Origin of the sequence: Robertkochia marina (genome assembly GCF_004799345.1) — a bacterium.
Lineage (GTDB): Bacteria > Bacteroidota > Bacteroidia > Flavobacteriales > Flavobacteriaceae > Robertkochia > Robertkochia marina.
Genome location: NZ_SSMC01000001.1, coordinates 519,042 through 576,712, shown reverse-complemented (window position 1 = coordinate 576,712; position 57,671 = coordinate 519,042). Strand labels below are relative to the sequence as shown.

Annotated in this window: 46 protein-coding genes (2 of these 46 cut by a window edge); 19 read left to right on the top strand and 27 right to left on the bottom strand. The window is 44.6% G+C overall.

Going from position 1 to position 57,671, the window contains the following annotated elements; genetic code table 11:
* From E7Z59_RS02380 to E7Z59_RS02370, 3 genes are all read right to left on the bottom strand, one after another.
* Positions 1-593 carry the 5' portion of a hypothetical protein gene (locus E7Z59_RS02380; protein WP_136334688.1) on the bottom strand. The gene continues 748 nt to the left of window position 1, outside the view, so 593 of the gene's 1,341 nt are visible here — the first part of the coding sequence; it begins with the start codon at positions 591-593; its stop codon lies beyond the left edge, outside the window.
* Positions 594-639: 46 nt separating this feature from the next.
* Positions 640-1,224, bottom strand: coding sequence for a YceI family protein (locus E7Z59_RS02375; RefSeq protein WP_136334687.1), 585 nt, complete (start codon positions 1,222-1,224; stop codon positions 640-642).
* A gap of 471 nt (positions 1,225-1,695) precedes the next feature.
* Positions 1,696-2,382 carry a Crp/Fnr family transcriptional regulator gene (locus tag E7Z59_RS02370; protein ID WP_136334686.1) on the bottom strand — a complete coding sequence of 229 codons (687 nt, stop codon included), beginning with the start codon at positions 2,380-2,382 and terminating at the stop codon, positions 1,696-1,698.
* Positions 2,383-2,488: 106 nt separating this feature from the next.
* Here E7Z59_RS02370 and E7Z59_RS02365 point away from each other — a divergent pair, with 106 nt between their 5' ends.
* The 9 genes from E7Z59_RS02365 (at position 2,489) to E7Z59_RS02325 (ending at position 12,372) form a co-directional block, all read left to right on the top strand.
* Positions 2,489-4,858 (top strand): heavy metal translocating P-type ATPase, encoded by a 2,370-nt coding sequence (locus tag E7Z59_RS02365; protein WP_136334685.1) that lies wholly within the window; start codon positions 2,489-2,491, stop codon positions 4,856-4,858.
* 71 nt (positions 4,859-4,929) lie between these two features.
* Entirely contained in the window at positions 4,930-5,118 is a 189-nt protein-coding gene (gene ccoS / locus E7Z59_RS02360) for a cbb3-type cytochrome oxidase assembly protein CcoS (RefSeq protein WP_136334684.1), read from the top strand.
* 12 nt (positions 5,119-5,130) lie between these two features.
* Positions 5,131-7,338: a cytochrome-c oxidase, cbb3-type subunit I gene (gene ccoN / locus E7Z59_RS02355; RefSeq protein ID WP_136334683.1), complete on the top strand. Its 2,208-nt coding sequence runs from the start codon at positions 5,131-5,133 to the stop codon at positions 7,336-7,338.
* Between the two features lie 2 nt (positions 7,339-7,340).
* Positions 7,341-7,520 (top strand): CcoQ/FixQ family Cbb3-type cytochrome c oxidase assembly chaperone, encoded by a 180-nt coding sequence (locus E7Z59_RS02350; protein WP_136334682.1) that lies wholly within the window; start codon positions 7,341-7,343, stop codon positions 7,518-7,520.
* A 3-nt stretch (positions 7,521-7,523) separates the two neighbouring features.
* Complete coding sequence (locus E7Z59_RS02345; protein WP_136334681.1) at positions 7,524-8,495, top strand: cbb3-type cytochrome c oxidase N-terminal domain-containing protein; 972 nt, start codon at positions 7,524-7,526, stop codon at positions 8,493-8,495.
* A gap of 24 nt (positions 8,496-8,519) precedes the next feature.
* Entirely contained in the window at positions 8,520-9,941 is a 1,422-nt protein-coding gene (gene ccoG / locus E7Z59_RS02340; protein WP_136334680.1) for a cytochrome c oxidase accessory protein CcoG, read from the top strand.
* 182 nt (positions 9,942-10,123) lie between these two features.
* Positions 10,124-10,570 (top strand): FixH family protein, encoded by a 447-nt coding sequence (locus tag E7Z59_RS02335; RefSeq protein ID WP_136334679.1) that lies wholly within the window; start codon positions 10,124-10,126, stop codon positions 10,568-10,570.
* Positions 10,570-11,280: a sulfite exporter TauE/SafE family protein gene (locus E7Z59_RS02330; protein WP_136334678.1), complete on the top strand. Its 711-nt coding sequence runs from the start codon at positions 10,570-10,572 to the stop codon at positions 11,278-11,280. Before E7Z59_RS02335 ends, E7Z59_RS02330 begins: the two co-directional genes overlap by 1 nt.
* Positions 11,281-11,730: 450 nt before the next feature.
* Complete coding sequence (locus E7Z59_RS02325; RefSeq protein WP_136334677.1) at positions 11,731-12,372, top strand: class I SAM-dependent methyltransferase; 642 nt, start codon at positions 11,731-11,733, stop codon at positions 12,370-12,372.
* On the opposite strand, the gene hemN is transcribed toward E7Z59_RS02325, so the two are convergent.
* The 3 genes from hemN to E7Z59_RS02315 form a co-directional block, all read right to left on the bottom strand.
* Entirely contained in the window at positions 12,359-13,726 is a 1,368-nt protein-coding gene (gene hemN / locus E7Z59_RS02320; protein ID WP_136334676.1) for an oxygen-independent coproporphyrinogen III oxidase, read from the bottom strand. The genes E7Z59_RS02325 and hemN overlap by 14 nt on opposite strands.
* A gap of 295 nt (positions 13,727-14,021) precedes the next feature.
* Positions 14,022-14,156 carry a hypothetical protein gene (locus tag E7Z59_RS15470; RefSeq protein WP_262708814.1) on the bottom strand — a complete coding sequence of 45 codons (135 nt, stop codon included), beginning with the start codon at positions 14,154-14,156 and terminating at the stop codon, positions 14,022-14,024.
* A gap of 21 nt (positions 14,157-14,177) precedes the next feature.
* Positions 14,178-14,339 carry a DUF1328 domain-containing protein gene (locus E7Z59_RS02315; protein ID WP_136334675.1) on the bottom strand — a complete coding sequence of 54 codons (162 nt, stop codon included), beginning with the start codon at positions 14,337-14,339 and terminating at the stop codon, positions 14,178-14,180.
* 704 nt (positions 14,340-15,043) lie between these two features.
* Between E7Z59_RS02315 and E7Z59_RS02310 the strand changes: the two genes are divergently transcribed.
* Together E7Z59_RS02310 and E7Z59_RS02305 are read left to right on the top strand one after the other, a co-directional pair.
* A complete protein-coding gene (locus tag E7Z59_RS02310; protein WP_136334674.1) occupies positions 15,044-15,928 on the top strand; it encodes a hypothetical protein in 885 nt (294 codons plus the stop codon).
* A 129-nt stretch (positions 15,929-16,057) separates the two neighbouring features.
* Positions 16,058-17,860 (top strand): pyruvate kinase, encoded by a 1,803-nt coding sequence (locus E7Z59_RS02305; RefSeq protein ID WP_136334673.1) that lies wholly within the window; start codon positions 16,058-16,060, stop codon positions 17,858-17,860.
* Positions 17,861-18,094: 234 nt separating this feature from the next.
* Here E7Z59_RS02305 and E7Z59_RS02300 read toward each other — a convergent pair whose 3' ends face one another.
* The 8 genes from E7Z59_RS02300 to E7Z59_RS02265 all read right to left on the bottom strand — a co-directional run bounded on the left by E7Z59_RS02300 (position 18,095) and on the right by E7Z59_RS02265 (position 23,275).
* Positions 18,095-18,604, bottom strand: a complete 510-nt coding sequence (locus tag E7Z59_RS02300; RefSeq protein WP_136334672.1) for an outer membrane beta-barrel protein — start codon at positions 18,602-18,604, stop codon at positions 18,095-18,097.
* A 335-nt stretch (positions 18,605-18,939) separates the two neighbouring features.
* Complete coding sequence (locus E7Z59_RS02295) at positions 18,940-19,158, bottom strand: hypothetical protein (RefSeq protein ID WP_136334671.1); 219 nt, start codon at positions 19,156-19,158, stop codon at positions 18,940-18,942.
* Positions 19,159-19,361: 203 nt separating this feature from the next.
* The gene (locus tag E7Z59_RS02290) at positions 19,362-20,138 is read right to left on the bottom strand and encodes a hypothetical protein (protein ID WP_136334670.1); all 777 of its coding nucleotides are present in this window, start codon (positions 20,136-20,138) and stop codon (positions 19,362-19,364) included.
* An 82-nt stretch (positions 20,139-20,220) separates the two neighbouring features.
* Complete coding sequence (locus E7Z59_RS02285; RefSeq protein ID WP_136334669.1) at positions 20,221-20,622, bottom strand: group III truncated hemoglobin; 402 nt, start codon at positions 20,620-20,622, stop codon at positions 20,221-20,223.
* Between the two features lie 34 nt (positions 20,623-20,656).
* A complete protein-coding gene (locus E7Z59_RS02280) occupies positions 20,657-21,154 on the bottom strand; it encodes a lipocalin-like domain-containing protein (RefSeq protein WP_242015591.1) in 498 nt (165 codons plus the stop codon).
* A 58-nt stretch (positions 21,155-21,212) separates the two neighbouring features.
* Positions 21,213-22,499 (bottom strand): acetyl-CoA hydrolase/transferase family protein, encoded by a 1,287-nt coding sequence (locus tag E7Z59_RS02275; protein WP_136334668.1) that lies wholly within the window; start codon positions 22,497-22,499, stop codon positions 21,213-21,215.
* Between the two features lie 162 nt (positions 22,500-22,661).
* Positions 22,662-22,865: a helix-turn-helix transcriptional regulator gene (locus E7Z59_RS02270; RefSeq protein WP_136334667.1), complete on the bottom strand. Its 204-nt coding sequence runs from the start codon at positions 22,863-22,865 to the stop codon at positions 22,662-22,664.
* Complete coding sequence (locus E7Z59_RS02265) at positions 22,862-23,275, bottom strand: hypothetical protein (RefSeq protein WP_136334666.1); 414 nt, start codon at positions 23,273-23,275, stop codon at positions 22,862-22,864. The genes E7Z59_RS02270 and E7Z59_RS02265 overlap by 4 nt, the downstream gene beginning before the upstream one ends.
* Before the next feature lie 400 nt (positions 23,276-23,675).
* Here E7Z59_RS02265 and E7Z59_RS02260 point away from each other — a divergent pair, with 400 nt between their 5' ends.
* A complete protein-coding gene (locus tag E7Z59_RS02260) occupies positions 23,676-24,944 on the top strand; it encodes a serine hydrolase domain-containing protein (RefSeq protein WP_136334665.1) in 1,269 nt (422 codons plus the stop codon).
* A 309-nt stretch (positions 24,945-25,253) separates the two neighbouring features.
* Here E7Z59_RS02260 and E7Z59_RS02255 read toward each other — a convergent pair whose 3' ends face one another.
* Positions 25,254-28,373, bottom strand: coding sequence for a WD40/YVTN/BNR-like repeat-containing protein (locus E7Z59_RS02255; RefSeq protein ID WP_136334664.1), 3,120 nt, complete (start codon positions 28,371-28,373; stop codon positions 25,254-25,256).
* 60 nt (positions 28,374-28,433) lie between these two features.
* Complete coding sequence (locus E7Z59_RS02250; protein ID WP_168731221.1) at positions 28,434-29,216, bottom strand: carboxypeptidase-like regulatory domain-containing protein; 783 nt, start codon at positions 29,214-29,216, stop codon at positions 28,434-28,436.
* A 207-nt stretch (positions 29,217-29,423) separates the two neighbouring features.
* On the opposite strand from E7Z59_RS02250, the gene E7Z59_RS02245 reads away from it, so the two are divergent.
* The 4 genes from E7Z59_RS02245 to katG all read left to right on the top strand — a co-directional run bounded on the left by E7Z59_RS02245 (position 29,424) and on the right by katG (position 36,795).
* Positions 29,424-30,158 carry an MIP/aquaporin family protein gene (locus E7Z59_RS02245; RefSeq protein ID WP_136334662.1) on the top strand — a complete coding sequence of 245 codons (735 nt, stop codon included), beginning with the start codon at positions 29,424-29,426 and terminating at the stop codon, positions 30,156-30,158.
* 108 nt (positions 30,159-30,266) lie between these two features.
* Positions 30,267-30,806 carry a hypothetical protein gene (locus E7Z59_RS02240; RefSeq protein ID WP_136334661.1) on the top strand — a complete coding sequence of 180 codons (540 nt, stop codon included), beginning with the start codon at positions 30,267-30,269 and terminating at the stop codon, positions 30,804-30,806.
* 312 nt (positions 30,807-31,118) lie between these two features.
* The gene (locus E7Z59_RS02235; RefSeq protein WP_136334660.1) at positions 31,119-34,106 is read left to right on the top strand and encodes an AsmA family protein; all 2,988 of its coding nucleotides are present in this window, start codon (positions 31,119-31,121) and stop codon (positions 34,104-34,106) included.
* Positions 34,107-34,545: 439 nt separating this feature from the next.
* Complete coding sequence (gene katG, locus E7Z59_RS02230) at positions 34,546-36,795, top strand: catalase/peroxidase HPI (protein ID WP_136334659.1); 2,250 nt, start codon at positions 34,546-34,548, stop codon at positions 36,793-36,795.
* Between the two features lie 59 nt (positions 36,796-36,854).
* Here katG and E7Z59_RS02225 read toward each other — a convergent pair whose 3' ends face one another.
* From E7Z59_RS02225 to E7Z59_RS02180, 10 genes are all read right to left on the bottom strand, one after another.
* Positions 36,855-37,610 (bottom strand): phosphodiester glycosidase family protein, encoded by a 756-nt coding sequence (locus E7Z59_RS02225; RefSeq protein ID WP_168731220.1) that lies wholly within the window; start codon positions 37,608-37,610, stop codon positions 36,855-36,857.
* A 124-nt stretch (positions 37,611-37,734) separates the two neighbouring features.
* On the bottom strand, positions 37,735-38,022 hold the full coding sequence (locus tag E7Z59_RS02220) for a hypothetical protein (RefSeq protein ID WP_136334657.1): 288 nt from the start codon (positions 38,020-38,022) through the stop codon (positions 37,735-37,737).
* A 63-nt stretch (positions 38,023-38,085) separates the two neighbouring features.
* The gene (locus E7Z59_RS02215; protein WP_136334656.1) at positions 38,086-38,448 is read right to left on the bottom strand and encodes a YegP family protein; all 363 of its coding nucleotides are present in this window, start codon (positions 38,446-38,448) and stop codon (positions 38,086-38,088) included.
* A 239-nt stretch (positions 38,449-38,687) separates the two neighbouring features.
* Entirely contained in the window at positions 38,688-41,063 is a 2,376-nt protein-coding gene (locus E7Z59_RS02210) for a DUF2309 domain-containing protein (protein ID WP_136334655.1), read from the bottom strand.
* Between the two features lie 2 nt (positions 41,064-41,065).
* Positions 41,066-42,538 (bottom strand): proton-conducting transporter transmembrane domain-containing protein, encoded by a 1,473-nt coding sequence (locus E7Z59_RS02205; protein WP_143969381.1) that lies wholly within the window; start codon positions 42,536-42,538, stop codon positions 41,066-41,068.
* 80 nt (positions 42,539-42,618) lie between these two features.
* Positions 42,619-42,933: a hypothetical protein gene (locus E7Z59_RS02200; protein ID WP_136334654.1), complete on the bottom strand. Its 315-nt coding sequence runs from the start codon at positions 42,931-42,933 to the stop codon at positions 42,619-42,621.
* A 140-nt stretch (positions 42,934-43,073) separates the two neighbouring features.
* On the bottom strand, positions 43,074-44,189 hold the full coding sequence (locus tag E7Z59_RS02195) for a DUF2914 domain-containing protein (protein WP_136334653.1): 1,116 nt from the start codon (positions 44,187-44,189) through the stop codon (positions 43,074-43,076).
* Between the two features lie 162 nt (positions 44,190-44,351).
* On the bottom strand, positions 44,352-47,606 hold the full coding sequence (locus tag E7Z59_RS02190; RefSeq protein WP_136334652.1) for a WD40/YVTN/BNR-like repeat-containing protein: 3,255 nt from the start codon (positions 47,604-47,606) through the stop codon (positions 44,352-44,354).
* 205 nt (positions 47,607-47,811) lie between these two features.
* Positions 47,812-48,162 carry a hypothetical protein gene (locus E7Z59_RS02185; protein WP_136334651.1) on the bottom strand — a complete coding sequence of 117 codons (351 nt, stop codon included), beginning with the start codon at positions 48,160-48,162 and terminating at the stop codon, positions 47,812-47,814.
* The gene (locus E7Z59_RS02180; RefSeq protein WP_136334650.1) at positions 48,162-50,576 is read right to left on the bottom strand and encodes a penicillin acylase family protein; all 2,415 of its coding nucleotides are present in this window, start codon (positions 50,574-50,576) and stop codon (positions 48,162-48,164) included. Before E7Z59_RS02180 ends, E7Z59_RS02185 begins: the two co-directional genes overlap by 1 nt.
* Before the next feature lie 279 nt (positions 50,577-50,855).
* Here E7Z59_RS02180 and E7Z59_RS02175 point away from each other — a divergent pair, with 279 nt between their 5' ends.
* Positions 50,856-52,565 carry a mechanosensitive ion channel family protein gene (locus tag E7Z59_RS02175; RefSeq protein ID WP_136334649.1) on the top strand — a complete coding sequence of 570 codons (1,710 nt, stop codon included), beginning with the start codon at positions 50,856-50,858 and terminating at the stop codon, positions 52,563-52,565.
* Positions 52,566-52,602: 37 nt separating this feature from the next.
* Here E7Z59_RS02175 and E7Z59_RS02170 read toward each other — a convergent pair whose 3' ends face one another.
* The gene (locus E7Z59_RS02170) at positions 52,603-53,538 is read right to left on the bottom strand and encodes a glycosyltransferase family 2 protein (protein ID WP_136334648.1); all 936 of its coding nucleotides are present in this window, start codon (positions 53,536-53,538) and stop codon (positions 52,603-52,605) included.
* Positions 53,539-54,047: 509 nt separating this feature from the next.
* On the opposite strand from E7Z59_RS02170, the gene E7Z59_RS02165 reads away from it, so the two are divergent.
* Together E7Z59_RS02165 and E7Z59_RS02160 are read left to right on the top strand one after the other, a co-directional pair.
* A complete protein-coding gene (locus tag E7Z59_RS02165; RefSeq protein WP_199287166.1) occupies positions 54,048-57,497 on the top strand; it encodes a hypothetical protein in 3,450 nt (1,149 codons plus the stop codon).
* Positions 57,497-57,671 carry the 5' end (the start) of a glycosyl hydrolase family 17 protein gene (locus E7Z59_RS02160; protein WP_394346644.1) on the top strand. The gene runs 1,121 nt beyond the window's last position, so 175 of the gene's 1,296 nt are visible here — the first part of the coding sequence; it begins with the start codon at positions 57,497-57,499; its stop codon lies beyond the right edge, outside the window. Before E7Z59_RS02165 ends, E7Z59_RS02160 begins: the two co-directional genes overlap by 1 nt.

The following is a 57,671-nucleotide window of genomic DNA, read 5'->3' as shown; positions in this document are numbered from 1 at the left end:
ATGATCAGGTTCCCAACAAATGGATTGTAAAGAGCCATAGAGTTATCAGATCTTCTGAAGTGGGCATCCCCGTAGTTGTTCTCCATGTGACCAACTTTTACGGTTACATACTTCATGAAGTTTTCCATAAACCCTTCGCTGATAAAGCTTAGGTCGTCGATCAGGAAGTAACCACCTTTTACATAAGGCTCGGGGTGGTGTCTTGAAGACAGGTAAGTTCTTAAGTGCATTCTTACCCCCTTGGCCAACTGTACATCCAGGTCGAGGTTAGCAGTAGCCAGGTTAAAGTTGCTTTCGATCCCGATCAATTGTAATTGATCAAGGGCATCCTGATCAGGAATTCCAACATCTCCTACAGCAGCATTGTCATAAGCATTTTCATGACTTAATCCTTGGAACTGAAGGGTAGAAGATCCACCTACACGAACCTTGATACCGTCAAATAATTGTACGGAATCTTTAGGAGCTTCGAACATATGGAGTCCTCGTTGGTCCGGTGGTCTGAAATTAGAAAGGTCACGTTTTTGGGCATATATGCTCATTCCGGCGAAGAGCATCGCCACTACCAGAATTTTTGATAAAAGTGTTCTCATGGTTGTAGTATTAATAAAAAGGATTGTTAATTATTGTTTAGAATTGTTATTGTAAGGTGGTGTTGAATTTTAGAGTTACCTCCTTACCGGTTTTTATGGTACCCATCAAAGCTGATGGCGGTTCAATGTCAAATGTGGTCATATCAAGTGTTTTTTCTCCGGATAATATTACCCCTGAAGCAGTCTTTTTAAGGGTGAAAACAAGGTCGGTGGCCTTGGTAACCCCTGAGATGGTCAGGTTTCCTGTGGCCTTTACTTTGTAGATTCCACTTCCGGCCTCGCTCAAAGTTGCAGGCGAGGTAAGTGTAAAGGTCACCTCTGCGTAATCGTCAGCATTCATGGCTTTATAAGTGTTTTTGTCCATCCCTGACTTTCCGCTTTTCAGGCCCTTTACCGGGATGCTAATTTTCATCGCCGTTAACGTGACAGGACTATTCTGTTTCAGGGTGAGACTTCCCTTTTGCTCTTCTACCACGATCTCCCAATCGTGAATATTAGAAGTACCAAAAATGGTAACCTCCGAATTGCTGTTATCTAAGGTATAGGTCTGAGCCGTCATAGAAAGAAATCCCAAAAAGAAAAGAGATATCGTGGCGGCTAAGGCTTTACTATTTATGATTAGAATTCTCATTATTGATTGGATTTATAATTAATTCTATCACAAAGATGTGGATTATCTCCTATGGAAAACATGACTTTTGTCATGCGGTTTTTACCGTAAAATGGGGCCCGGAGGCTAATGCACCATGAATCAGCGTGATGAATGAAGATTAAAATGAAGAAAAATTTTTTTCTTCATTAAACAGTAATGATTTGCTAACGGGGGAGGGGTATGATGTTATACGGTTATGCGGTTCTGCCTGCGGTTAGGTAGGTACGTGGTTATGAATGAATACCGCAATATTGTTATGACTTATGGCGCATAGTTATCCCGCTTTAGAGTGTAGAAAAATGATTTTCCCGAACTGCGCGAAATATTACTTCTTACGGAGGTAATTGTAGAATTTATATATGGAGTAAATAACAATAGGAAAAAGGAGGATGCTGCAATGATATCATGAGATCCATCACTGCCAACAGTAAACTCTAAACCATTTACTGATTAGAATCCTTCTGCCATTCGTTCCATTTGAACGGTATCTTTAATCTTGATCCGTTTCCCTTTGGTTTCGATGAGTCCTTTTTTGTTGAACTCAGACAACATTCTGATCAGTGATTCGGTTGCCGTGCCTACCATACCTGCAATTTCTTCTCTGGATAACTGAACAGAAAGGTATCCTTCCTGGTCTAATCCGAAGTCATCATGAAAATGCATCAGGTAATAAGCCAGACGTTCTTTAACAGGCTTCTGGGCCATGTTTACTATAGAATTGTCCGCATCTTTCAGATCGTTACAGAGTACATTGATCACCTCTCCCGAAAAACGAGGGTTTTCCTGGAAAGCCTGATTAATCTCTCTTTTAGGGATAAAGCAGACTTCCATGTCCTGCACCGCTATGGCCGACAGGTTTACCGTATCGTTTGAAATCACGGTGCGTTGGCCCAGGAGGTCTCCGCTTTTTACGAATTTAATGATCTGTTGTCGCCCGTTGTCACTAAGTTTAGTGAGCTTACAGATACCAGAACGTACACAGTAAACGCCATCAAGGTGCTGACCCTCTTCAAAGATGGTCTCACCCCTTTTGATAACAATAGATTCCTTGCAGTCCGAGATCCGTATTAGTTCTGTTTTGTTTAGGGCCTTGAGCGAGCTGAACTGACGAACAATACATTGTTCACATTTACTCATAATAATGCTTAGGTTGCTATTTCGTATTCTAAAATACAAATATCATGACAAAAATCATATAAATTGCTATTGGAGATCAGGATTTTTGTCCTGAAAATGAGCAAATATGGGTCAATCCTGTTACCATTGTGGTTTAGACTGCGATGCAGATCGTATTGTTTTTCAAGAAAAGGTATTTTGCTGTGCAGGGTGCAAAACCGTTTATGAGATCCTGTCAGGAAATGGGCTGGAGGGGTATTACAAATTAGAAAAGACGCCCGGGATCAGTCCTGAGCAAAAAGCCGGGAAATACGACTTTCTTGACAATGCCGATTTGCAGCAACGATTATTGGAGTTTGACGATGGCGAATGGGCTGTTGTCAATCTTTATATTCCGCAAATGCATTGCAGCTCCTGTATCTGGGTCTTAGAAAACCTGCATAAACTGGATGATCGTGTACGAAGCTCCCAGGTAAATTTTCCCAGGAAAACCGCCCGTATTACATTTCGTTCGGCACTGGGGTTAAAAGCTCTCGTGCTTCTTATGGCGACCATAGGGTATGCCCCGCATATCAGTCTAGAGGATTACGACAAAAAAGAAGGTGCAGTAAATCGCAGCCTGATCTATAAACTCGGGGTAGCCGGTTTTGCCTTTGGCAATGTCATGTTACTTTCATTTCCCGAATATTTCGAAATGGACGAATACTGGCTCAATCAGTACAAACCCTTCTTTCGCCTTATCATGTTCGTCATGTCATTGCCGGTGGTTTTCTATGCGGCATCCGATTATTTTCGGTCGGCCTGGAAGGGCCTTCGGGCGGGCATACTCAATATTGATGTGCCTATTGCCCTGGGTATCGCAGTTCTGTTTTTAAGAAGTACCTGGGAGATCATGACGGATACCGGGCAGGGTTTTTTTGACAGCCTGACCGGGTTGTTGTTCTTCCTGTTGCTGGGGAGGTATTTTCAACAGCGCACCTACGACTTTCTCTCTTTTGAAAGAGATTATAAGAGCTATTTCCCCATAGGGATTACCCGCATTAATACATCGGGTAAAGAAGAACCGGTTGATATTTACAAGATCAAAGAGGGTGATCGCCTGTTGATAAGAAACGAAGAGATCATTCCGGCAGATGCGATACTGCTTCGTGGCAAGGCCAGAATAGATTACAGTTTTGTTACCGGAGAATCGGATCCGGTGACCAAGATCTCAGGAGACTCCTTGTTTGCAGGAGGGAAACAGCTCGGGGAGGCCATAGAAGTGCAAGCGGTGAAAAATGTTTCCCAGAGTTATCTGACCCAACTTTGGAGCAATGAGGTGTTTCAAAACGATAAGTCTACCAGGTTTCGCGACCTGACCAATTCCGTCAGCAAGTATTTTACCATCATCATTTTATTGATCGCACTGATCTCGGGTGTTGTGTGGTTTATGCTCGATGCCTCAAAAGCCATCCCGGTTATCACTGCCATTTTGATCGTAGCCTGTCCTTGTGCATTGGCACTATCGGCGCCTTTTACCCTGGGTAATATGCTCAGAATATTCGGGCGTAATAAGTTTTACCTGAAAGATGCCCAGGTTATTGAGAGAATGGCCGGACTTAACACGGTGGTATTTGATAAAACAGGAACGATCACCTCAGGGCTGGGCAATGAGATCACCTACTCCGGAGAGGATCTGGGCGAGGAAGAAGGGGGGCTTTTGCGATCAGCACTCCGTAATTCCAATCATCCGCTGAGCCGCCAGCTCTATGAATTGTTGGATGCTTATGACATTAAGCCACTTGAAAGCTTTAAAGAGTATGCCGGGAAAGGAGTGGAGGCACAATCAGACGGAGCATTGGTCAGAGCAGGGTCGTCTTCCTTTGTGGGGGTAGAACAAGACGCACTTTCATTAAAGACTGTGGTACACGTCGGGGTGAACAATACCTATAAGGGTGCGTATACATTTTATAATAAATACCGCAAGGGAATTGCTTCCCTGTTCAAGCGTTTGAAAAGAAACTACGAGCTCGTGATCCTTTCTGGCGACAATGACAGCGAAAAGGGTAACCTGGAAAAATTACTACCGGCAGGTACAGGAATGTTCTTTAATCAAAAGCCTGATGATAAGCTGGAATATGTGCGTTTTCACCAGCAGGAAGGCGCCGGGGTTATGATGGTGGGCGATGGTCTGAATGATGCCGGAGCCCTTCAGCAAAGTGATGTTGGGGTTGCTATCGCAGAGAATGTCAATGTATTCTCTCCGGCCTGTGATGCTATTCTTGACGCCTCTAAAATACAGGAACTCGATCGTTATTTATGGGCTTCACTTAAGGCAGTAACCATTATCAAATACAGCTTTATCCTGTCTTTCCTTTACAATATAATTGGTTTATTCTTTGCGGTTACGGGCCAATTATCTCCCGTGGTGGCAGCTATTCTGATGCCCATTAGCTCATTAACTGTGGTAGGATTCACCACCCTGGCAACAGGATGGGTAGGAAAGCGATTAAAATAAGACCTACATGACAATTGTCATGTTTTTCTTTTCGGTAGAAAAATACTTTTGTTAAAGCATTCTTAATAGGTATGAGTGTAATCTATATTCTGATCACGGTAAGTTTGGTCGTGGCGGTGGTATTCTTTATTGCCTTCGTTACAGCCGTAAAGAGCGGGCAGTTTGACGACAGCTACACGCCCAGCGTGCGTATGCTTTTTGAAGATGAACTTGTAGAAAAGGATGCTTCTGAAAATGAAAAATCTGAACCAAGCAAATAATTAGAAATTACTATGGAAGTACAGCAATTTTATTACGATAACAAGATCGTTAAAAAGTTTCTCTATGCAACCATGCTCTGGGGGGCAGTGGGGATGCTGGTGGGCCTTTTACTGGCCTTTATGTTCGTTTTCCCTAATATGACCGATGGGATCTCCTGGTTGAGTTTCGGGCGCTTGCGTCCGCTGCACACCAACGCAGTGATCTTCGCCTTTGTGGGGAATGCCCTTTATGCCGGAGTTTACTATTCGCTGCAACGACTGCTTAAGGCGCGGATGTATAGTGATTTTCTGTCGAATTTTAACTTCTGGGGCTGGCAGTTAATTATTGTCGCTGCCGCAATTTCACTCCCGCTGGGGTTCACCACCTCTAAGGAGTACGCAGAACTGGAGTGGCCAATTGATATAGCGATTGCTTTGGTTTGGGTGGCTTTTGGGGTTAATATGATAGGGACCATTATGAAGCGAAGACAACGCCACCTTTATGTGGCGGTGTGGTTTTACCTCGCTACCTTCGTTACTGTTGCGGTACTTCACATCTTCAATTCACTGGAACTTCCGGTATCTGCCCTGAAAAGTTATTCGGTATATGCAGGGGTACAGGATGCCCTGGTTCAATGGTGGTACGGTCACAACGCGGTGGCCTTCTTTTTGACCACTCCCTTCCTGGGGCTTATGTACTATTTCGTGCCTAAGGCCGCCAACAGACCGGTGTATTCTTACCGTCTTTCTATTGTTCACTTCTGGTCACTGATCTTTATTTATATCTGGGCCGGTCCGCACCACCTGTTGTATTCAGCCCTGCCGGACTGGGCGCAAAATCTTGGGGTGGTATTCTCTATCATGCTCATCGCTCCGTCATGGGGGGGTATGATCAATGGATTGCTGACGCTGAGAGGAGCATGGGATAAGGTACGTACCGATCCTGTTCTTAAATTCATGGTGGTTGCTATTACCGGTTACGGTATGGCTACTTTTGAAGGCCCCATGTTGTCACTGAAAACCTTCAATGCCATGGCCCACTTTACCGACTGGGTTATTGCTCACGTACACGTTGGGGCCCTGGCCTGGAACGGATTCCTGACCTTCGGTATGATGTACTATCTGGTACCCAGAATGTTCAAAACAAAACTACATTCTGTAGGACTTGCTAATTTCCATTTCTGGATCGGCACCCTTGGTATTATTATCTATGCCTTACCCATGTATGTAGCCGGATTTACCCAGGCTTCTATGTGGAAACAATTTAATCCTGACGGCACCCTGGTATACGGTAACTTTTTGGAAACCGTTACCCAGATCATTCCGATGTATTGGATGCGTGCCATTGGAGGTTCACTTTACCTGATAGGGGTTCTGGTTGGTATTTACAATGCTGTCATGACCATCCGTCGAGGCGCCCAGGTAGAGGATGAGTTGGCAGAAGCGCCTGCCCTTACCAAGGTAAGAAAAGGTCGTGTTGCGGGAGAAGCCTTCCACACCTGGCTGGAAAGACGCCCTGTGCAACTGACTGTATTGGCTACCATCGCAATTCTTATCGGAGGTATTATTCAGATCGTACCAACCCTTTTGGTAAAATCGAATATCCCGACCATCACCAGCGTAAAACCCTACACACCTTTGGAGCTGGAAGGGCGAGATATATACATTCGTGAAGGTTGTGTGAGCTGTCACTCCCAACTGGTTCGTCCGTTCAGAAGTGAGACCGAACGCTATAATGGCGAATACTCCAAAGCCGGAGAATATGTATACGATCATCCTTTCTTGTGGGGAAGTAAACGTACCGGACCGGACCTGATGAGGGTAGGTGGAAAGTACTCTGATAACTGGCACCTGAACCATATGTACGATCCGCAAACAACTTCAGCAGGAAGTATCATGCCGGCCTATAAATGGTTGTTCCGCGCCGAGCTTGACCGTTCGCAAACGGAGGATAAAATGGAAGCCATGGTGACCCTTGGGGTACCTTATACCGATGAAGATATTGCCAATGCCCAGAAACATATGGATGCACAGGCAGCTCAAATAGAACAAAACCTGTATGCCGATCCGGAGTTCAAGGAGAACTATGAGCAGGATAAACGGGATGCGGCAGCCAGGGGGGAAGATTTTATTGAGATGAAAGACCGCGAGATCACCGCTCTTATTGCCTACCTGCAGCGATTGGGTACGGATATTAAGGTGAAAGATCCTAACGACGAATTAACCGCTAAAAACGAATAGGTATGTTTAAGTTTGTAAAAGGCCATATGTCTTCTATAGAGGGTGTTGAGATATACCCGATCATTTCCTTGAGCATCTTCTTTGTGTTCTTTGTATTGCTATTCTGGTGGGTGTTAACCGCTAAGAAAGACTATATCAAAAAGGTGAGCCATTTTCCATTAGACAACCAAGAAAACGAATAGACCATGAAAGACTTTGCATCATATTTAAGAGTAATCGTCATTGTAACCCTGGTGTTTTTGGGGGCCGAATGGATGATCGATTCTGATAAACCCGCTTTTATAGAATACCCGGAAGTCTCTCTCTTTTTGGTGTTGTTTACCATCACTCTGGTAGGGATCGAGGTTATGCTGGCTGCCATGAATAATATTTCAGAGGCCATGATGACCGAAGAGCAAAAGGCTGCTGCCGAAACCGCAAGGATAGAAGCAGAGAAGAATGCCTGGTACCGGAAACTGTATAAGAACCTGACTAAGACAAAACCCATTGAGGAAGAGGGTGAGATCATTCTCGATCATAACTACGACGGGATACAGGAACTGGATAACAGTTTACCGCCTTGGTGGCTGTACGGATTTTATATCTCCATCGTATTCGCCGGAATTTACCTGGTACGTTTTCACGTAATGGGAGCGCCATCGCAAGCCCAGGAATACGATCAGGAAATGACAGAGGCCAGGATTGCGATCGAAGAGTATAAGAAGACCGCCAAAGACCTGATCGATGTTAATACTGTAGAGTTGCTTACCGACGCCGGAGATCTGAGCAAGGGTGAAACCATTTTTCAAACCAACTGTGTGGCCTGTCATATGCAGGACGGAGGCGGAGGTATTGGTCCGAACCTGACCGATGAATACTGGATCCTGGGAGGAGGTATTAAGAATGTCTTCAAAACCGTTTCTGAAGGCGGACGCTCAGGCAAGGGTATGATCGCATGGAATGCAGTATTGAAGCCATCAGAGATCGCCCAGGTGTCGAGTTATGTGCTCTCTTTACAGGGAACCACCCCGGCAAATCCAAAAGATGCCGAAGGGGAGGTATGGAACGATCCTGATGCCCCGGCTGCAACACCTGCTGAGCAGAGTGCAGATACAGTTGCCGTTGAAGAACCGGAAGCGGTTCAAACGGAAGCTGCCTCAGCGGTGGTAGAAGAGTAACCCCAAAACTATAAATCAACAGGAATGGCCGACCAGGGAAAGGAAGTATTCAGAGATTCGATAGGTACTGTTACCGACGATGGGAAACGCAGCTGGATATTCCCTAAAAAACCCTCGGGTAAATTCTATGAATACCGGAAGTACGTAAGTTACTTTTTACTGGCCTTTTTGTTTCTGTCGCCTTTTATCAAAGTAAACGGCAATCAGTTCCTGATGTTTAATGTCATGGAGCGGAGATTCAATATTTTCGGATTTCCGTTCTGGCCCCAGGATTTTCACCTTTTTGTGATCTCTATGATCATAGGGGTCATCTTTGTGACCCTGTTTACTGTGGTTTTCGGCCGGATTTTCTGCGGATGGATCTGCCCGCAAACCATTTTTATGGAGATGGTTTTCCGGAGAATAGAGTACTGGATCGATGGCGATCGGGGAGCGCAGATCAGGTTGCAAAAGCAAGCCTGGAATGCTGAAAAGATAAGAAAGCGATTGTTGAAATGGTCAGTCTTCTTTGTGATCTCTTTCCTGATAGCCAATGTGTTTCTGGCCTATCTTATAGGGAGTGATGAGCTGATCGCTTATATTACTGATGGCCCCCTGGCACATATAAGTACCCTGGTAGCCTTGCTGATATTTACCGCGGTATTCTATTTTGTTTTTGCTTGGTTTCGCGAACAGGTATGCATTATAGCCTGTCCTTACGGAAGGTTGCAAGGAGTTTTACTGGATAATAAATCGATCGTAGTAGCCTATGATCACGTGCGGGGAGAGGCTGAAAACGGAAGGAAGAAAATAAGGAAGGGGGAAGACCGGAAGGCCCTTGGACATGGTGATTGTATAGACTGTTTTCAGTGTGTTCATGTGTGCCCGACAGGGATCGATATTCGAAACGGAACCCAGCTCGAATGCGTGAATTGTACCGCCTGTATTGATGCCTGTGACCATATGATGGAATCGGTGAACCTGCCCAAGGGATTGATCAGGTATGCCAGCGAAGATAATATTGCCAGGAAGGACACCTTTAGGTTTACCGCGAGGATGAAAGGATATACAGCTGTTCTCGGAATACTTATTGCCGTGCTTACCGGGATGCTCTTCCTGAGAAATGATGTGGAGGCTACTGTATTGCGATTGCCCGGACAGTTGTATGAACGCAAAGGAGAACATATCATTAGTAATGTGTATACCTATAAGATCATTAATAAGACGGTTGATGCCATAGAAGATGTAGATATCAGGCTGATGTCTCCGGAAGGAGAAGTAAAACTGGTCTCCGGAGAACGCATCAATGTTCCGGAGCAGGGCCTTGCAGAAGGTACGTTGTTTATTGAGATCGACAGAGCCTTTTTAGATGATGATCAAATGAAGATAAAGCTGGGCGTTTACAGCGATGGAAAACTTATAGAAACGACAACCTCGTCCTTTTTGGGGCCGAGAAGCTACCAATAGGACAGTTCGAGGGACGAGTCTGCCTCCCGAAAGCTTTAGGGACGGCAGGCAAGGTTTGAGTTTGAGTTCACGTCACCTCGAGTGATTGCGAAGCAATTGTATCGAGAGGTAATACAAGTTTGAGAATTGAGTATGAGTATAATTATTAACTGAATAACCGCATAACGCATAACTGAGAAAAAATGAAAATTAACTGGGGTACAGGAATTGTGATAGCATTTGTATTGTTTATAAGCTTCATCATGTTTTTTGTGGTGAGGAGCCTGACCGATGAGAGCCTCGAGCACGAATTGGTTACGGAGGAGTACTACAAGAAGGAATTGCAATTTCAAACGGAATTAGATGCTGAACAACGTGCTGCTGACCGGGGGATAAGCCTGGAGGTACGCCGTGTGGAGGAGGGATTAATGGTGAAATTTCCTGAAGATCTGATCCCCGAAAATATAAAAGGAAAAGTGTTCCTGTACAGGCCATCTGATAAACAATTTGACTTTGAGGTTGCTATTTCATTGTCAGATCCATATTTGCTCATACCTAAAAACCGTTTATTGGATGGCCGTTGGAACCTTATTGCCAACTTGAGCTATGAGGGCGAAACCTATCTTGTAAAACAATCGATCAAATTTTAATGATATACAGCGGGCTTATACTGGGTTTCTTGGGGAGTTTGCACTGCGCTGGCATGTGCGGACCCATTGCCTTTGTATTGCCGCTGGATCGTACCAATGCGGTAAGGCGCTTTTTGCAATTAATGGGGTACCATGCCGGGCGTATTACTACCTATGCTTTGATAGGAGTATTGTTTGGCCTCATTGGTCGCGGATTGTTTATTTCGGGAATGCAACAGCGTCTTTCGGTGGTTCTTGGCGTGATCATGGTTTTGGCCGCATTATTCCCTTTAATTGGAAAGGCAGGTAATAATCGGATCCTGGCACCTTTTTACCTGATGGTTTCCCGTGTAAAAAATGCACTGGGTGAACGCCTGAAAGACAGATCGCCGGCTACCCTTTACACCATAGGCTTTCTGAACGGATTTTTACCTTGTGGCCTGGTGTATATGGCGCTGTTTGGAGCCATAGCCATGGGGAGCGCCTGGCAAGGCAGTTTATATATGGCTCTTTTCGGTATGGGTACCATACCCCTTATGAGTATTGCTGCCTACAGCGGTAATTTTCTTTCAGTTACCATGCGTAACCGACTGAATAAAGCCATCCCCTATGTGGTGATCCTGATCGGTGTTCTGTTTGTGCTTCGAGGTCTGGGTCTCGGTATTCCCTACCTCTCTCCATCTGATATGAACCTGGCTGTAAAGGCCGGGGCTGATTGCGTTACACCGTAGTTAGAATCAAGAATAAAGATTCAAGAAGGGTGCAGCGATGGTTTATTCGTCTTCGCAGGGCCGAGCGTGAAGAAATGGTTCAGTGAACCATTTTAGCGAATTTACCTGTCGGCAGCCAGGGGAGCCCGCTGGCGCGCTTGCAAAAGCAGGTTGTGGCGTTCTGCTTATACCTTGTCGAACATTTAGTCGTTGGTTTTAATGGCCCCCGCCTCCGGCCACCCCTTCTTAAAAAGGGAATGGGTTTTTAAATGTACTTGGAGATAGAATTTAATAACCCCTTCCGGTTTTGTTTTACAAAACCACCTTCCCCTGGTGCGGGGAAGGGGATCAAACGATTAATTAGCTCAACATATATTATTACAATGAATTATCCCCTCCTTTCAAAGGAGGGGTGTGCGCGGCATTGGCCGCACATGGGGTGATTTCGCTTGATTCTTATATCTTTATCAGATGAACCACCTCGAAAACACCCGATTCATCTTTAATAAATACGCAAGGGCCTATAAAGAGAAGTACCTTGACCAGGGTAATTATGGGGCGATGTTATTGGATTTTCTTGAAGGTATTCCCAATGGCGGGCGAATCTTAGACCTGGGGTGCGGACCGGGAAATATCAGTCGGTTTTTACTCGATCATCGCAATGATCTTGAACTTACAGGGGTAGATATAGCCCCTGCAATGCTGCAGGAAGCGCGACAGTTAAATCCTGAAGCCGGATTCTATGAAGGGAATGTACTCGAAATAGAGAGTTTTTTACAAGGCGGTTTTGACGGGGTGGTTTCAGGGTTCGTATTACCCTACCTGGATGCCGGTCAGGTCAGATTACACTTAAGCCAAATTGCCAACTTGCTGAGCTCAGGGGGAGTTTGTTATCTGAGTTTCCTGGTAGGGCAAAAAGAAAGCTCCGGTCCGGTGGCTTCAGTAAACACAGAAGGCGACGTCTTGTATATGCATTTTTATAAGGAAGCAGCGGTAGAGTCACTGATAGCCAAAGCCGGGTTACAAATAATAAGTATAGATAAAAAAACTCCCCGTTCTCAGAACGGGGAGCCAACCAATATGGAGATCATGATGATACTCAGATCGTCATAGAAAATAACTGAGTATCGGGTTTACTCCTACGTAACCGCATATCGAAGGCCATACAGATGTTTCTGATAAAAGGCCTTCCTTTTTCGCTAATTCTAATATCATGCTTTCCGATTTCCAGAAGCCCGTCTTCTTCCATTTCCGATAAACGGACAAGGGTATTTGGAAGGTCTTCGAAATTAAGGTCGTCGTTTTCCCATGAGGTGTGCAATCTGCACATAAGGTTAAGTATATGTTTTCTGATCACCAGGTCTTCAGAGGTAAGTATATGTCCGCGGTACACCGGGATCTCGCCCTGCTTCACCATAGCCATATACGTATCTATATTTTTTTCATTTTGTGCAAAAGCGGTCCAGCTGTCGCTTATGCTGGAGGCGCCCAGTCCTATCATCAAAGAGGTTTTGGAGGGTGTATATCCCATAAAATTACGATGCAGCCTGCCGCCCGTCATTGCTTTGTACAAGGCATCATCGGTTTGAGCAAAATGATCCATACCGATCTCCTTATACCCCAGTTCCTGTAACAGGGTCTTGCCGGTTTCATAAAGCTGCCGCTTTAATTCGCCCTTAGGCAGATCTTCATCCTTAAAACCACGTTGTCCGTTGCCCTTGATCCATGGTACATGGGCATAACTGTAAAAGGCAATACGGTCGGGCATTAAAGGAATGGTCTTATTGATGGTTTCAATGATATCAGCTTCCGTTTGAAAAGGCAACCCATATACCAGGTCATGACTGATGGACTCATACCCTAGTTCTCTGGCCAATTCAGTAGCTTTCTTAACCCTGTCGTAAGGCTGGATCCTGTTGATGGCCTTTTGCACTTTGGGAGAATAGTCCTGTACTCCGTAACTCACCCTGGTAAAACCAACACTGCGCAAGGCTTTCAGATGGTCATAGGTGGTGTTGTTGGGATGGCCTTCAAAACTGAATTCCCAGTTTGCGGCACGAATGGCGTGTTCAAAAATGCCATCAATAAGACGTTTCAGGTTTTCGGGGGAAAAGAAGGTGGGGGTACCACCACCCAGGTGGATCTCTTTGATCACCGGAGTCTCTTCAAAAAGATCACAATAAAGCTTCCATTCAGCCAGGAGGGTTTCTATGTAGGGGGCTTCAACTTCATGACGTGTGGTAATTCGCTTGTGGCAACCGCAAAAGGTGCACATGCTTTCACAGTATGGCAGGTGAATGTATAAGCTGATACCCTCCTCAAGGTTACTCTGCCTGAAGGTATTCAGGGAATGTTGTTTCCACTGGTCGGCGCTGAATCCGGGAGCATCCCAATACGGAACGGTGGGGTAGCTGGTATAACGGGGACCCGGTACGTTGTACTTTTGGATAAGGCGACTGTTGCACATGAGGTGTAATATTTGAATGTAAAACTAGGGGCATATTCAAGGCAAACCTATGACATATGTCATGTGAAGAAAAAACAGGTGGTTTTTTAGACCGGATACAGATATAAGGTTACCAAGTGATGAGGTGTTCTCCACCTTCGCCATGGCTACACTTTAAAAAATGATGATGGGTTTATGCAGGAAAAAGGGCTGCAGAACGAGGTTTTATATGGTTGTAAATAGGTTGTCAGAACTTAGTGGGTCACGACTTCATAACCTTGTAATTCCGTAACCTTGCAACCCTGCCGAAGGCAACCTAGAACATTTCGAAAACATACCCCAGCAACCAATAGAGAATAAGAAAAAAGAAGATGGTCATACATCCGCAACGACCCCCACTCATCTTTTTGGCTCCCATCCATGCCAAAATGGCTCTGAAAAGATTTTTCATGTGCTAAAAAATTATGCGGGCTTATACCCGTTTCTTTCCTGTAACCACAGAAACAATCAAAAGAATAAGAAAAATAAAAAAGAGGATCTTAGCGATACCGGCAGCACTTTCTGCAATACCGGAGAATCCGAATATGGCTGCAACAATAGCCAGGATGACAAATATAATGGTCCAACGTAACATGTTTATTGTATTTTGTAAAGTGTAAAACAATGAATAACAGTAAGTTACGAATTTTTAACACAGTTATGGATTGTCGGCAGAAAACTTTTACTTTTTTGGATCACTTTAAAAGAGGAGGTCGTTTTTTATTAAGTAAATAACTGATATTATTTAAACCTATCTGATCCCTTTGCACGATGTTTGAGTCATAACCAGAATAGGATTAGCAAAAGAACACTCTTACCAGGGTTGATCAGTTTCATTACCCGTTTAACCCCTTCCGACCGTGCCTGTCGCAGGCAGGCACTTCTCTTCGACACCTATCGCGAGCCGATACATACTCAGCGTATTCAGGCTCCCCCTGGCTGCCGCCCGGCAGGGTCACCAAATTACTTCGCGCTCGGCCCTAAATGGGCAGGGGAAGGCGCTCATTATTGATATAACTTCTTAATCTGGCATATATCTTTACAAAAATTCAATTTTTTTGCGGTTCCTCAAGATCTATCCAATCATCAAACAAAGAGTGATTTTCTCACAAAGTAAAGGAGGCACATTATAAAAAAAGACAGAATTAAAGTCTATAGATGCTTGTTATTCATCGGTGTTTTTGGTATTTTTATCGGTAACTAAACTTTTGTTGATTCGTAAACCACTAATTTGTAGGTAATTACAACCTTCTGCAGTAATCCATGGTTCTTTTTTTCATAGTATTTGTTTTATTAATTATGATCTGCATTGGGGTCGGATGGTTGTTGTATCAGCAAATGCTGGTGAAAACCCCTGAATTTATCCGCGGAGGATTTTACCATCTCGAGAACCACCTACTGCGTATCTTCACCGATCTTTATGAGCCCGATCTGGGACGTAAACTCAATGCTCAATTAAAATATTTCAAGAACAAAGGGAAGCACTGGAGGATAGAGAACAATGCCTATCATGATGTTGAACTATATGAAGAAGATCAGGACCTCATGCAGGAGCAGCTGCTTTTTCCTTATGGGGGCGATGGCAAATTAGCCCGCATCAACTTCAGGATCGGAGAGATGGATCATGTGATGATCTTACGGTGTAACAGCGGTGTCATATCGGGTTGGGATATCAGGCCTAATCCGGGAGATCAGTTCAATAATGCCGAAATAGAAATTATTGAAACCCGCATATTACAACATCCGGAGGATCTGAATCCCGGTTCACAACCGGGAAAGAACAGTGGAAAGCTAATAAAATATCCATTTCTGGAAGTTTTACTGCAAAGCCCTTCACTGAGAGAAGTACGGAGTCCAAAAAGTCTTTCCAGGCTTCATAACAGGTTGCGGAGCTCAGGAACTAAGCTGCCTGAAAGCTTTCTGTTATTTCTTAAATACGCAGATGGGATGACCTTTGAAAACGGCCGTATTTACGGAAGTCGCACCTTGATGAAGCTAATGTCGGAGGAAGAAGAGTTTTGGCCCCTGGCCGAGTTTAGCGGCGAACTGATTGGGGTACGTCCGGGAGACCGATCTGGCGCTGTTTATACCATGAATAAAGATCTGAAAAAGCTCAGAAAGCTCAGGGGAGATTTTACCGAACAGCTCCTCGCCCGTCTAGATACCTTTGATATACGTTCGTAAAGTAGTTTGCAGTTTACAGATAGCAGATTGCAGAAAGCAGTACAATTCCCTTCCTTAAAATCGCTGAACTTCTTATCTTTAGAATAAGTTTTCAACTCGCTTCTCAATACCTAAAAACCCACCTTAAATATGGATGAGAAAACCATCAGAGGTGCCATAGCACGTCTCAATGAGATCATTGAACGACTCCGGGTGGAGACGGAAAAGAGTGCAGACCTGCTCCAGGAAATTCACCCCTCTTTTAAGGAGAGTGCCATTAATCTCATCCATTACATCACCTTTCGCAGATTTAACCTCACCCAATTGCAGGGGATACTCAGGAAATTAGGGATAACCGGTTTTTCACATGCAGAGGGACACCTTATGAATTCTCTTTTGCATACCCGGTATTTACTGCAGTTGCTTATTGGGCAGGCAGAGGCGTTTGACCCCGGAGAAGGTATAAACATGGAGCGATCCAGGGAATGTCTTTGGGAACATACGGTGGGGGTTGTTGGAAAGGAAATACCGGGCAGAAGGGTGGGCATTATGGTTACCCTGCCTACCGAAGCAGCTTATTTTCCCGAACTGGTGAGAGCCATGATCAGTGCAGGAATGAATTGTGCCCGTATTAATTGTGCTCATGATCACCGTGAAGTTTGGGCAAAAATGATCAGTAATATCCGGTCGGAGGCTGTTACTACCGGGCAGGCGGTAAGTATATTTATGGATCTGGCAGGACCTAAGATCCGTACTGGAGAACTGAAAGCCGGCATGCGGATCCGGAAATTCTCACCAAAGCGTGATGAAGGCGGACATGTTGTGAAACCGGCAACGGTGATCCTCCGTTTAAAACTCACCGAGGAGTCGCCGGAAAACACCCTTCCCGTGAGTCAGCATCTTTTGGAAAATATTGCTGTAGGCGATAAGATATTCTTTCGTGATGAACGCCGTAAGAAGCGTGAGTTGGAAGTGGCGGAGGTCAATCCGGGAATGGTTAAAACCTACTTATATAAAACGGCTTACATCCGTACGGGAACGGCCTTGCATAAAAAGGATGGCCTGGTGAGTGATGTGGGTGAATTGCCAAGGAGCGAACGCCCACTGTTATTAAAGGTCGGGGATACCCTAATGGTGACCCCTCCGGGTATCCCCGGAAGCAATGCCGAAAAGGAATGGGATGGCAGTTTAAAAACACCTGCCAGTATCCCTTGTCAGATGCCTGAGGTATTTCAGTATGTCAAGCCGGGAGAACGGGTATTGTTTGATGACGGAAAGATCGAGGCCGTGATCACCGGGACTGATGAAAACGGATTTATTACCGAGATCACCCGGGCCCGTGAGAAGGGCTCATGGTTGAAATCGGAAAAGGGGATGAATTTTCCCGACTCAAATTTAAAGATAAGCGGACTCACTGAAAAAGACAGGAGCGACCTGGAATTCGTAGCTAAGCATGCCGATGCCGTTAATTTTTCTTTTGTGAACAGTAAAGATGATGTCACAGAACTTTACCATGTCTTGGAACAATTAGGGGTATTAGATCGTTTGGGCGTGGTGTTAAAGATCGAAACAGGGGCCGGTTATGACCGTCTGTATGAGATCTTATTAGCGGCTATGAAAAAGCAAAAAGTGGGCGTCATGATCGCCAGGGGCGACCTGGCTGTCGAGACCGGCTGGGAGCATATGGGCCTGGTACAGGAGGAGATCCTGGCCATGTGCGGTGCCGCTCACGTTCCGGTGATCTGGGCTACCCAGGTACTGGAAAACCTGGCCAAAAAAGGAATCCCTTCAAGATCGGAGATCACCGATGTTACCAACTCCCTCAAGGCCGAATGTGTCATGCTTAATAAAGGACCATACATTACCGATGCCGTTAAGCTTTTAGATACCATCCTTCGCGAAACCGAAAAATTCCGATTAAAGAAAGAACGGTTACTGCCGCGTATGCAGTAGATCTCAGGGACGAGTTTGAGTTCGAGACGTCTTTGCGGGGCCGAGCGTGAAAAAATGGTCCGGCGGACCATTTTAGCGATAGAGCCAGCTGGCGCGCGGGCAAAAGCAAACCGTGGCAATCTTCCAGTTAAGAGTGAAGGGACATAAATTGGAATTATCTTTTAAGGTATTAAGAGATAGCATCAGCTTACCCCTTCCGTCCAAATTTAAGTTCTACTGCTATAAGGGAAGGGGTTAAGGATAAAAATTCAACCCCAGATTCACACTCGGAAAGGCAGTCCCCAGGGTTATGTTCTGGTAGTTGGCTACGATATCCAGATTCTCGGTAACGTTGTATCCGGCAATAGCGCGAATGATAAAGCCGCTGTCGGTGTCTTCTGTAAGGGCGAAGGCATAGCCCGGTTGTACCCCCAGGTAAAGAAGGGTTCCTGCATATAGCTTGGCAGAGGCCATTAGCGGAATATAACTGTAATCATCTACCTCAATATTGATGAGGCCCTCTGTTAGGGTCTCCCCGAAAACGTGGCCATAGCCCACGGCGCCACCTACCATAAAATTCTCATAAGCATACACGTGATAGCTCACATCAGCATCCAGTGAAAAAGAGTAGAGGTCGCTATAGAGATCGCTTATGGGAAGTCCACCGCGAACTCCGATGCTGAGGGTTTTATGCTGCTGATATTGCGCCATCGCTGCGGTGGCAAACAACAAACAGATCAGGGAAGAGAAAACTAATTTTTTCATGATAAGATCTTTTAAAGGTTTCTACAAGTATACGAATAACCAGGAAAAAACTTACAAGGCATCGCTTTACTTACCCTTAACAATTTTCCGGGTTTGCGTCTTAATACTCTCAGCTACCCTTGTCCCTGGTATGAAAATGACCCGAAAGGATAAACCGGTTAAAAATTGTACCGGGCGTTGATTATACCTACCCTCTGATAGATATGGAGTTGCTGCGAAAATCAGCTTCCGATCGCCTTTGAGCTATGAAGAGAGCCCCTTGTTAAAAAAGAAAACCAGCGTATTCTTAAAAAGCATACGCTGGGTGATCGTCATAATTTTGACTGATAGTGGGTCTATACCGGACGACCTTTCAGACGCTTTTCAGCCTGTTGCTTACGCACGGTAAGCTTTTTCATCAGGTTCATCAATTTTTCATCCTTATTCTTCTTATAGATCTCATTAATGCTCAGAATAAGATCTTTCGCCCTTCTCGAAAACCTGATTCGTTCACTGGTGGTTTTGGGTTTGGGCTCATTCTGTTCGAAATGTATCGCTTCGCTTATTAAATCCATTTATAAGTGTTTTATACCTAATATTAAACAATCTAACGGCTTTTAGTTTCCGTTTCGTATAGTTTATGATTATTTTAAGATGTTTGATCAGGTTTGACGTACGTTTTTTACGTGCCTTACACGAAAAACGGGCCGCAAGGTTAAACAAAATTTTTAAAAATGTATTAAAGACTGTAAATCAGAGCGGTGGAGGGTGTGTCTGATCATTCTCCCTCCGGTTCGGGTCCTACACTCATCACCCTTTCGTACATGATACTCCATACAAATCCATCCGGAAGAATTTCACCCATTTTGGTCTTGTTCATGATCTCAGACCATCCGGAATCTACTTCCCCCTGTGGGGTAAAACGAAGGTAGTTCAATGCATCCTTCATAGTTTCAAAACCATCCCAGGTCATGACGGAAAATCGTGCCTCAGAGCCACTTGGATAGATCACCGACATCATACCCCAGCTTTTCATACCACTTTCTCCATTATCTATGTTCGATTGGTGGAAGGGTTGCCAAAGCGTCTTATTCTCCTCAATAAATGCAGCACGGTCTTCCGGCATTGCATAATTGACCAGGGCATAATCGTATTCTCCGGGAATCGCTGCTTCCAGCTGCAGCCAGTAATCGAACGGAATGGTCGTAAAGGAATTGGTTTCCACGCTGGAAGGATCAACCCCTAGTACGGTAGTGAGGTTGTCTTCTTCCCAGACCTCATTCAGGTTCATCTTGTCAAGGCTGGCAAATGAATTCACAAAAACATAGTTAGGAGCATCTTCGTTGGTTACCCCTACCTTACGCCATAATGACCACCCGGTCATCAACCCCTTATCAATGGCATCCTTGGCTACCTTAGACCAGTATTTGGTTTCCTTTTCTACAAATTCGGCTTCGCGGTCGGCAGGAACTTTCCTGTATTGAAAATATGCCACCTGGCTGAAACAACCCAGGGTGAAGATAAGGGCTAGAAAGGAGAAGATCATCCTTTTCATGACTGGCTGGTTTTGGTTAATAGGAGTCAAAGTTAAGGATAATCCTGATTAAAAAAATCATAAAGAATTAAAAATCAATGAATTAACTCGAAGTTTTTCGAGACTCATAGATCTTCAGGAAAAGCATGGTTGCCATTTTACGGGCACGGTTTTTTGCGATCCAGGCACGTTCTCCATCAAAGAGATCATCTATGGTAGCTACCCATACCTCCAGCCACCAACCAAAATGTTCCATCGTAATGGTATGACCGAAAACTTTGTCAACATGTATATGGGCCTTCACCGGGTCTCCTGTGTAATTTCGGTTGAGAAACAGTTGAGAGTCCCAAAAATTCGTGAGTAACTCCAGGTGTTCTGCCCAATTTTGTACCGTGCTGTTAAAGAATGGCCCCAGGGCTTCATGATTTCTTATCCGGTCATAAAAGCGGTGCACCAGTAATTGAACGTCTTCCCGGGATGCTATGTCATGTTTTTTATGATTCACATTATGTTGGTTTAACCGGGTACCCGGTAAGCATTTAATTTTTTTGAAAGGTCAGCAGGTCAGTGGTACCATCTCCTCCACTCACATCGAATAATTCGATCCTGGTCGGGCTATAGGTCTCCACGTCCCAATCGTCGGTAAGCTCCAAGAGAATATCGGGTGTGCTGAACGCAATATTGAAATCAATATCCTCGTCTTGGCTGCTATTGTTATCGTCATTGCTGTTGCTGCTGTTGGTTACTGACCAGGTGCCGGAATAGCTTGCTGTGGAACTTTCTGCAAGCAGGCTGCCATTACTGTTAAAGGTAAAGGTATAGTCGTTATAATCGCTCGTTTCATCTACCCCGGAATCGTTATATAGAATAATGCTCCACGTACCTGAGATCATATTATTTTGGATCTCCTCAATGGTTTGGGAGTTGGTGTTTTCACCCTGGTCGTCATCATTATTGCATGAAGTTAACAGGAGAAGCACAAGAAGTGGAACCATAAAATGAACGGGAAGACGCAAAGGGAAAGTGAAAGCTTTCATACTGTTGATATTCAAGAGTTAATAGGTGGTTAACGTTTCGTGGGGCTCAATTATTGTCTTATATACTTTGGTTGATTTTTTTAGAGAAACGTTCCCAGGCTTGAAACTCCAAAGCTTCTCTGTGATCCGGATGCGCGATATCGATCAGGGCTTTGGCCCGTTGCATCAGGTTCTTTCCAAAAAGATTGGCCACGCCGAATTCTGTTGCTACGTAGTGAACATGAGCTCTGGTAGTGGTTACCCCGGCTCCTTCTTTGAGGAAGGGAACAATCTTGGAAACCCCGTTTTTGGTCATGGAATGCATGGCAATGATGGGCTTGCCGCCCTCTGAAAGGGCAGCCCCGCGAATAAAATCCATCTGACCTCCAACCCCGGAGTATTGGCGCGGTCCTATGGTATCGGCACAAATCTGCCCGGTCAGATCGATCTCAATAGCGGAGTTGATGGCGGTTACCTTCGGATTTCTTCTTATAATGGCCGTATCGTTGGTATAGGCCGCCTCCTTAAAATGAACCAATGGATTATCGTCAATAAAATCGTAGAGTTTTTGAGAGCCCATGGCAAAACAGGTTACGATCTTATTCGTTTTTACCGCCTTGTGTTCTCCGGTAATCACCCCTTTTTCAACAAGAGGAAGAATACCATCAGAAAACATTTCAGTGTGTATACCGAGTCCTTTATGATTTTCAAGATTCGCCAACACCGCATTAGGAATGGTGCCGATTCCCATTTGAAGGGTGGCGCCGTCTTCGATCAGGTTGGCTACATGTTGCCCAATGGCCCGGTCGGTTTTATTGAGCTCGGGCATGGCATGTGTAAAGATGGGGTTGTTGCAGTGAACCGCCGCATTGATCTTGCTGTTGTGAATGATGCCATCTCCATGAGTTCTCGGCACCAGGGGGTTTACCAACGCAATAACCGTTTTGGCATTTTCAATGGCAGGAATGGTTACATCAACGCTGGTGCCCAGGGAGCAAAAGCCGTGTTTGTCGGGCGGACTCACCTGTACGAGTGCCACATCAATCGGGAGGATATTTCTTCTGAACAAGAGATGTATCTCACTGAGAAAAATGGGCGTATAGTCGGCACTTTCTGTATTTACCGACCTTCGAACATTACCTCCAACAAAAAGACTGTTTACCCTAAATGTTTCATTGTAGGGCGCCCGGGTATATCGGGCTTCTCCTTCAGTATGTATTTGAAGGAGTTCGATGTTCTCGAGTTCCTTATACCGGTCGCACAGGGCTTCGATCAAAAGTGTAGGGGTCATTGCAGCCCCCTGGATAAATACCCGATTGTTTGATTTTACTGCCTGAACAGCTTCAGCAGCAGTGAGGGTTTTCATAGTACCTGTTTTTACTACTCCAAATGTATGATGCCTTGGCGGGGTATTAAATGATAATTCTCATAAAGATTCAAGGGTGCTTTTTATGATGCTACTCCCTATAAATTTAGAAGGTAGTTATTATCCGCAGGAAGTAGCATAGCATCAAAAGCAAATAGAAAATCATGTTGTCTCGGTTTCATATTCAAAAATATCCTCTATAGCCTGCTCAAACAGGCGGGCAATTTTAAAGGCCAATGGTAAGCTAGGGTCAAACTTTCCCTTTTCGATGGCATTGATCGTCTGTCGTGAGACCCCCAGCGCATCGGCCAGATCACCCTGGGTGAGGTCGTTTTCGGCACGAAGTACTTTTAAGCGATTTTTCATAGGTATCTTTTTTGGTTCACAAGAAGACTTACCATATAGGTCACAGAAATGATCACTACCAGGAGAGAGATCTCGGCATCCCAGGGTATAAGGTTGGTAGTATCCAGTAACGAATACGCAAGTCCGCCAACGATACCCACACCCAGGCTGATGGCCATGGCATCGATCTGGATTTTACGTTGCAATTCATCCAGTCCGTTAAGAAATTTCATATTGGCACGAATCATCATGAAGCCCATCGCGAGATTAAGCAGGATGGCTGCAAGTGTTAGCCCTTTGTTCTGATCCCATAAAAATTTGGGTCCGAAAGCCGCCAGGGCCATCGATAAAACCCAGGACCAGGTCCAGATCGCAAGTTGTATGGTATTACGCTTTGTTTTTGACTTAAAGTCATTGTTTGTTGCGTTCATAAGTTAAATGTATTTGAATAAATGTTAAGTAAACTTTACACAAAGATAGAAGAAATTTTTAAATGTAAAGTGTAGTTTACAAAAAATCCTGTTTATTTTACGTTATGCGGTCCTGCCTGCCAGCAGGCAGGTATGCGGTTACGGGTTACGTGTTACGGGGTCGGCGGGTAGAGTTTTGGAATTTGGCACTTGGAATTTTCCGATTAAACGCAGTTTTAGAATCGGAATTACCCCCTCCTTTTTAAGGAGGGGTGTTTCAAGGCGTAGCCTTTAAACGGGGTGGTTTTTACAAATAAATGAGGATGTAACATGTTAAAAACCAAATATTTAATAGATTTACACGTTCTATGTTCTCCTGATAGGTCAATAGAACGTAAACCAATAATAATTCACTTGACGTATGCTTCTGATACGACAAAGTCTGGGCTTGTTCATCCTTTTAACGTTATTGATGGTTTCCTGCAGCCAGGAGCTCACCCCTCCTGATGTGGCAGAGGATCCGGATGTTGTGGTTAATGATACCATTCCGGATGATGACGGGAATTCCGGAGAGGGCGATGGTGGTGGTGATGATGGTAGCGGTGGAGACCCGGGCGATGGCAACGGAGACGGGAGCGGAGGTGAAGGTGCCGGAGAAGATGTGATTTACTTTCCACCCCAGGGAGAAGATACCTGGTTAACGGTTGATCCGGATTCCCTGGCATGGAATACAGCGGCTATCAATGATCTCCTGAATTTCCTGGATAATAACAAGACGAGGGCATTTTTAGTGCTTCATCGCGGAAGATTAGTTATAGAACACTATAATGGAGCAGAATTTAACAGCAGCATTCCATTTACAGGCGATTCTGAATGGTATTGGGCTTCAGCAGGGAAAACACTTACCGCTTTTCTGGCTGGAATTGCGAAGGAACAGGGACTCCTTGATCTTTCTGCGCCAACTTCCAACTATCTTGGCGAGTCCTGGAGCAGTGTTTCTCCTGAAAAGCAACAGCTCATCAGTGTTAGAAATCATTTAACGATGACCACAGGCCTTGATGAAAAGGTGAAAGATGATACACCGAATGATAATGTAGATGATGACTGCACTGATCCGGAATGTTTGCAATATAAGGCAGATGCAGGATCGCGCTGGTCGTATCATAACGCTCCTTATAATCTGCTGGATGATATTATTGATAGTGCCTCAGGAATCCGGTATGAATCTTTTTCCTTGAATAACCTCGAGGCCCCGATCGGGATGGAGGGCGAATGGCGTATTCAGGAAGAGTATAATAAGATCTACTGGAGTTCAGCCCGGGATGCGGCTCGTTTCGGACTCTTGATGCTTAACGGGGGTGTATGGAATACCACCCCGCTTTTGGAAGACACAGATTATTTCAACACCATGATCAGCACTTCCCAGGAAATTAACCCGGCTTATGGGTATTTATGGTGGTTGAATAAAGAAGGCGCTGTACTTCCCGGTTCAGGCGGACAATCTGCAGATATTTTTACAGCAAATGCTCCTGGACAAATGTTTACGGCTGCGGGTCTTAATGGTCAGTTTATTAACGTGATACCGGAACTTGAGTTGGTGGTTGTCAGGTTTGGCGAACTGAATGGCACTAACCTGAAAACCCTCCACAATACGATGTGGGGCTATTTGAAAACGGTGATACAATATTGAGTATGAGGAACGAGTTTGCCAACCTTCGCTAAAGCTACGGTCGGTAAAAAGGGACGAGCGTGCCTGTCGGCATACAGGTTTGATCTCGCCAGTAAAACCGCAATCCCCATATTTCGGGAGAGGAATTGAAAACTGATATGGGTTATCCTTTTTAGTTAGATATACTGTAAACCGCTAACTGCAAACTGTTAACCAAAAGTTCTTCCCCTACGAAAAGATAAATTTGTTCTGCACGGCACACAATTGGGTGTTTAAAAAACACAAAAAGCAGCATTTCTTGCTGCTTTTTGTATTCGGACTATCTGGTGTTTATTCGGTGCCGATACTCAAAGCGAAGATCCTTTTCATGAGTTGTACTGTTTCTTCTGTATAGATATTGTAATAAGTTTTTTGGTATTCCGCCCATTGGTCGTTTAGTTCCTTCATCCTGTTTTTGCTGCCTTCGGTTACTTTTGGAATACGACTGTCTGTCTGATTAATTGCAGTCAGGTAATGTGCCGTAAATCCGTTCTCGAAATTTTCCACATCGTCATAGGCCTGTGATAGCCGCTGTACCATAAGGGCATCAAAAGCTTCCATTTTTTGAACAGTTTCCTTTGCTTGGGCCAGGATCGCTTCCTTGCCTTTCGGATCGATCTTTTCGATCATACACTTCAGCAGTTCCAAACTTTCATAATTCATATTGGTCTTTGAAGTCATATCGTCATAAGCCAATTCTGCTTTCCTCATGAATTGGTCATATTCCAGGTATTCTTCAGGGGTGATGTCAAATAAGGGGTTCGGAATAATTTCGGCCACCACTTCTTCCTGTTTGTCCTCTGCTTTCAGGGTAAGGGTATAATTTCCGGGAATGGCCTGGTGCCCCGTGAAGCTTCCCTCTATGTAAACCGACGGAACGCCCTTCAATAAAGGATGTCTCATATCCCATACAAAACGATTAAGTCCTTTTTGGGTGGTGAGGGTTGGTTTCTTAGGTGGATTCCCTTCGTATTCCAGATAATCCTTATCGGGTTTAGAAGAAATACTTCTCACTGTTTTTCCTTCTTCATTTCGAATTTCCAGAACAACTTCAGTGTCTTCTTTCAGCTCAGGAAGTTCGTAATAGATCACCATGCCTGTTGGGGGGTTTACTCCTTCAAAAGGATGGGTGCCCTTGGCATCGTTGCCGTTCATGCTGCTGTACCAATTCGCTGGCATTGCAGGCTCAGGCTTATAGAGTCTCAGGGCTTCTTTTTTATTTTCGTATTGACGCAGTAGCGCAAGATCATCAAATATCCAGAATGAACGCCCCTGGGTGGCCACCACCAGGTCATTTTCTTTGACCAAAAGATCGGTAATGGGAACTACAGGCAGGTTGCTCTGAAATGGCTGCCATGAGGTGCCGTCATTTGTAGAAATGTACAGGCCGGTTTCAGTACCGGCGTACAGGAGGTCCTTACGAACAGGGTCCTGGCGTACAACCCTGGTATAGGCGCCGACAGGAATTCCCTCATCGATCTTCTTCCATGTGCGTCCGTAATTTGTGCTTTTATAGAGCCCGGGAGTATGATCATTGAATTTATAACGTGTGGTTGCAATGTAGACGGTGGAAGGATCGTGAGGAGAAACTTCAATGGCGTTGACCAGGGTTTCAGGAAGTTGTTTTGGGGTGATGTTATTCCAGGTTTCTCCATTATCGCGGGTAATATATACCATGCCATCATCGCTTCCGGTGTAAAACACTCCCTTTTCATGCGGAGATTCAACAATATAGCTGATGGTTCCGTAGTTTTCGGCTCCTACGGCCTCATTGGTATAAGGTCCTCCTCCCTTACCCTGCTTTTCATCCGTATTGGTGGTCAGGTCAGGAGAGATCACCTCCCAACTTTGACCCTCGTCACGACTTCTTAATACATACTGTGCACAGTGATACCAGGTATTGGGCTCGTGGATAGATTTAATAATAGGGGCATTCCAGTTATAGAGGTATTTCATATCTCTTGCAGCGAGCCCCAGGTATAGGTTGGGTTCTATCATGACATTGGTGCTGGCCTGTGCTCTAGTATCAAGGAGATCTATAGTACCCAGGTAACTTCCGCCCATAACCTTTACCGGGTTGTCAGGATCAAAGGCCAGAAAGGCACTTTCTCCCCCTGCTGATGGTGACCAGTCTTCCCGGCCAATGCCGCCGTCTCCCAGTCCGACAGAAGCGATCTTCAGGGAGGAGTTGTCCTGTTGCCCGCCATAAATATTGTAAGGGAACAAATTGTCGGCGGCGATCCTGTAGATCTGTGCGGTTGGAGCCTGGTCTACTCCCGACCAGGTTTTTCCCTTATTAAAGGTAACCTCGGCACCTCCATCGTGGGTGACGATCATATTTTTAGGGTTTGTGGGGTTAATCCAGAGATCGTGATAATCTCCGTGATTGGTACTGATCTCTTCCCAAGACTTACCACCGTCAATAGATTTATAAAAGGAAGCGCTTAATACATAAACGGTATTCTCATCAACGGGATCTGCAAATACTTCAATATAATACCAGGCTCGTTGTATCAGTCGATGATCGCTGCTTACACGGGTCCACTGCTCTCCTCCGTTTCGTGAAACAAAGAGGCCGCCCTTTTCTTTCTGTGAATCACTTTCTACAAGGGCATACACCAACTCAGGGTTGACCCTGGAAACTGAAATGGCCATCTTTCCTTTTTCATTGGGAATCCCTTTTTCGATCTTCATCCAACTTTCACCACCGTCAGTAGATTTATACAGACCACTGCCTTCACCTCCACTGACCACCTGCCAGGGTTTACGCTGGTGTTCCCACATGGCTGCATATAAGACATCAGGATTATGGTGGTCAATAGAAAGCTCGCTGCACCCGGTAAGTTCATTAATAAAAAGAACCTGGTTCCAGGTCTTTCCACCATCCGTTGATTTATAGATGCCTCGTTCTTTATTCGGGCCATGTAAAGCTCCCTGGGCTGCTACCCAAACAACATCGGGGTTTTCAGGATGAATCACGATACGGGAGATCTGACGGGTTTCTTTAAGTCCCATCTGTTTCCATGTTTTTCCGGCATCGGTACTTTTATAAACCCCGTCTCCGTAGGAGGTCATCACTCCCCTGGGGGCGTGTTCACCCATTCCAACATATACGATGTTGGGGTTGCTTTCAGAAACACTTACGGCACCTACAGACCCCGTCTTAAAAAAACCGTCAGACACATTGGTCCACTGCCGCCCGGCATCACTAGTCTTCCAAACGCCACCCCCGGTGGTTCCCATATAATAGGTAAGGGGGTCTCCGGTTACACCCGATGAGCCATTGGCGCGACCACTTCTGAATGGACCGATATTTCTGAATTTAGCGGGTTCAAGATAGGTGTTAAGGTCTTGTGCCAGTCCCGCTGACAAGGAACAAAGCAGTAAAAAATAAGTGAGAAAAGTTTTCATTTGTACAGGTTAGTTCCCGTAAATGTAAATAAAAAAAAACCTGACCCCGGTAAATTGATATCAATTGTTTGAGGGTACTGCAAAGGTTTTTTCTGATGAAGATTCTTCTAATAATGAAGCAGTGTATTTTTGATGAGCCTGGATGAGACGAAATTCAAATTGTTCTTCCTTGGCATGAGGGTATAGATCATCCCAGTCGTGATTGATGACGGCGAAATACAAAAAGCGATCAATCTGCTCTCCTTCCAATCCCAAACGTTTACTGCAAAAGGAGCCGTAATTTTCATGAAGATATTCCTTTAGAAGGTTCTCATTCTCTACAGCCACCCTCTTTTTTAATCGTTTCGTGCGTCCTGTGATCTTGTTCAGCATAGGAATAATGGGCACACCACCTCCAACAATACCTAGGAGCTGAACAGCTTTGAAATCGCCGGCTTCTTTAAGCTTGCGCTCATTGGTGGTTAATTTTTTGGGTCGCTTATTTATAAGCCCCAGGGCTACAGCATCCATGGCGCGGTAACCTTCTACGGTTACCTCCTCTAAAGGAATACCGTCTTTGCTCAATTCTATAAGGTTACTCTCTGCACTGAGTTGGGCCTCTGTAACCAAAAAATTCAGTTGACTGTATCCGAGAAAAGTAATGACCAGGGTATCTGAAACATCTGCACTTATCTCGAAGGCGCCGTTGGCATCACTGATGGTCTGCAGTTCTTTGCTCAGGTTGAGTATATGTGCCGATTCGAGGTTGCTATGGCCATCGGTTATACGTCCTTTAAAAAGATCTTCCTGGGCGTTGGCTGCCACGAAGATCAAACATAACCATATGGAAAGGTATAATTTCAAAAACCGGTTGAATTTAAGCTCAAAATACAGGGCACTTTCTTCAGAACAAAATCGTAAGCAGGCTTTTAACAGAAATTTGAGACCCTTTCCCGTTACGTCAGTGGTTAAAAGTTTTAATCTCTGATAATTAGTAAATTATGGATCTTATTTATAACTTCAGGGTTTTCTGACGAGTTGCAACGGGTAATTCGTTCGTATCACACTACTATGACGCCTTTTTTTGCAGAATTTTTCGGAACCTTTATGTTGATCCTTTTAGGAAACGGGGTTGTGGCCAATGTGCTGTTGCCCGGAACCAAAGGGAATAATGGCGGCTGGATGGTGATCACCACAGGATGGGCCCTTGCTGTATTCGTGGGAGTGGTAGTTGCTGCGCCTTACAGCGGAGCGCATATTAATCCGGCGGTAACCATAGGATTGGCCCTCTCGGGCAACTTCACCTGGGCACAGGTGCCCTTGTATATAACAGCTCAGATGTTAGGTGCGATGACAGGCAGCTTTATGGTCTGGCTTTTTTACAACGATCATTACCGAAAAGCCGAAGGCCCGAATATGAAGCTTGCCACCTTTGCCACGATTCCCGCCATCAGAAATTTAAAGACGAATCTCTTTAGTGAAACCGCCGGCACTTTTGTATTGATGTTCACCATCTTTTTCTTTAGCAGTGCGAGTCTGGAAAGTGAGGTAGCGGTACCTATCGGGTTGGGCTCATTGGGAGCACTTCCTGTAGCATTCCTGGTGTGGGTTATCGGATTGTCGCTGGGAGGTACCACAGGATATGCGATCAATCCGGCTCGAGACCTGGGGCCCCGCATTGTGCATATGCTATTACCCCTAAAGAATAAGGGGTCCAGTCAATGGGATTACGCCTGGGTGCCGGTCGTGGGCCCCCTGCTGGGAACAGTGATCGCTGTGGGAGTATTTCTTTTACTTTCTCTATAAAGGACTATACTTTTTCGAAAGCTAAGAATTTGAGGGTAATTGGATAATAAGGTGATATCCCCGGAAATCATATTTTTTATATAGAAATTGAAGTTAAATAAGTTAAAAATGAAATATACTTTTCCGCTGCTCCTGCTTGTCTTCAGCCTTTCTGTTAGTTCATTAAAGGCACAGGAACGTGAGGCTGATGAATACGCTTCTTATGTTTCATCTCTGGATGGTACCCTGGAAACGCTCTATGCGGTAATTTCAGGTGAGAAGGGAGAGGCCAGAGCTTGGGACCTCTTTCGATATTTATTCCATGCCGATGCCAAACTTATTCCTACAAGAAAGGATACAGAAGGAAGAGACTCGGCGAAATATATGTCGGTAGAAGAATACATTGAGTCTTCCGGGCGGTATTTAGTAGAGAATGGATTTTTTGAAAAGGAGATACATCGCACAACCGAATCCTTCGGACCTATCACCCATGTATTCAGCACCTACGAAAGTTATCACAGTAGAAAGGATGATGAGCCCTTCGCAAGGGGAATCAACAGTATTCAACTCTTAAATGATGGAGAACGCTGGTGGGTGGTCAATATTTATTGGTCGGCAGAATCACCCTCACTCTCTATCCCAAAAGAATACCTTCCCGGAAATGAATAATGAAAATAAAAATTGTCCGGGACGCATGTTTTTACAAAATCAGAGGCTTAATCTTAAATAGCTGATAATAAAACTTTTAAGACATTTTTATGAGTATAAAAATGTATATTTGAGTAAAAGCGTCCTAAAGTCTGGGGAGCGGCTTTTGTGAGTCATCAGGAGCACCTCCATGCCATCCAACCACAATGCAATACAGCGTCATTCAGACCTGACGCCCCCTGTACCTGCAACAACTAACAGGATTCAATCCGGACTGTTATTGTCAATACCTTCATGTGCTCTTAAAAGATCTGTCTTTTTATCGAAACTTATATGGAGGAAAAAACGGAAAATAACAAGAATAAAAAATTGCCTAAGATCTTTACGGGCTGGGTTCGGGGGAGTGCTATTGGCTTACTCCTCATCGTGCTGTTCATGGTTGTCTTTCCCCGGGTTATTAAACGCACGATAGAAAACAAAGCTTTGAACGCTATCAATTCCTCCCTGGTACATCCTATTGAATTTTCTGATGCCAGCCTGACCTTTTTTCGACATTTTCCCGACATGACCTTGTCATTTCATGATCTGAAGATCAAAGGGAGTAATGAGAATTTTGAAGAGAATTTCGCAGAGATCGAAAGTTTTACTCTTAAGGTGAATTGGTTGGCTGCCTTACTTGCCGGGAACATTGAGATCAATGGGATCATTATTGAGAAACCCTTGGTGAACTTTTTGGTAGATGAAAATGGGATTCCCAATTATAATATAGTCAGGAAGAAAAAATCCTCGAAAACTGTAAAGAGAGACGTTGAAGATAATTTCGAGAAGGAAAACATGTCTCTGAAGGTGAAATTATTTGCCATTGATGATGGAGAGGTGTATGTGTCGGATTTTTACAGAGATATTGACATTCATCTGGCCGGGGTAAAATACAGGGGAAGGGGACAAAGTCAGGGGAATGAGTTGGTGATACAATCTCAGACCACCCTGAATGAGGTCGATCTGATGGTGAAAGGATTTGCTTATTTCAGTGATAATCAGTTGCGATCAGAGCATCTTACGATCTTTAAAGAGGATGAGGTAACCCTTTTACTGCAGAAGAATGAAGGTTATTTTAACGAGCTGAAATTCAATTTTCGGGGAGAATTAAATTTTTTAGCGAATGGTTTCGGGATCGATCTGGATCTGAACACCGATGCGCCTGATCTGGGAACTTTCTTTACCTCTTTACCAGCCCCTGTATCGAATTGGTATCGTGAGAAGGGCGTAGATGTTCAGGGAGAGGCCGCTTTTTCCATGCAAATAAAAGGAATGTCGATCAAGGAAGAAAACTTGCAGCCCGATCTCGAATGTCGTCTTCAATGGTCAAACGGATCTTTGACTCCTGCGAAAGTCAAGGAGCCTATAAAAGATATCTTGCTTGATCTTAAATTGAAGGTACCGAAATTCGATTTGCAAAAAGCACAGGTTATGCTGGATACCATTAATCTGCGCAGGCGCGATTACTATCTTCAGGGGCATGTTTTTTTAGAAAAAGATTCCCTCGAAACCTATGTTAAAGGCGATATCAACACACAAATGAACCTGGAAGAGCTCACGGAAGCCCTTGCTTTAGACAGTATATCTTTAAAAGGAGATTTCTATTCAAAAATTCATATGGAAGGCGTTTACGATACCCTCCAGGGGAAATACCCCAGGGTAAACGGGGAGCTGAGAATTCGTAACGGGGAGCTGCTCACCCAATATTATCCCAAACCTATTGAAGATATTGAGGTGATCATGGATTTTTATCATGACGGAGCAGACCCTAAAAGTGCCATGCTGAAACTATCTCCGGCCAAGTTTCGTTTTGAAGATGAAGATTTTACCGTGAATGCCAATTTCAATGATCTGACCGATCTGAAGTTTGAGGTGAATGGCAAGGGGGTTTTACATCCCGGCCGATTGTATAAGGTATTTGGTCGCGACAACCTGGAGTTGAACGGCATTGCAAAGATGGACATGAGGCTTAAGGGAAGTCAAAAGGCCATCGAGAGACGGGACTTTAAAAATTTTGAAAGCTCCGGATCCTTCGAACTGGAAAATATTCAATTGGAAAGCGCCTTTTTAGAGTATCCTATAACCTTACATCAGGGGACCTTTAGTTTTGATAAGGGCACCCTGCAGTTCAATCGTTTTGAAGGCACCTATGCCAGGACTAATTTTAACATGAATGGTGAACTGCGTTATTTTATCAGGCACTTTCTTTATAAAGATGAGAGGGTGTTGGGCCGTTTTGCCTTCGCAGCAGACCAGGTTCATATGGACGACCTTATTGTAAAGTCTGAGGATGTATTGGATGAAAGAAAAGGCAAATCAAAAATGCTGAGAGAAGCAAACCTGGGAGACAGTCTTCGGGTAGGAGTGTTGCAAATACCCGATTTTGTTGATGTGACCTTCGATTTTAAGACCGATCACCTTTATTGGGATGACCTTCATATTAGCCAACTCAGCGGTTTGATGGCATTGGCCGAAGGGGGCTTGTTTGCCAAGGATATCAAGATGAATATGGTGGGGGCCGAGATCCGCATGGATGGTGTTTACAAAGATTTTGGTGCAGACAGGGCCTTTTTTGAATACGATATCAGGGTTCAGGAATTTGATATTCAGCGGGCTTATCAGGAGATCGAACTATTTCAGAAAATGGCTCCGGGAGCTAAGAATGCCTCCGGAGTAGTAGGTCTGAATTATAGGTTAACAGGTATTCTGGATAAGGATATGAAGCTGATCTATCCTACCCTTGAAGGAGGAGGGGTTTTGTCATTGAATAATGTCAGGGTAAAGAATCACGATATACTATCAGAGATCTCTGAAAAAACAGGAAATAAAGAATGGAAAGACGCTGAGCTGCAGGAAATAGAGATACGCAGCAGAATAGCACACAATGTAATGGATGTGGAGCGATTTAAATTCAGGGTACGTCCGTTTCGGCTTCGGTTTGAAGGGCAAACCAGCCTTGATAACCAGGTGAATTTAAAAATGCGATTGGGATTACCACCTTTAGGTATCATTGGGATTCCTATAAAAATAACAGGATCGAAACCGGACTTAACGATTCGTCTCGGAAAAAAGACGAAAAAGCTTGACGAGACCTTCTACGATGAAGACGGTATAAAAGATATACGTCTTGCAAAATACGCAGCCTTCAGAGACTCTTTAACAGCAGGAATGTCAATTGGAGAGGTTCAACGGATGAAGGAAAAAATTAAGAATACTCCTGCGGAGGCTTTTCGTCCTCCCGGACATAATGTGCCAAAAACCATTCAAAAAGATATTCCTTAATAGCGGTAAGCAAGCCGCTTACAAGAAATGATTCCGCTAGCCGGGAGGAATTTCCTGTTATTGTTATCCAATACCATGTTAGTGTCTCCACGCTTCTCCTGTATCATTAGCCATGAGAGAAAGTTCCCGCTCTTTTAGCCGCAGTGACCATAATTGTTTTTATAATTCTTATACACGGCTAATCTATTCAAATATTGATGGTTATCATTTCTGAAAGGCAAAGAGAGTACCTATCTTTATAATGAATGAATATCCCTCGCTTTCATGGGTGTTCGTATCAAAAATTGCCCCCGAATGAATCTATCTATTAATTAATCTGATGAGCCAAGGGTTATAAATAGAGGTTGTTGATAGTTTAATTATCAATAACAATAAGCATGCGTTAATATTTTGGTTGAAAACAGGGAAATTTAACATAAAACTGAAAATAGACTCAAGGATGGATAGTAAATCACAATCACAAACCAATGGCAGCTCAACGAGCAGCTATAATGTAAACCAAAGCAAATGCCCATTTTTAGGAGGAGAACTAAAGAAAACGGCAGGCGGTGGTACTTCAAACAGAGACTGGTGGCCTAATCAGCTCAACCTGGATATTTTAAGGCAGCATTCAAAATTGACAGATCCGATGGATGAAGATTTTGATTATGCGGAAGCTTTTAAATCGCTTGACCTGGCAGCTGTGAAAAAGGATCTTGCTGATCTGATGACAGACTCACAAGACTGGTGGCCGGCTGATTATGGGCATTACGGTCCGTTTTTTATCAGAATGGCCTGGCACAGTGCCGGTACCTATCGTATTGCAGATGGCCGTGGTGGGGGAGGTTCCGGAACACAGCGTTTTGCTCCTTTAAACAGTTGGCCGGATAATGCCAACCTGGATAAGGCCCGACTATTACTTTGGCCAATTAAGCAGAAATACGGTAAAAAGATCTCATGGGCCGACCTGATGATTCTGGCAGGAAATGTGGCCCTGGAGACGATGGATTTTAAAACTTACGGTTTTGCCGGAGGTCGTGAAGATGTCTGGGAACCGGAAAAGGATATTTATTGGGGGTCTGAAGGAGAATGGCTTGGCGACAAGCGGTATACAGGCGACAGAGAACTGGAGAATCCATTGGCTGCCGTGCAAATGGGTCTTATCTATGTGAACCCTGAGGGTCCTAACGGAGAACCTGACCCTTTGAAAGCTGCCAAAGATATTCGTGAGACCTTTGGTCGTATGGCCATGAACGATTATGAAACAGTGGCCCTGATAGCAGGAGGACACACTTTTGGTAAAACACACGGGGCTGCCAATCCTGATGAATATGTTTCGGCCGAACCTGCGGGAGCAACGATTGAAGAGCAGAGCATGGGTTGGCGAAATTCCTATGGTACAGGTAACGCCGAATATACCATTACCAGCGGTTTGGAGGGTGCCTGGACGAAAACCCCAACCAAGTGGAGCAACAATTTCTTCGAAAACCTTTTTGGTTATGAATGGGAGTTGTACAAAAGTCCGGCAGGGGCCAACCAGTGGCGTCCAAAGGATGGCGCAGGGGCAGGATTGATTCCCGATGCACATGATCCGGAAAAGAAGCATGCACCATTCATGCTTACGACCGATCTCGCTCTGAGAATGGATCCCGATTACGAGCCCATTTCCAGACATTTCTACGAAAATCCGGATGAATTGGCAGATGCTTTCGCCAAAGCCTGGTATAAGTTAACCCATAGGGATATGGGACCCAAGTCGAGATACCTGGGGCCTGAAGTTCCTGAAGAAGACCTGATCTGGCAAGATCCTATTCCGGAAACAGATCATGCGCTGGTAAACGAGAAGGATATTGAATCTTTAAAGCAGCAAATTCTGGACTCGGGATTGACCATCAGTGAACTGGTTTCAACTGCCTGGGCTTCTGCGTCAACGTTCAGAGGATCGGATAAGCGCGGTGGTGCTAACGGAGCACGAATAAGACTGGCTCCTCAAAAGGACTGGGAAGTTAACAACCCGGAACAGCTTCAGAAGGTATTGAATGCTCTCGAAGGGGTTCAAAAGTCATTTAATGACAGTCAGAGCAATGGTAAAAAGATATCCATGGCCGACATGATCGTGCTTGGAGGTTGCGCCGCAATTGAGAAGGCAGCAGCCGATGCCGGTCACAAGATCACGGTGCCATTTACGCCCGGAAGAATGGATGCCACCCAGGAACAAACCGACGTAGAAGGTTTTGCACCTTTGGAGCCTCTTGCTGACGGGTTTAGAAATTACATCAAAGAACACTATATGGTTTCTTCTGAGGAAATGCTGATCGATCGGGCGCAGTTACTTACCCTGACCGCTCCTGAAATGACAGTGCTTCTGGGAGGAATGAGAGTGTTAAATATTAATCACGACGGGTCTTCTCACGGGGTGTTTACCAAACGTCCGGGAAAACTCACCAATGATTTCTTTGTGAATATCCTGGATCTGGGTACTACCTGGAAGGCGACTTCAGAAGAGGAGGAGATCTTTGAAGGGCGTGATCGTAAAACCGGAGAGATGAAATGGCTTGGAACCAGAGCTGACCTTATTTTTGGTTCTAATACCGAATTAAGAGCCCTGGTTGAAGTTTATGCCTGTGCTGATGCCCAGGAAAAATTCATCAAAGATTTTGTGAAGGCCTGGGATAAAGTGATGAATCTTGATCGGTTTGATTTGAAATAGATTTCAATACTTAACATAACTTCATGCAGATCAAAAGCCATCCTTCGGGGTGGCTTTTTTTAGTTTTCAGGGGCAGAAGAGGTCATTTTCCAAACGACCGCATTGACCACCTTTCGCTCGCCAGCTTCATCACTGGGGTGATTCAAGACTCCGAGTCCTTTTACCCAAATACTGGTAGATCCTCCTCCGTCAAGGTTTATGGCATCTCTGCACTTTTGTTCGATCAGGAAATCCTGTAATTCGGGCAGTGTCATTCCGGAAGCCCGGTTGCTTCTGCCATCAATGGCAATAACTAAAACAGCATCGTCTGTAATACAAAGACAACTACGCGGATGTCGTTTTAGGGTAAATGCCGGTCTGTCCGGCAGGGGCGTTCTTTTGGCATTTTTAAGAAGTAAAGGTCCGGCAGCAACGGCTTCCTTTTCTTGCAGGGAGTTGACATAGAAACTTTCCTGTGTTAAGGGTTCAAGGCGTAATTTTCCCTCATGGTCAATAATAACGATACCATTAAACAGTGATGGCCCTGATGAGGATACATTCCTGCGTTCTACCCGGTTATCCTGCTCATAATAGGTCACCATTTCATAGGTTTTCGTATTAAAAAAACTGCCGTTAACAGAGAGCACGGCATTTTCTTCTGAACCAAAGGCACTGGTGGTCATAGGATGGCCCTCTGATATAACAATATCAGCCTGAAGAGTCTCTTGACCATCCCCGGGGATCTTAACAAGGATGATATGTTGCGGCGGGGTTGAACTTATTATACTGTCTATGACAAGGGGGGTAGGAGATTGAGCCTGTAAAGCCGGTGACATTGTAAAAAGTATAGCAAGGAGCTGTATGGAAGGGGTGAATTTCAGGAGTGAAAAAACTGTGTATAAAAAGCCGGTAATATGCATTGTTTGTAAATGGAAACTAAGGCACATATATCAGGAGAAATTAATAAATAAGAAGAAAAGCGAGTATGCCGAATAGCATAATCCCTAACAGAAAAAGTATCCAGAACAATGTTCTTTTGTTTCCTTTTGTTTCCGTTTCAGAGAGTAATTTACCCTTCTTGCGTTGTTGTTCTTCCCAGGCCAGGCCCATAGGAAGCCCTAAGGCCGGACCTATACCGATGAGTCCGGGATTCTTGGTTCCTATGGCCAGAGCAATGCCCACAGGGATAAAGCATAACATGCCAAGGGCAACAAAGGTACCTTTTGGATATTGTTTGGTGTTTTTCATGTAATGAGGTTTTGCAGATATTCAAGATAGTGCTTAATCTGCAAACCCCGGGGGGTAATCATATCAGAAACTTTCTTCAGGTTCTGAAAAAATGTCCTGATTTTCTGAAAAATCAAGAATTTCAGCTTCACCCAGGTATTTTTGGATCTCTTCCAAGCCTTTTTCAAGCCTGAGAGGAGTAGAGAAGTACCTGCTGGTTGCAAGGACCAACCCATTCTTAGAGAGACGAAAAAAATGTTTGCCTGAGGGGGTTGATTTGCGTGTTAGTGTAAAATCTTCGAATTGCTGCTGTACAGCACGTATGATCAATTCGCAATCTGACTTTTGTTTACAGGCCATACTGCTGAAAATGGGGGTGCCTCTCCTGGATGTAAAGTCAAATTTATAATGCCCGTTATTGCGTGTGCTGATCACAAACATTGCCATATAGAAAGACGGTTTTACGGTTTAATAGTATTTGTGGACTTTATTTTGGGGGAGTGGTAAAACTAACATAAAGGAATTAAAATGCAAGATTGATTTTTTGAAGGTAATTTTTTAAGGGTAGTCACAAAAAAAGCCTTCTTCTCTTTGCTCATGAGAAGAAGGCTATTATAATCTTAGGCGCATACAGGGGGAGCTTTATACTTCCATGTTAACGCTTTTTATAGTGCCTGAAGCGAACTTTACTCGGCCATCATTGGCTCGGTAAGTTGTCTGTTAATTACAGGCACTTCCAGTCGAGGTTGCCATTTCAGATCGCCGATATACCTGAAGGTTTTATAATCTTTCTTAGGGTCGTTCACGATCAGGTGGATCCATTGATTGTCTAATAAGTTCTGAAGTTGAGGGTTGCGCTTCAGGATATCATTTACCCTGTCGCAGGGAGCCTCAATGATCACCGAAAGTCTGAGTGGCTGATGGTAACTTTCGTTGTCGGTGCTTTTGAGCGACTGTAATGGCAATCCTTTTTTCAGATCTCCCCCATTACCCTGAACAACTCCGAACATACCGGTTACATTGTGAGTGATCTTTGAACCACTTCCAAATTCTTCTGTATCAACGGAGGAAAAGTAGTAATGGTTATTGATCCATTGTGTAACCACCATCGGACCTTGCATGATACCTTCCAGGGCCTTGCCTTCTTCATCGTGTTGCCATTCGTAAGAGTGCAGGAAGCATCTTCCGTCCAGGTCGAGGTTTTTTGTACTCTTTCTTGGAGCGATTATAAAACCTGCATTTTTAGCCAGCCCCCATTCAGGTCGCGTCTCGGCCCAGCTTCCCGCTTTTGCCTGAGCAATGGCAACCCCGTTGTTTTCTACCTTGAGTCGGGCCGTTGCTGCATTGTGCTGTGCTACTGCCAGATCATGCTTTAACTGACGCAGCGCTTCACTATGGGTCTCAGGAATATTACTGTCAAAAAGCTCTATTTCATCGGTTGTTGTATTGTGCTCTGCTCCCAGAAACCAGGTAGACTCCGGTATAACAAGACCATGTTCATCCAGTAATTTCGCTCGAACCTCCTTCAGGTTGGCCAGGTTAGCCAACATCCGTGCGTTGTGACGCCCCGGACTTGCCGCACATGCCCCGCAATCAAGACTTGAGCCAAATGGGTTGTTAGATGTATGGCTACCGTGTCCGGTAAAAACCACCAGGGGAGCAAAGGTCTTCCAGCCCATCAGGTCAAAGGCCGACTTTACGATCTGGGTTTTTTCTTTCAGAGAGATGTTTAGTTGCATGGCATCCTCTTCCCGGTTATGGATATGCCCGATCTCAGGAGAACAAATTTGTTCGTATTGACTTTGCTCTTTCCTTGTTCTACGATAAAAACTTCCGGGTAAGCATGTTCTCGCCAGAAGTCGGAATCCGTAAACCAGGCCGCTTCCTTCCACAAAACCAAAGGTGGAAGGCAGCATATTTTTCATTCTTTTTAAAAAGTACCTGAAGAAGGTTTTTAATGCCGTTTTCTCAATATACTGCTGGTAGTTAACTGCCTTGTCTTCCTTTGGTCTTTCCTGAACCTGGTATGCGGAAGGAACAATAGGGGGGCATGACTTTCTGGAATGTCCGTCTGTTGGGTTCACGTAGTCCATGGCGATCCCAAAGAACCCGGCATAACCAAAGGTTTCGTAATTCCCAACGGCTTCAACATGTCGTCTGATGGGTTCTGATCGGGTGTCGATGCAGAATACCATTTGAGCATCAGGCGTGCCGGGCTCAGGTTGGGCACTGTTTTTTCTGCTCTCCCGGAAAGACTTTAAGGTACGTTGCTGCCACGACCTTTCCCAGGCATTCAGGAAAATGTATTGCAATGCAATGACTTCCTCGTTGGTGGCCCGTTTTTTTGTTTCAGGTAATAAAGGGGTGTTGATCATCTTTGCGATCCAAAGACGCACCGCAAGATATTCAACGAGGTCTATGTGGTATTGTTGCTGCCATTCTCCCGGGTTTTCACTCCGGTGCTTAATATATCCTGTCCATCCGGGAAGGGCCGTCAGGTGCAGCGTGATAATTTCTTTGCGGTCTGATGTTGAATAGGGTTTTAATACCTCTTCGATCGCTTCCCCTGCACTGGCGGGCATGGTGCAGTGCCGTCCTTTAGAGAGTTCGGTGTCGTATTTGGCGATCTTTTTCCATGAGGTGTAGAATCCCTCCTCTTTGTTCGGCATTCCCCATTCCCCTAATCCTTCGTCCATAAAAGCACCAACCCATTTGGCTGTCAGCCTGTCCAACTCGTGAGAGGGATTTTCAGCAGCTGTCGGCTCATCCTGTTTGAGTGCCTCAAGATAGTTTACAGCAGGTTCATTATAGCCTTGTTCTTTGAGTAGCTCATCCAGGACCTTCGGATCAATGTCGCCTTGTTGGAAGGCCTGAGCAAATTGTTCAGCCTCCGGGAAAACCCTGGCTCCTAAAAGTTGTTTGGCTTTTTCTCCGGCTTTAAGGAAGTGCTGATTTTCATATCCTGAAAGCGGATTGGAGGTAACAAAATTGTAAAGCGGCCACGTGGTTCCAACCAGCTCTGAGGCCTCCTGGATCAGTGTATGAATATTTTGATTGCTCATTGCTACTGTTTTTTAAATTTTAAAACCGTTTGACGAAAGGGTTGAGTGGTGTTTAAGAGCTGTACGTAAAGCCAGGGGTATTTTCTGTATATCCCAAGTTTCATGATAAAGAACCCAATCAGGAACAGGATACCGAAAAATACCTGAACAGGGGTGAGCTGCTGTGGGGCCATAGCCATTGGGGTTTCGGCCATAAAGGCTCCAACGCCGTTGTAGGCCAAAGCGTAAAGAATAATACCTGCCATATACATCAGGACCGGTACCGTTATGCGGTACAGGGTGGGCAGGGTGTATTGTTTTATGAAGTTATACGTTACCTGACCTACCGCAATAGCAACGATCAGGGTTAAAAAGATTCCGCTGTCTACCTGCAGCCCTTTTCCGGTAAGCTGGGCAAATAGCCAGGCACCTGCAAGGCCGTTTACCAGAACAAAAAGGGTTTGACCCGGGGTGATCCTGATCTGTGGGGGGAGTTTCGGGTGCGTTTGCTGTACACCCTCTCCTGAAGAAAGGAAGAGGTATGCTTTATAGAAGCCGTGAAGAATAAGGTGTGCTACGGCCGCATTGTAGAATCCAAGACCGCACTGCATGATCATAAAGCCCATTTGTGCTATGGTAGAACAGGCAAGGCGTTGTTTAACACTTATTTGAAGAAGCTTGGCAAACTGGGCAACCACGGCACAAAGCCCTCCTATGATAAACAGCAGGGTAGAGGTATCTGATAAAACGATTAGCGGAGCAGTAAGGGTAAGCAAAAGTCCGGCGCCATTCACAAAACCGGCGTGCATTAAAGCAGAGGAAGGCGTTGGTGCCGTCATGCTTGATAGTAACCATCGGTGAAATGGATAGATGGCCGATTGTATCATTCCGGCTGTAATAACCAACAGGGCCGAAATGAATAAATAAGAGGCAGGCAGACCAGGCAGGGCTTCCAGGAGACTGCTAAGGTGATAGGTTTCAAGAGTTACTGCCGGAATTGCGAGGCCTGCGGCAAGACAAAATGAACTGGCAAAAAAGTGTCGGGCAGCAATATTGCCCGAATTCCTCGCCTCGCCCCAATGGCGGTTAATACCGATCAATTTTGACATAAAGAACCCCATTCCGGTCCAGCTCATCACTAAAACTGCTAAATGTTCTGCCGCCATTAAAAGCATAACAGAAATAGTAAAGGCGAGGGTGAGCAGCATAAATTTGCCTTCAAATTTGAACCCGGCCAGGTAACGTTTCCCATAGGTGCTTATTAAAGCACTGAACAAACTCACGGTTGTCCACATGAGTAATGTGAATCCGTTAACACGTAATATCCCGTCTAAATACCATGAACTTGAAGCTGTAAGGTATACACCGGAAAGTACCAGTGTGACAGCTAATTGTATCCAAAATAAAAGTGGGATCAGGGTAGAAAGCAGTGGAGCTTTCTCAGAATTTTGCGCAGGTGTTTTAGATCTCCGGGTAGTATTGGAAATTTCAGTCATATCCTTTTTATAATAAATGCTGTGATAAATATCCTCCTGAGGAGAAACGATAACCTTTATAGGTTCAAAGGGGTTTCCGATTAAGAGTTGTCGGATACAGTTACGTCCAGCACCCCGTTAATGGTGATGGTCTTGTTGGAGTTCAGGAATTTGCTGAGAAATTCTTTGGTCTTTACTTTTTCTTGCTTTAACTCACTAATGCGACGGTCAAGATCTTCTGTACCGCAGTCGTGATCAAGTTCCCAACGCTGGAATTTGCGAACCTCGTGAAAGTTTACCTTCTGGTCGATAAGAGCACTGATGATGTCGATGGCTTCAGCAGGCGTGAATTGCCCTTTGATGAGATCTACGTTAGCCAGGGAGATCTCTGTAGCAGTCATTTCTTTGATTTCCATTTCGAAAGATTTTTGTTTTTTTAACTGCTGCAAAGATTGTAATTTCAATCCATAAATAATTATTTAATATTATTATCAAAAGCATAAATAAATATTTATGGAATATTGAGCAAGGGCATAAAACATTCAAGATCAGTCATTTAAAAACTTCTGGTTATAAGTCGCCCGGGTCTCAGCTCCCCCTCATTAATGATCTCAAAGTCGATCACTCCCAGAATGAACTCATCTTCGGTGATCACTTTGACCCGCCATTTTCCTTCCCAGACATTCGATTTATAAGTATACCCTCTGTAACCGCGGTCCCTACCGCCGGTAATGCTGTATCCTATATTGTCAACGATCTCCCATTCCATTTTCTCAGGGCTATAAAACTGCCATTGATGAATTATCGACTTTTTCAGATCAGTAGGGGCGAAGACCGCCGAGAATATATATACGGGATCACCGGGTTGGTGAATGTACTTTATGCGGTGGTCTCTCCAGAAAATTAAAGGATGGTCTTTTTCATATGTGACATGATACCGATTGTCAATGACCTCTACGCGGTGTGCTACCATCCCGTTCTGCAGGGCCAGGGGTACCGGTGGAATTAGGTTGAAATAGTAAAAGGCATTCATGGCAATATAGATCAGGACGATCAAAAACGATATTTTTCTAAGCGAGATCTCTTTCTGTGTAGACGGGCTTATTCCGTAGATAGCACTTATAAAGATCAGGGTTGAGGATAGACTTAGAATACCTGAAATAATAAAAATGGCCGTATTCATTTCTGAGAGTAATACGGGGAGCATAACAGCCAGGAAGGTAAATTGTACAAAGAAATAAATGCTGAACTGCAGGTATTTATTGGATATCCTGCTCTTTAAAAATTCATTGGCCAGGAAGAGCACCAGAAGGATCACAAAAAAGGAGGCGGTTTTTGACAGGGAGACACTCCTCGAGAAATAGATCACAAAGGCACTTGACAGGCCTCCGAAGAAAAATTGAATAATAAGTGGAAAATAGGGTTCTGCCCGCTCAAGAAAATGATCTTTCCACCTGCCGTCATCAGCCAGATTGTATGCATAAAGGGTGGCCGTAAGAAGCAACATGTAGAGCCAGAGCATGGTCATGTCATACAGTCGGTCTATTCGTCCGAGAGTCAGTGAGTCAAAGATGAATCCCCCTATGAAGAACAGGATCGGCATGTATTTTTCATATCGTTTAAACAAACGATATAACGTGCCCTGTTTCATTCTGTTAGCGAATTCCTCCATAGGATTAAAGTTACGCTATTAGCAGATGAAACATAAATAGATTCAGTGCTTCTTGTAAAATAGGTAGGCAAGAAAATTTCTCATTAGATATTCCCTGTTGGCAGGTGAAATAAAAAAGCCGGCCATTTGGGCCGGCTTTTTTATTTATAAAGCTTAAGGTTTTCAATTTTTAAGTACGGCAGGGGCGTCAGACGCATTCAGGACCCCTTCAATGGCCGGTAATTTCTGAGTTGCAAGATCTTCAATATCATCCTGCAGGCTTTTGAATGCTGCTTCGGCATGTTCAAGGTTCTGGTTGTGTAATGGTGTAGGCCCATAGGTAGTTCTAAGACCAGCCCGTGCCATTCGCATATAGGTCGAGTAATTAGGATCGTTCTTTTCGCCAACTTTATCCTTTGTCGGGCTTCCGTTCATGCTTAGATCGATCTTACGAACCATAGCATCTGCCTCCTTAAATTCAGCTGAGAGTGTGCCGGGTTCGAGGTTTGATTTTGATGCAGCATCCTTATATGCTGTCAGCAGTTTTTTTGAGGTCAGGAACTTATGGTTCGCTTGGGTATACGCTGCCTGGAGTGAACTAACTCTTTCCCGGTATGCATTGTAAGTGTCATAATCTACACCTTTCAGAACGCCCTCACGTATTGGTTTTACCTCAAACTGAACCGGACCGTCAAGAAGGTTTGCTTCGCCATTGTTATCCAGATAAAGGCTGGCTGAATAAGTACCGGGAGTAACCATAGCCCCACCTGACCACCTTCTGGATTCTCCTTGTTGGTCGGGATTTATAGGCGACGTATTACTGTGAGTAAGATTCCAGGCAATTCGATGACTTCCCTTGGAGGCTTTCTCTGAAAGTCTTTTTATAATATTGCCATCAGCATCTTTTATGACGATGACTACCCTGGGTCCCTTTTCGATCTTTTCCTGATCCAGGGCCTCCCATCCGGGGAAAGGCACGTCTTTATTCTCCTTGTTCAGTTCTTTTTCTGTTTTACTACGTTGACTCTTAGCTGAGGGATACTCCTTGGATAAATGATAGGTAAATACTGCGCCAAATTCCGGGTTAGGAGCAAAATAGTAGTCGGCTCCTGTATTTCCAACATTACTTCTGGGGATATACCACTTTGCCGTGCGTGGTGCGAACAGCGCTCCTTCTTTTTGAAGAGCCTCCTCAGTCATGGCCCGCAAAGGGCTATAGTCATCGAGGATAAAGAATCCTCTTCCAAACGATGCTGCTACAAGGTCGTTCTCTCGCTTTTGGATGGTAAGATCTCTGAATGACATATTTGGGGTGCCCCCGAGTTTTTGCCAGTGAGACCCTCCGTCTAAGGAAGTATAGAGTCCGAATTCGGTGGCTGCAAATAACAGGTCCTTTTTAACATGATCCTGAACCATTCTCCACACCAGGGTGCGCTCGGGCAGATCTGAAGCTATAGATTTCCAGGTTCTTCCCTTGTCGGTGCTTTTAAAGAGATACGGATTAAAATCTCCTTCCTTGTGATTGTCGAGCGCCACATATACTGTGTTCTCATCAAAAAGGTCAGCCTTGATGTCATTGACAAAACTGCGTTCAGGCAGGCCTAATTTTGTGACCGGAATGCTGGTCCAGTTTTCTCCGCCATCTTCGGTGACCTGTATAAACCCATCGTCTGTGCCGGCATATATCAGGCCTTCCTTAACGGGCGACTCACTCAGAGAGGTGATCGTATTGTAATTAGACATAGCCCGAACGTCCCATGGATTTTCAAATGATTGATTTCGTCCCATAATAGGCAGGGTAAAGCGATCTTCATTCCTGGTAAGGTCTCCTGATATCGGAGTCCAGTCGTCACCACGGCTTTCTGATTTCCATACTCTGTAGGATGCAAAATACAAACGCTCAGGATTGTGGGGGCTCACCAGAATGGGAGCATCCCAGTTATAACGTTCATGTGGATCACCCGGACTAGGTTGTGGTTGGATCGGAACTTGTTCACCGGTAGTCAGATCTACCCGGTGTAGTCCACCCTGCTGGGTTTCTGCATAAATAATATTATCATAAACAGGATCGGTAGCCGATTGATGACCATCGGCTCCAAGCGTTTTAAACCAATGCTTGTTGGAAATTCCTTCACGTTCATCAGTAGCAGAAGGGCCTCCCGCAGAACCGTTATCCTGCGTTCCTCCGAAAATCTGGTAAAAAGGCTCGGCATTGTTAACTGCAACCTTGTAAAATTGAGTCAGAGGTAAGTTTTTGATATAGCGCCAGTTTTCAGCCAGGTCAAAGGTCTCATAGATTCCGGCATCAGTTCCGAGCATAATGTAATCAGGATCATCTTTTTTGAAAACAATGGCATGATTGTCTGAATGCTTTTCTTCTTCTTTAAGCTGAGTAAAAGTTTTACCTCCGTCTTCAGAGGTCAATACTCTTACGTTCATAAGGTAAAGGCGGTCAAATTTATGCGGACTCGCATATAATTCCTGGTAGTAGTGGGGTCCGGTTCCTCCCGAAACCGTATTAGACATTTTTTTCCAGGAAGCCCCATTGTCTTCTGAACGATAGACCCCTCCTTCAGTAAGATCCAGTTCGATGGCTGCGTAAAGTACATCAGGCTGTTGCGGAGACTGGGCAATTCCGATCTTCCCGAGATTTGAATTTGGCAATCCATTGGTCAGTCGGGTCCAGGTTTCTCCACCATCTGTTGATCTGTGGATGCCTGATCCGGGGCCACCTCCCATGTAGGCGGCTACTGTACGGTGACGATCCCAGGTGGCTGCATACAATGTTTGCGGGTCTCTGGGGTCTAATATAAGGTCAGTGGCTCCTGTCCATTCGTTGTCTCCCAGAACTTGTGTCCAGGTTGCTCCACCATCGGTGGTCTTGTAAACACCTCTTTCGCCTCCCTTATTCCATAACGGACCCTGAGCTGCTACCCATACTACATCTGAATTGTCAGGGTGTACGATGATCTCAGAAATATGCTGAGAGTTCTTCAGGCCCATATTTTTCCAGGTATTACCTCCGTCATCAGAGCGGTAAATACCATCGCCATAGGCTACATGACGCCCCCCGACATTTTCTCCGGTACCTGCCCAGATCGTATTGGGGTTTGATGGGTCAAGAGCGATGCATCCCAGTGAATAGGATTTTTGACCGTCAAAAAGCGGGGTCCAGGTGGTTCCGGCATTTTCTGTCTTCCATAAACCACTCGAGCCCGTTGCTACATACCATACGTTGTCGTTGTCAGGATGAAAGACAATATCGGAGATACGGCCGGATAGAAAAGCCGGTCCGACATTACGCATTTTAAAGGCATCCAGCGAAACTGTCTTTTCTGTGGTTGATGGAGAGTTAGATCTTTTTTTTCGTTGTGCGGTTAGGTCCGGACTTGTTAACAGGAAACAAACGCCAAGTCCGAATAAGAATAATCGTTTCATATTGAGCAGTAGTTAGTTGCCTAAATGTAAGATTATTCCCTTAGTTAAAGAAATTATATCCCCTCAAAAAATGGGATGTAAACCAGCTGAGTTGATCGTGGAAGGATAGTAATGCAGTGCAGGAAATTGATGCGGTGATTAAAAAAGAAAACCCCGGAACATCTGCTGTTACGGGGTAAGTTATTCAATTGGATTGTAAAGGTATTCAGGATTTAGATCTAGCTCTTAACTGGCTGCCCAGCATACCGGAACTCCCTGCGGCAAGCCCCCCGATAAAGGCGGTCACTGCAATGAGCAAGGAAGTATTGCCTTCCAGAGGAAGCAGGGTGGCAATTTTTTCAGCCATGGTAAAGTCGTTGGCACTGCTGAGCGAATACGCCTGGTACGCCCATAGTAGAAACACCCCCATAAAGGGTATGATAAATGATTTCAGGCCTTGAAGCGGCACTAACACGGCAACGAGTAAGGCGGCTGCCATAACCCCCCACCATGGGGTGAACAAGGTGATGATCCAGGCCAGTGCGGCCGTTAATATAAGGTTGAACAGGGTTTTCATTATTCTTCGTTCTTTAAAACTTGGGTTGATACTTTGCTTGTTAATTCTTCTCCATAGGGAACAAATTCCAGTTCGAGATACTCTCCAGCTGCCCATCGGTCTATGAAGTCGTCGTAGTGCTTGCTTCCCGGATTACCTGATTGTCCGCCGGGATAGATACCCATGGCTTTCGGAGGGTCACTCAACTCTACGATCATTCTCCAGGAGGGGCCATGGTCTTCTGAGGTAGCATTGACGATCCCTGAATTCCCGCCGATAGGAAGGTTGAATCTCGAAAAGGCAGGAAGGTCCTGTAATAAGTGGCCCACATAGGTAGCCTTATAAGGCCCCCAATGGTACTCCCCATGCTCTTTGCTCCATTCCTGTATTTGCGCTGCAGCCTTTTTGAAGGAGGCCAGGAAGAGGTCATTGGCATCCTCCTTTTCGGGAGTAGCCTCTATATCAATAAACGGATCATCAGGATGTTCGGTCAGCATTCTAACGGTCTGGAAATTGAAGGGTCTGTCTAATGCCAGATCCTTATTGCTGAATTCATCCCAAAGCATGGGTTTCAGGGTATCAAACCAGGTTTCGAAAACAGAAGGACCGGCATCATCAATGTCATTGTAAAAGTCCCAATTCTTTACGTTTTCAAAAATGGCCATTTCTTCCGGGGTCAGGGTCGAAGTATCCATTGAATCTAACATTACCGGCAGTAGCTCTGCGGCCATGAGGTTATAATTATTGTTGTGCAGCGCCTGGAAGTCTTCGATGCTTACTTTTTCCTTATTTCGGAAGAATTCATTGATCACCCGGCTGCGGTAGGTGTCATAACCGTCGTTAAAGACATAATACGGATAGTTTTCGTCTACCGGGTGTTGGTTGGCAGAACTTACAAACCCGCGTTCCGGATTCTTGATATGGGCATTGTGTTCCTGTGGGATGAATCCCTGCCATTCATGTTCGGGGTTACTTCCGTCCATCACGAACTTTCCTTGTCCTTCCCACTTGTTCGGGAATTTTCCCTGGATCCACAGGGCAATATCACCCTGGTCAGAGGCAAAAACGAAGTTTTGAGCAGGTGCCAGGAAATGGGTTAAAGCTGCTTTATACTCTTCGTAATCTTTGGCCGCATTTAATTCCAGCAGGGTACGTTGGTTATTTCCTCCAAGGTGACCTGTCCATTTCATAGCATAACCCTCCCCTCCGCGTTTACTTATAAAGGTCTCGTCGTAAGTTACCGGTCCGTGGTGGGTATAGTATACCGAATCGAGATAGGTTTCCCCATCTCTTACCCTGATCTCCTCTACTTTCAGGGTTGTTGGTTTCCAGGTATTGTCATAAAGATATTCTTGTTTGGAATCATCTTTAAAGGTGATCTTGTACCAGTCTTTCACATCCCTGGTGGCATTTGTTACTCCCCATGCAATGTTATCATTAAACCCGATCACGATACCTAGTGCCCCGGGCAGGGTAGCCCCAAAAGTATTTTGTTCAGGAGTTGCCAGTTGCATTACATACCATATTGACGGGAGATTCAAGCCCAGGTGAGGGTCGTTGGCGAGAATGGGGTTTCCTGAATAGGATTTTTCAGGTCCGACAGCCCAGTTGTTACTTCCGTTATCTGGGTGCGGTTTTTCCATGGTCTCAGCCAACTGATCCAAAGCCAGTGAATCTGCGGGTGTATCAGGTATACTCACCTGCCATTCGCTCCAGTCGCGCTCTTTCGGGATCACCGGGTCGATCTTGTCAAAATAATCTGGGAAAAGAAAATTAAAACGTTCTTTCCCAAAAAGAGAGAGGGCATTGGTGTATTCAAAATCTGAATCGCCCCCGGCAAGCATATCGGTCATATACATGAGCAATAGCGCTGTTTTCTTTATGGTCCATGGTTCAGGGGCGTAGTCAAGCATTTTGTATTCTACCGGAAGATCAGCCTGATTAAGTTCTGAGATATAGGCATTGATACCTTCACTGTAAGCTTGCAGGTATTCCATGATCTCCGTATCCTCAGCCATAGTTTCCAGGGCTTTTTCAGCCCCAAATACCATCCCTTTTCTTCGCTGCCCGCGATCGTAATTTAATGCTGCTTCCCCAAAAATTTCAGAAAGTCTTCCCGCTGAGGCCATGGTTTGAAATTCCATTTGCCATAGACGGTGTTGTGCGGTAATGTATCCCTGTGCCCGATAAAGGTCATTTTTGTTTTCTGCAAAGACGTGAGGGATGAGGTTTTCGTCATACTGAACAGTTACAGGGGCAGAAAGTCCGGGTAGCCACAAGGTTGCTTCGGCTGTCTCAGAAGACTCATTTTGCCAGACCCCCTGGGAGGGAGCCAGGAATTTGCCCAGTGGGGGTATACTGCCAAACTTGGTGTTCAGGCCGTAAAAGATACCCGCATTCAGGGCAATAAGTACAAGAAGTTTAAAGAATTTCATGGGTTTTTGGAATTTTAAGAATATTCGTGAGGATCTATGAAGAAACCTGGAGAATTCGGGGGCAAAAGATAATAATTATGTCTCTTTTTGCGGAAGGTTTTTAAGGGATTTTCGCTTCCGAATTATGCGTTTGTCGCCTTGATTTGATATTTCGAAGGAGTTAGATCTATAATATTCTAATTATCAGTAAATTGAAGGTTTAAATCTGATTCCTTTTCTTACCGCTACTGAGTGATCCCCTCCATTGCTTTGGTGTTTTTAAGAAAACCCACTACGGTAATGATAAGATCTCTTTATACCATTTCGTTATTTACCATCTTGTTGGTGGCCATATTATTTCAGGTACACCCCATAGCGGCTCAACAAACACAGGATAGCGCCGGGGCTACCCAAAATATTCAGCCTGCAGCACAGCAGAGGCAAGGTGAGAACAGGGAAGCGGCAGATACCACCGTGCTCAGTGAGTCTTCAGATATTGTGGTTAAGGATGCTGCGGAATCGTTTGTGATTTTTGAGGATGATACCTTGTATTCCATTAAGGCCAACCTGGGGCCTTTTACGGCTTCTGAGCGGGCTTCAGGGCTGTCAAAGCGCATTGCCGACATGCTGGAGACCGGACCCATCGATTTTGAAAAATTTTCCATGTATTGTGAAGACCTGTTTTGCAGCATTCGCTATGATGAAAATACCATTACCACCATTACCAAAGTTGAGGCGGAAAGACAGGGAATGACCCTCAAAGAGCTGTCTCAAAGGAATTATGATATCATAGTAACCTACCTTGAAGCTCAGAAAGACAGGAGTTGGACCGCGGTATTACACCGAATATTTATTTTTCTGGCGGCACTCATCCTGTTTTTAATAGGATTTAGGTATTTGAATCGTGGATTGAGATGGATCGTTTCCTTAGTTTTTAAGAGAGTGAAAGGCAGGGCTGAGGCTATTAAATTCAACAATTATGAGTTTCTGTCAAGAGCCAGGGCCGAACGGTTGATCCTGTTTGGACTGGGCATTATTAAGAATGCGGTTTTACTAACGCTGATCTATTTTTACTCCCTTTTGTTATTCACCATTTTTCCAAAGACAGAGCCTATCGCCTTAAAACTTTTCAATTATGTATTGCATCCGGTTGAGCGATTTGCCATGGCTGTATTGGGATATATCCCTGAATTGATCATTATTGCGATCATTATTTTAGCAGCCAGATACCTGAAGCGATTTCTGAAATTTCTGGCAGAAGAGGTTGAACGGGAGGCATTGGTAGTGCCCGGGTTTTATCCGGATTGGGCTATGCCTACATATCGTTTGACCAGCATTTTTATCTACTTGTTCACCTTTGTTGCCATTTTCCCTTACCTTCCGGGAAGTGATTCGCCTGCTTTTCAAGGGGTTGGTGTATTTCTTGGTCTCCTCCTGTCTTTGGGTTCCACCACAGCCATAAGTAATATCATTGCCGGGTTGGTGATTATCTATATGAGAGCTTTTAAAAAGGGAGATCGTGTACAGATCGGCGATGTTAAGGGAGATGTGGTTGAAAAAACCATGCTGGTTACCCGTATACGAACTCCTAAAAATGAAGAAATAGCCATTCCTAATGCTGCGATCCTGAACGGCAGTACTATTAATTATTCTATGGGTGCTCAGGGAGACGGGCTCATTGTACATACCACGATCACTATTGGTTATGATGTGCCATGGAGGCAGGTACATGAGTTGATGGTTCAGGCCGCTTTGAATACAGAATTCATTTTAAAAACGCCTAAGCCCTTTGTACTGCAAACCAGCCTGGATGATTTTTTTATCAGCTACCAGATCAATGGGTATACCAAAGAAGCGAGTAAACAGGCACGTATCTATTCTAACCTGCACGCCAATATCCAGGATGCGTTTAATGAGGCCGGGGTTGAAATTCTATCGCCCCATTACAGGGCTGAGCGCGATGGAAATGAAGTTACCATTCCAAAAAACTGGAAACCGGGAAAAACCTGATACTTTTTAAAGAGAATTTTTATAGAATATTAGCCCTTTAAGTCCACCGGTTTTCGAGGATCTTCTGATCTTGTTTAAGGGAATCTGAAAGATGGGTCCCTTTGAGCAGAACCTTCAGTAGCGGAAGATATCCTGGTTTTATGACGACTGATAGGGAATACTTTAAGATAAGAAAGCCTTTAGCAATAAGATAAACGAGATGCCCCTCGTGCTTTCTGAGTACATAAAGCATGGATAATTTCAGCTCTATCTTTTTCCGTATAGATGTTCCCTGACTTTTCCCTTCAAAATGAAGGTACTTTGCCTGTGGGATATAGTAACAAAATTTCTTTTCTTTTTTTAATCGTTTGCATAGGTCACTTTCCTCATAGAACAGAAATATGTTCGTGTCAAACCCCCCGGAATTTTCAAAATCTGAAGCGCGAAAAAACATAAAACTGCCGTTTACATAGTCCACCTTTATGGGGTTTGGGTAGGAGATTTTACGCCTGGGTTTTATCCCGGCGGTTTCAAGAAATGCATTGCCCAATAGTAATTTGGTCAGTGAAATGAAATGATCAAAACTTCCGGCCTGGCCTTTTTCTTCTATTTTAATATGCGGACCGCAAACCCCGGCCTCGGCGTTCGATTCCATAAACTCGTAGCAAATTTTAAGGCAATCATCAAGAAGCAGGGTGTCATTGTTGATGAAGGCGTAATATTTGGCATTTGCGAATTGTACCCCCAGCATATTACCGCCTCCAAAGCCGGTATTTATCCTGCCCGGAAATAAGGTGAGATGAGGTATGTTGGTGGTACGGGCAAATTTTTGGAGCTTTTCTAGATCCTCACTTCCGGAAGCATTGTCTATAATGATATATTGAATTGAAAGTTCCGGAGAGGTATTTTTACAGATGCTGTTAATACAATCAATGGTATATTGAGCATTGTTGTAATTAATGATCACTACTGCTATATCGTAAGCTTTATCCATGCATAAGACTTTAGGGGACGTTATTAAGATATTTTAGAATATAGACTATCTGTTAAATTTAATGAATTAATTCTCACTGTTCATTATTGAAAGTTTTGTTTATAAGTGCATTAGATTAGATTGAAGGTGTTTCCTTGTAAAATTGTCGGGTTTATAATGTATCCTTATTATGCCCCATCATCTGAAAGGCTTTGTTGAGGTTTGTTATAGGAAGCTGATCATTGTTTTCCGTAAGGCCGATTGCAGGTGTCGGTCATTTTTTTTGAGGAATGATGCTGATAATCAATTGGTATTCACAGACTGTTTTACAGGGAGGTGTGGTATCTGTCCCAGGGTCTGAAGGAGTGGTCATTTCATCTTTGTTGTGGTGTTGTATAGGTGGTTTATTAGCTTGTTCCTTCTCTTCTCATTAAATTTGATTGATTTAATGCGGATCATTTTAGGGAGGTCTTTTTCTTAAGGAAGACCATCTTGATTCTTCGTTACAATAAATAAGTTCCATGAAAAATATGCAGCAGATACACCTGGGAAACACACCGGCATCTTTAGCCAAAACCGACATCGATTTTGAAGAGACAGTAGTTGATGGCGAAACATTCTATAAAATTACCAATGTAGACCAGATGCGGTCTTTTTTTATGACCATAGTGAGCAACTCGAACCATTGGATGTTCATAGCGAGTAATGGGGGGCTAACCGCCGGTAGAAAGAACAGTAACTATGCCCTTTTTCCTTATTACACTGATGATAAAATAACCGAGATGGCCGAGATCACCGGGAGCAAATCAATATTCCGGGTGAGCGTTAAGGGTAAGGTATATCTATGGGAGCCTTTTTCCGTTCGTCAGTTCGGGGTGTATAATCTGTCGCGAAATCTCTACAAAAATGCACTTGGTAATAAGGTGATCTTTGAGGAGGTAAATCACGACCTCGATATGACTTTCAGGTATGAGTGGAACTCGAGTACGACCTTCGGTTTTATAAAGCGATCATCGTTGCTCAATACCGGGGAGCAAGCAGCAGAGGTTGACCTGATCGATGGGATTCAGAACCTACTTCCCTGGGGAGTTGAGGATGCTCTTCAGAATGCCAGCAGTAACCTGGTAGATGCATATAAAAAATGTGAACTGCAGGCTCAGGCCGGTATAGGGATCTATTCTCTTAGTGCGGTCATTGTAGATAAAGCGGAGCCTAGTGAGGCGTTACGGGCCAATGTAGTTTGGTCTCAAGGGCTTCAGGGTTCTAAGCGTTTACTTTCTTCACTACAGCTGGATGCCTTCAGAAGAGGAGAGGAAGTAAATGAAGAGACCGATGTCAGGGCCGAAAAAGGAGCGTATTTTTTGAATTCGTCGATAACTCTTGGGGCGGGTGATGCCCGGGAATGGATGATCATAGCCGATGTCAATAAATCGGTTCCTGACATTATCAGTCTTAAGGAGCAGATCCTTGGTGCAAATAATATTCAGGAAGAAATACTAGGTGATATAGCTGCAGGTTCTGAAGAGCTTAAGGCCTTGGTTGGAGCAGCTGATGGCTTGCAATTAACTGCAGATAAACGAAGGGTAACAAGGCACTTTGCCAATACGATGTTTAACATCATGAGAGGGGGTATTTTTGATAGTAACTATCAAATAGAAAAATCAGATTTTATGCCCTACCTCCGTAAAGCCAATAAATCACTATACCAAAAGCACGAGGAGCTGTTAAATAAGCTCCCCCCTATTTTCACTCTTGCCGACCTGAATAGATTGGTTGGAGAAACCGATGATATGGACCTGAAGCGACTTTGTAAGGAGTATCTGCCTTTAAAGTTCAGCCGCAGGCATGGCGATCCCAGTCGCCCCTGGAATAAGTTTTCCATAAATACCAGGAATGAGATCGACGGTTCCAAGATCCTGGACTATCAGGGTAATTGGAGAGATATCTTTCAAAACTGGGAGGCCCTTGCCCATGCTTACCCGGAATTCATAGAAGGGATGATCCATAAGTTTCTAAATGCAACCACCTTTGATGGTTATAATCCATACCGGGTGACCAAAGACGGGTTTGATTGGGAAACCATAGAGCCGGACAACCCATGGTCTTACATCGGATACTGGGGTGATCATCAGATCATTTACCTGTTGAAATTCCTCGAATTTATTGAAGAATATTATCCTGAGCGTCTGGCTGCATACTTTGACCAGAATATTTTTGTGTATGCTAATGTGCCCTACCGTATCAAGGACTATGGATCAATCTTAAAGGATCCAAAAAATACTATCGACTTTGATTTTGCTGCCGATAAAGAGATCCGTGCAACACGCAATGAATTGGGAGCAGACGGAGCCTTAATAAGAGACAGGAAGGGAGAAACTCACAGAGTGAATTTTACAGAGAAGATCCTTGCCACGGTTTTAGCTAAACTATCCAATTTTATTCCTGAGGGCGGTATCTGGATGAATACCCAGCGTCCGGAATGGAATGATGCAAATAACGCCCTGGTAGGTAACGGTGTGTCTATGGTTACCTTGTATTACCTGAGGAGATTTCTTAACTACCTGGAAAGCCTGATAGAAAACTCTCCAGGAGGAGATCCGGAGATCTCAGTTGAACTACATACCTTCTTTGAACACATCCGATCGGCATTTGATCAGCATAAAGGACTGCTTTCCGGAGCTATTTCTGACCAGGACCGTAGAATGGTCCTTGATCTTCTCGGAGAAGCCGGAAGCCATTATCGCAAAACTATTTATGAGCATGGTTTTTCAGGAGAACGCAGATCTTTATCACTGAAAGAGGTACAGGAGTTTGCTGCCCTGGCTAAAACCTGGATGGAACATACTGTAAGGGCAAACAAACGATCTGATGGTCTTTACCATGCCTATAACCTGGTTACCATTAAAGGAGAACAGGAGGCAGAGATCTCTTACTTATCAGAAATGCTGGAAGGGCAGGTGGCTGTTTTAAGTTCCGGATACCTTTCTGTTGAAGAAAGCCTGAACGTGTTAGATGCTTTACGAAAAAGCGCACTCTACAGGGAAGATCAGAACAGCTATATTCTTTATCCGAACAAAGAGCTGCCAAAATTCCTGGACCGAAATAACATTCCTGAAAGTGGAGTAAATAAGTCAAAATTATTACAGCGTTTACTGGCTGAGGGCAATCAACAGGTGATATCGGCAGATATTCACGGTGGGGTTCATTTTAATGGTAATTTTCACAATATAAATTCGCTTGAAGAGGCCCTTGATCAGCTTCCTGAAGAGTACAGTACATTGGTAAGTCAGGAAAGAGATCTGTTGGGTGCGATCTTCGAGGAGGTATTTAACCATAAAGCTTTTACAGGGCGCTCAGGAACCTTTTACGGGTATGAGGGGCTCGGCTCTATCTATTGGCATATGGTTTCTAAATTGCTGCTGGCTGTATGGGAGATAGCAGATAGGGCAAAACGGGAAGGTGCCGATAAAGAGGTTCTGGATCGTGTCATTGCCCATTATTTTGAAATTAATGAAGGTATAGGAGCCAACAAGTCTCCGGAGGTTTACGGAGCATTCCCAACAGATCCATACTCCCATACTCCCGGAGGTAAGGGGGCGCAGCAGCCCGGAATGACAGGCCAGGTGAAAGAAGACGTTTTAAGCAGGTTTGGAGAATTGGGGGTTGCTGTTCAAGAAGGGAGCCTCACCTTTAAACCCTATATGCTGAAGGAGGAAGAGTTTCTTGCCAAACCGGCGCGTTTTGAATACGTAGATATTCAAGGAAACTTCCGGACCATAGAATTAGACAAGGATACCCTGGCTTTTACCTGCTGCCAGGTGCCTGTAATCTATACCAGGGCCGACAAAAATGAAGTGCAGATTTACCTGCGGTCAGGGGAAGTAGAGACCCTGGGAGGTAATGCTCTTGATACTGAATACAGTAGCATGGTCTTTGGACGAACCGGAGATATAATTAAGGTCGTAGTTGCAATAAATTAATGCCCCATATGAAGAATTTAAACCTGCTTGGCAAGGGAATCTTTACCCTTCTGATCTTGTTTTTTGCCGCCTGTAAAGACCAGGGAGGTGAAAAAATGACCAACAAAGGGAAAACTGCTGCTTTGCTGTTGCAGGATACCTCTACTATGGCTATTTCCTATGGCGGTTATCGGA

Coding starts and splice junctions, on each gene's coding strand:
- ccoG (WP_136334680.1), top strand. CDS start 8,520: ATGGCCGACCAGGGAAAGGAAGTATTCAGAGATTCGATAGGTACTGTT.
- E7Z59_RS02335 (WP_136334679.1), top strand. CDS start 10,124: ATGAAAATTAACTGGGGTACAGGAATTGTGATAGCATTTGTATTGTTT.
- katG (WP_136334659.1), top strand. CDS start 34,546: ATGGATAGTAAATCACAATCACAAACCAATGGCAGCTCAACGAGCAGC.
- E7Z59_RS02365 (WP_136334685.1), top strand. CDS start 2,489: ATGGGTCAATCCTGTTACCATTGTGGTTTAGACTGCGATGCAGATCGT.
- E7Z59_RS02375 (WP_136334687.1), bottom strand. CDS start 1,224: ATGAGAATTCTAATCATAAATAGTAAAGCCTTAGCCGCCACGATATCT.
- E7Z59_RS02215 (WP_136334656.1), bottom strand. CDS start 38,448: ATGGCAATGTTTGTGATCAGCACACGCAATAACGGGCATTATAAATTT.
- E7Z59_RS02350 (WP_136334682.1), top strand. CDS start 7,341: ATGTTTAAGTTTGTAAAAGGCCATATGTCTTCTATAGAGGGTGTTGAG.
- E7Z59_RS02190 (WP_136334652.1), bottom strand. CDS start 47,606: ATGAAACGATTATTCTTATTCGGACTTGGCGTTTGTTTCCTGTTAACA.
- E7Z59_RS02280 (WP_242015591.1), bottom strand. CDS start 21,154: ATGAAAGCTTTCACTTTCCCTTTGCGTCTTCCCGTTCATTTTATGGTT.
- E7Z59_RS02205 (WP_143969381.1), bottom strand. CDS start 42,538: ATGACTGAAATTTCCAATACTACCCGGAGATCTAAAACACCTGCGCAA.
- E7Z59_RS02195 (WP_136334653.1), bottom strand. CDS start 44,189: ATGGAGGAATTCGCTAACAGAATGAAACAGGGCACGTTATATCGTTTG.
- E7Z59_RS02185 (WP_136334651.1), bottom strand. CDS start 48,162: ATGAAAACCCTGTTCAACCTTATATTAACGGCCGCACTGGCCTGGATC.
- E7Z59_RS02300 (WP_136334672.1), bottom strand. CDS start 18,604: ATGAAAAAATTAGTTTTCTCTTCCCTGATCTGTTTGTTGTTTGCCACC.
- E7Z59_RS02200 (WP_136334654.1), bottom strand. CDS start 42,933: ATGGAAATCAAAGAAATGACTGCTACAGAGATCTCCCTGGCTAACGTA.
- E7Z59_RS02370 (WP_136334686.1), bottom strand. CDS start 2,382: ATGAGTAAATGTGAACAATGTATTGTTCGTCAGTTCAGCTCGCTCAAG.
- E7Z59_RS02240 (WP_136334661.1), top strand. CDS start 30,267: ATGAAATATACTTTTCCGCTGCTCCTGCTTGTCTTCAGCCTTTCTGTT.
- E7Z59_RS02275 (WP_136334668.1), bottom strand. CDS start 22,499: ATGAAAACCCTCACTGCTGCTGAAGCTGTTCAGGCAGTAAAATCAAAC.
- E7Z59_RS02330 (WP_136334678.1), top strand. CDS start 10,570: ATGATATACAGCGGGCTTATACTGGGTTTCTTGGGGAGTTTGCACTGC.
- E7Z59_RS02180 (WP_136334650.1), bottom strand. CDS start 50,576: ATGAAATTCTTTAAACTTCTTGTACTTATTGCCCTGAATGCGGGTATC.
- E7Z59_RS15470 (WP_262708814.1), bottom strand. CDS start 14,156: ATGAAAAATCTTTTCAGAGCCATTTTGGCATGGATGGGAGCCAAAAAG.
- ccoS (WP_136334684.1), top strand. CDS start 4,930: ATGAGTGTAATCTATATTCTGATCACGGTAAGTTTGGTCGTGGCGGTG.
- E7Z59_RS02290 (WP_136334670.1), bottom strand. CDS start 20,138: ATGAAAAGGATGATCTTCTCCTTTCTAGCCCTTATCTTCACCCTGGGT.
- E7Z59_RS02295 (WP_136334671.1), bottom strand. CDS start 19,158: ATGGATTTAATAAGCGAAGCGATACATTTCGAACAGAATGAGCCCAAA.
- E7Z59_RS02305 (WP_136334673.1), top strand. CDS start 16,058: ATGGATGAGAAAACCATCAGAGGTGCCATAGCACGTCTCAATGAGATC.
- E7Z59_RS02220 (WP_136334657.1), bottom strand. CDS start 38,022: ATGAAAAACACCAAACAATATCCAAAAGGTACCTTTGTTGCCCTTGGC.
- E7Z59_RS02170 (WP_136334648.1), bottom strand. CDS start 53,538: ATGGATAAAGCTTACGATATAGCAGTAGTGATCATTAATTACAACAAT.
- ccoN (WP_136334683.1), top strand. CDS start 5,131: ATGGAAGTACAGCAATTTTATTACGATAACAAGATCGTTAAAAAGTTT.
- E7Z59_RS02225 (WP_168731220.1), bottom strand. CDS start 37,610: ATGTCACCGGCTTTACAGGCTCAATCTCCTACCCCCCTTGTCATAGAC.
- E7Z59_RS02255 (WP_136334664.1), bottom strand. CDS start 28,373: ATGAAAACTTTTCTCACTTATTTTTTACTGCTTTGTTCCTTGTCAGCG.
- E7Z59_RS02325 (WP_136334677.1), top strand. CDS start 11,731: ATGAACCACCTCGAAAACACCCGATTCATCTTTAATAAATACGCAAGG.
- E7Z59_RS02175 (WP_136334649.1), top strand. CDS start 50,856: ATGATAAGATCTCTTTATACCATTTCGTTATTTACCATCTTGTTGGTG.
- E7Z59_RS02270 (WP_136334667.1), bottom strand. CDS start 22,865: ATGAAAAATCGCTTAAAAGTACTTCGTGCCGAAAACGACCTCACCCAG.
- E7Z59_RS02260 (WP_136334665.1), top strand. CDS start 23,676: ATGCTTCTGATACGACAAAGTCTGGGCTTGTTCATCCTTTTAACGTTA.
- E7Z59_RS02245 (WP_136334662.1), top strand. CDS start 29,424: ATGACGCCTTTTTTTGCAGAATTTTTCGGAACCTTTATGTTGATCCTT.
- E7Z59_RS02310 (WP_136334674.1), top strand. CDS start 15,044: ATGATCTGCATTGGGGTCGGATGGTTGTTGTATCAGCAAATGCTGGTG.
- E7Z59_RS02345 (WP_136334681.1), top strand. CDS start 7,524: ATGAAAGACTTTGCATCATATTTAAGAGTAATCGTCATTGTAACCCTG.
- E7Z59_RS02210 (WP_136334655.1), bottom strand. CDS start 41,063: ATGAGCAATCAAAATATTCATACACTGATCCAGGAGGCCTCAGAGCTG.
- E7Z59_RS02235 (WP_136334660.1), top strand. CDS start 31,119: ATGGAGGAAAAAACGGAAAATAACAAGAATAAAAAATTGCCTAAGATC.
- E7Z59_RS02165 (WP_199287166.1), top strand. CDS start 54,048: ATGCAGCAGATACACCTGGGAAACACACCGGCATCTTTAGCCAAAACC.
- hemN (WP_136334676.1), bottom strand. CDS start 13,726: ATGTGCAACAGTCGCCTTATCCAAAAGTACAACGTACCGGGTCCCCGT.
- E7Z59_RS02315 (WP_136334675.1), bottom strand. CDS start 14,339: ATGTTACGTTGGACCATTATATTTGTCATCCTGGCTATTGTTGCAGCC.
- E7Z59_RS02265 (WP_136334666.1), bottom strand. CDS start 23,275: ATGAACGCAACAAACAATGACTTTAAGTCAAAAACAAAGCGTAATACC.